Below are 57,671 nucleotides of genomic sequence, written 5' to 3'. Positions count from 1 at the left end.
TAGAAGAGCAGATCAGGTCACGGAACGAGAAGCCGCATGTCGCGGCTCTGTCAGCGATGACCTGACGGCAAATTAGACGACGCGCATGGAAAGTGTTTTTCGGCGCGGGCGGTTGCATAGAGACAAATGGGGATCGAGGACGAGATCGAAGCAATCGAGGACGAAATCGCCAACACCCCCTATAACAAGTCGACCGAGGCCCATATCGGCCGTCTCAAGTCGAAACTGGCGGAGAAAAAGGAAAAACTCCAGAACCAGAGTTCGGCGGGCGGCGGGACGGGCTACTCGGTCGAAAAACACGGCGATGCGACCGTCGCGTTGGTTGGCTTTCCGAGCGTCGGCAAGTCATCGCTGTTGAACTCGATGACGAACGCCGAAAGCGAGACTGGTTCCTACGAGTTTACGACGTTGGATGTGAACCCGGGGATGCTCCAGCATCGTGGCGCAAACATCCAGATGCTTGACGTGCCAGGACTCATCGAGGGCGCAGCGACGGGACGTGGCGACGGTCAGCAGGTGCTGGCGGTTGTCCGGAACGCGGACCTGATCATCTTCATGCTCTCGGTGTTCGAAATCGAGCAGTACGACCGCCTTCAGGAGGAGTTGTACGACATCAACATCCGCGTCGATCAGGAACCCCCGCGCGTGACCGTGCGCCCGAAGATCAAAGATGGAATCAAGATCACCTCGAGTACGGACCAGGACCTCGACGAGCAGACGATCAAAGACGTCCTGCGCGAACACGGCTACGTCAACGCCGACCTCAACTTACAGGAGACGCTCACCATCGACCGACTGGTCGACGGTCTCATGGAAAATCGCGAGTACATTCCCTCGATCACCTGTGTCAACAAGGTCGACCTCATCGAACCCGACTACAAGGAAACCGTCGACGAGAAACTTCGCGAGCGCGACTTAGACCCCGAGGAAGTGACGTTCATCAGTGCCGAGAAAGAGAAGGGGCTTGAGGTGCTGAAAGACCGCCTCTGGGACAACCTCGGCCTGATTCGCGTCTACATGGACAAACCTGGACGTGGCGTCGACTGGGAGGAACCACTCGTCGTCAAGCAGGGGACGACCATCGGCGAAGCCATCGAAAAACTCGGCGGCGAGATGGAAGAGCGATTCCGCTTCGCCCGCGTCAGCGGCCCGAGTGCGACCCACGACGAACAGCAGGTCGGGACCGACCACGTCCTCGAGGACGAAGACGTGTTGAAACTAATTCTGCGCCGGTAGCGCTGATTCGTCCGTTGTCCGTCCGTTGTTCGTCCACGCTCGGACGTACTGGAACCTGCGACTACACATCGTCGACTGTGACGGTCCCCAACCCGTGTGAATTGATAGCATTATCTGATGCTTCGATGTAGTCTTCGGTATGTCTGAGTTTGGGGCACTCTCGCTGGTCCCGCCGCTCCTTGCAATCGTGCTCGCGATAGTGACTCGGCGACCGATCCTCTCGTTGTTTCTCGGCATCTGGTCCGGCGGTGTCATCGCGACTGGAAGCATCGGCATCGGGCAGACCTTTGGCTGGATTACGGAATCCATCGGCGACGTGTTCCACGCGAACATCCTCGTCTTTACGCTGTTGCTCGGCTCTGGCGTGGCGCTCATCTGGCGACTCGGCGGTGCAACGGCCGTTCGAAACTGGGCGACCACCCGACTCGCCTCAGCGCGGGCGGTCGGGCTTGCAACCTGGGTACTTGGCATCCTCCTCTTTTTCGACGACTACGCAAACACGGCCATCGTTGGCTCGACGATGCGGGAAATCTCCGACCAACTGCGTATCTCTCGAGAAAAGCTCTCTTACATCGTCGACTCGACGGCCGCCCCCGTCGCCACGCTCGGCCTCTCGAGTTGGGTTGCGTTCCAGTTGTCGATGATCGACGAGGGCTATGCGAGTCTCGTTGAGCACGAGGACTACGACGTCGCGGCGGCCGACACGCCGGGCGCGTTCGAGACGTTCGTCGGTTCGATTCCCTTTAACATCTACTCGCTGCTCGCCATCGTGATGGTCGGCATTATCGTCCTTTCGAGGCGTGATTACGGCGAGATGCTCACGGCCGAACGCCGCTCGAGGCGGACGGGGAACGTGACGCGCGAGGACGCGAATCCGTTACAGGAAGTCGAAGCGGACCTCGGCGAGCCAATCGAGACGAAACCGATGCTCCGGACCTTCTTCGCGCCGATTGTCGTCCTGATCGTCGTGACCCTGATAGGGGCGTTCTGGACTGGCTATCAGGAGTGGGTAATTGAACAGGACGAGGCTGGAGCAACGACTTCGCTCGAGGCGGCGATGAGCGACGCCGGAACGGTGCAGGTGTTGGTCGACATCGTCGGTGCGAGTGACTTCGCGGCTGCGCTCGTCTGGGGGTCGTTCGCGATGGTAGTCACGGCAATCGTGATTGGACTCGCCTACGATCTGTTCGATATCGGAGACAGTGTGGATACGGTTCTCGACGGCTTCTCGATCATGCTCACCGCAGTGACGGTGCTCGTGCTCGCGTGGTCGATCAGCGCTGTTGCTGAGGACCTTGGAACTGGCGACTACGTCGCTGCCGCAGCGGAGGGCGTCGTTTCGCCGGCACTCTTACCGATTGTCGTGTTGTTCGTCGCGGCGTTCGTCGCGTTCACGATGGGCTCGTCATGGGCGACAATGGGAATCGTAACGCCAATCGCGATTACGGTTGCCTACGACATTACGGGCGCGTTTGATCTCATGCCTGTGATTATTGGAGCCGTCTTCTCCGGTGCAATCTTCGGCGATCACACGTCACCGATCTCGGATACGTCTGTGCTTTCATCGACCTTTACCGGCGCAGACCTCATCGATCACATCCGCACACAGCTGTACTACGCGAGCACTGTCTTACTCGTCGTCGTCATCTGCTACGCGCTCTTTGGCTATCTCGACGTTCCACCGGCAATCTATCTCCCACTCGGCGTTATCTTGCTCGTCGGACTCGTCTATGGCCTCTCGAGTGCCGATGCCGCCCGCCGGGGTGTCGAACCGATAGCGGAGACAACGGATCACGAACAGCCCCGCGAACGTGAGTAGACCGCCGCCTTCGCCACGCTTTTGAGATTTCCGGGCGTAGATTTGCGTATGGAGGGCACGCTCGACCACACGATGCTCCGCGTCTCGGACCTTGAGGAATCGCTCGACTGGTATCAGACCCACCTCGAGTACGAAGAAAAAGACCGCCACGAGGGCGACGGGTTCACCATCGTCTACCTCGGTCCCGAAGACATGCACGAGGACGGCGCACTGCTCGAGTTGACCCACAACGAGGGCGCAGACGACCTCGAGGTCGGCGACGCCTGGGGCCACATCGCCGTTCGCGTTCCCGACGGTGAACTCGAGGAGCACTACGAGCAGTTGATGGACGAAGGCGTCGAGGACTACCGCGATCCCGAATCCTGTGACTACAACTACGCGTTCGTCACAGATCCTGACGGCCACGAGATCGAGATTGTCAAACGCGACGTCGGCGCGCTCTGGAGTATCGATCACACGATGATCCGCGTCGAAGACGCCGACGAGGCCATCGGCTTCTGGACGCGCAAATTCGGTTACGACGAGGTCGGCCGCTGGGAGGCAGACTCCTTCGCGAACTACTTCATGGAACCTACCGATGCCGCCGAGGAGGCGATGTCGGTCGAACTCACCTACAACTATGACGGCCGCAGTTACGACATGGGCGACGCCTGGGGACACCTCTGTGTCCGCGTCGACGACCTCGCAGACGACTGGGACCAGCTCATGACCCGCGAGGCCGACGACTACCGCGACCCCGAGAGCAACGACAACATGTACGCCTTCACAACGGATCAGGACGGCCACGAAATCGAACTCATCGAGCGCGATCTCGAGGCCGACTCGCTGTTCCCGTTCTAATCTCCATCGGCGACGGGGCCGATTTTTTCGCTCGAGAACGTAATCGCCTCACGAGCGGTGCGTTCTGACGGCCGAAAACCGGAAGTCAGTACCGAGACGGAATGTTTAGGCGCAACCGGAGCGATTGGACCGCTCAATGACTGGTTGTTCGGAGTCGAATACGAGCGACGACAGTATGCAGTCACTGGTGAGCGAAAAACGAACCGACGGCGGTGAGTCCCCCGCGATTGAGTCGGCATCGATAGCCGCGTACGAGGACGTCACGTACGCCGAACGCGACGCCGGCGAGTTGAAACTCGACCTTTACGTCCCCGAGACCGACGGGCTAACACCGCTTGTCGTCTACATCCATGGCGGTGGCTGGGTCTTCGAGACCCGGAAGAACGCACCCGACCTCGAGCGGTTCGCAGCGGAGTGGGACTGTGCGATAGCAAGCGTGAGCTACCGGTTAGCAACAGTCCCGGACGACGTCACCCTGCCGTTCGACGTCGACCCCGACAATCAGACACCGAGAGGAGTCTTCCCCGATCAGATCGTGGACGTCAAGGCCGCGATCAGGTGGCTCCGAGCGAACGCTGACGAGTACGGCTTCGACGAGGATCGGGTCGCAACGTGGGGCGCATCTGCAGGCGGCCACCTAGCCGCGCTTGCCGGCGTCGTCGACGACGTGACCGATATCGCTGGGGACGCATATCCGGCCGATGCGGTTGTGAAAGCGGTCGCACCTGACGAGTCCGGCGTTGTGCAGGCGGTCGTCGACTGGTATGGGATTCACGACCTCCAGAAACTGCCGGGCCACAAGAGTTCGCTCGAGTCCTTCCTGCTCGGCGGTCCGCTCTCGGAGAACCAGGACAAGGCCCGGCGAGCGAGTCCTGTTACCTACGTGACGCCGGATGACCCACCGTTTCTCCTCATGCACGGCCGTACGGACCAGGTTGTCGACGTCGAGCAGAGCGACGGGTTGTTCGAGGAGTTGACCGCAGCCCACGTCGACGCGACGTATTATGAACTGCTGGAACTCGGCCACGTCTGGGGTGCTGACTCCGAACGAACGGCGATGTCCGTCCTCGAGTCGGATCCCAGGCCTGCCCAAACGGTCAGGGCAATGGCTCACCTCGAGGAGGGCGAATCGACGGAGACCATGCTCGGGGAGCGACCGCCGGCGGGACCGGACGCAATCGGAACGTTCCTCGCAGAGACGCTTCGATAATCGCGAGTGTCTGCAGCGGTTCGCCTGTGTGACTGCCTCGATCAGCACCATTATTGAGTTCGTCGTGAGACCTAGGACGTGATGACAGTCCCAACACAGACGCTGCCGAGTGGCGACGAACTGCCGATGATCGGCTTTGGAACGTGGGAACTCGAGGGCGAGACCGTCCGCGAGTCCGTCCAGGCCGCACTCGAGGCTGGCTATACGCACATTGACACGGCGGAGGGGTACATGAACGAAGCCGAAATTGGCGAGGCGCTCGCCGAGGCCGACGTCGACCGCGATGAGCTCTTTCTCACGTCGAAGGTGCTCGCGAAGAACCTCCACTACGACGACGTGATCGCCTCCTGTAAGGCAAGTCTCGAGAAGTTGGGGACGGACTACCTCGACCTGTACTTGATCCACTGGCCCAACCCCGCGATTTCGGTTCGCGAGACGCTGCACGCGATGGAGACACTCCACGAGGAGGGACTCGTCCGTAACATCGGCGTCTCGAACTTCAGCGCCTACCAGTTGAGCGCGGCCCAGCACGTCTCTGACGTCCCGATTGCGGTCAATCAGATCGAGTTCCATCCGTGGTTCCAGCGCCCCGACCTCGTTGAGTACTGCGAGGAAACGGACACCGTGCTCGAGGCCGCAGCGCCGCTTGGCCGAACGGACGTCTTTGAGGACGAGGTCATCCAGGAACTGGCCGAGGAGTACGAGAAATCGCCCGCACAGATCGCTCTCCGGTGGGCCATCGAGCGCGATGTCGTTGTCCTCCCGCGGTCGACGACACCCGACCACATCGAGGCGAATATCGATCTGTTCGACTGGGAACTCACGGACGAAGATCGCCAGCGACTGGACGACCGCGACCGCAACGAACCGGTGTACGACACGCCTGCACGCGACTGGAACAGCGACGTGTGGGGAATCCCGCAGTAAGGGGACGACGGTCGCACTCGCGCTGGAGTTGCGTTAGTGAACCGTTCGGTCGTCGCTCGTGTCGATCTCCTCGAGTGGCTCGTGATTGCCCCGAACTGGCTCCGAGAGGTCCGCGTTCGGAGTGGCCCACTCGACGGCGTTTGCCAGTACCTGTTGAATCTCGTCGTTGTGATAGACGGGATAGGTCTCGTGGCCCGGTCGGAAATAGAAGATTTTCCCACTGCCGCGGCGGTAACAACAGCCCGAACGGAACACTTCGCCGCCTTCGAACCACGAATTAAAGACGAGCGTTTCGGGCTGTGGAATATCGAAGTGTTCGCCGTACATCTCGGCTTCCTCGAGTTGGATGTACTCGTCGATGCCGTCGGCGATTGGGTGGCTTGGTTCGACAACCCAGAGACGCTCGCGCTCGGCAGCTTCGCGCCATTTGAGCCCGCAGGTGGTGCCCATCAGTTCTCTGAATATCTTCGAGAAGTGTCCCGAATGGAGGACGAGCAGGCCCATTCCCTCGAGGACGTGGTCTTTGACCCGCTCGACGATTTCGTCGTCGACCTCGTCGTGGGCGGTGTGGCCCCACCAGGTGAGCACGTCCGTCTCTGCGAGGACGTCCTCGGTCAGGCCGTGTTCAGGCTCTTGGAGCGTCGCGGTTTGGGTGTCGAAGCCGTGGTCCTCGAGTGCCTCCGCGATGGTCGCATGAATCCCATCGGGGTAGAGGTCTGCGACGGTGTCGTTTTCCTGTTCGTGGACGAATTCGTTCCAGACAGTGACCTGCGTTCCCATATTCCCATCTCACTTGTCCGGGGCAAGCGGCTTGGTAAAGCGGCAAAACGTATCGACTCCAAGTGAGACAGATAGTCAGGGTTGGGTGACTGCGCCACGCTCTCGCAGAACATAGTCACATGCGGCGACTACGAGCGCGCCGAGGGCGGTGACGACAAGCACCATCGGATCGGACGAAACGTAGAGACTCGGTGTCGGATGACGATACCACGTAACGGGGTAGAGCCACGCCCCCGCAGCGCCGTCAGCGTACGCCTTCACCCCATCCACGAGCAGATGTGAGAGCGCGCCCGCGAGCAGGACGCCGAACGCCCGACGGTGCTGTGTCGTCAACACCATCGCACCGATTCCAGCAAGCAGTATCGTCCCGCCAAGTGTATGTATCGCATCGAGACCGACCGGCACGCCGAGGACCGCCTCGAGCGTGGCGTCACTGACGAACATCCCAATCCGATTGACATCGGGGATCAACGCACCGATCATCGCGATGGCGACCCAGCGGCGTGTCACCCACTCGAGTCGCCAACTCACTATCGTTGCGAGGGCGTACGCGATGAGGACGTGAGAGAGCAGTTCAGCCATCGTCGGTCACCTCCGTCGACGATGAGTCTGTCGACTGGCCCGCTGACTGCGACGATACGTGCGTCCGAGGCTCGAAGCCGAGTTCGGCCAACGACAGTCGCCAGTATCGGAGGAAATACCCCACGGCGAAGATGACGCCAATAACGGACGTGATGAGTTTGTACGTCGTTGCCGTTGGGCCGTCGTCGACCACGACGAATTGATCAGCGTCCATCGTTCGATCTGCCTCGAGTACGCCATAGACTTGTACGACACCGCCCGGTTCGACCGGGTCGGTGATGCCGGTCACCTCGAGTTCGGCCGCAATGGTATCCGCGGAATCGGTGACGTGGATGACTGTTGGTCCGGTCTCGGAGTCGTGTTCGTGGACGGTGCCAAACAGGAGCACCTGCTCACCGACAGACGCGTCGTACTCCGCCTGTAACTGGTCGCCGCTGGGGTGGGGCCACTGCTCGTCATACGTCGCGCCGTAGTGGACAGCGAGTCCACACAGTGCGAGTGCGAGCACGATGACGACCGCAAGTCGAACGGCGAAGCGCATTCGTCTCCGCACTCACAGAAGATGCACTTGGGCGTTGCGTTTTTGTGGCTACGATGTCTCCGCCGACAACCTGCTCGAGGCGGAGACTTTTGCGCGCTCGGTTCGTAGTTGCAGTATGACAACACACGTTCTCGTCCCAATTGACGGCTCATCACAGGCATGGGATGCACTCGATCATGCAGCAGACGTTCACGGGAACGACCGGATTACGGTGATACACGTCATCAACCCGGCTGACGGAGTTGCAAGTGACTATGGCGGCGGTGGCTACGCCGACCCACAGACCCAGGCTCGTGCACGCGAGCGAGGCGAATCCCTCTGTGAAGAGGCACGAAAACGCATCGAGGAACAGTGTGATCCGTCCTGTTCACCTACTCTCGAGACAGCCATCGAGACTGGACAGCCGGCACGAGCTATCGTCGCCTACGCAGACGAACACGATGTCGACCAGATCGTCATGGGCAGTCACGGGCGCTCCGGTGTCGCCCGATTACTGCTTGGAAGCGTTGCTGAGACTGTGACTCGGCGAGCACGCGTCCCAGTGACGATTGTTCGATAGCTCACTCGAGGATTGTTTGAGTCTCGTTTTGCGGACCGTTGGAGTGTCTTTTCGAGGACTGTTTGAGTCTGTTTTCGAGAAGTGTTCGATACCCTTCTCGAGCGTGAGATCATTGTAGAGGTGGATTATTTTTTAGAAAACTGTCGATAAAACTGACGTGTGGGCTGGAGTAGTAATACCTTCAACAAGTTTATGCCCTTCCCGGTCACTTTCTCGGAACGAATGCTGACTGGCTGGCGGTATCGTGTGGTCGCGTTACTCGGTGTCATTGGGATCACCGTCGCCACCGTCGTCGCCGCCAACCACCCGATTTCGCAGTCGATCTTTACGACGTACGTGCCGCTTTTTAATCGCCTCGAGGTGACGGTCCTCACGAACGGATCGCTGCTGTGGGCACTCACGTTGAGTGTTCTCGCGGTGGGTGTTGCACTGTGGCCGCTGTACAAACCTCGCCCACGGCGCATCCTCGACACCGTCGTCATGGCCCAAAAGCGAGTGTTCGTCGCTGGGTTAGGACTCGCTGCACTGGGCTACTTCAAGTGGTCCCATCGCCTCCCTCGAGCGACGCTTGCGATGATCGTCGGCTTGCTCGCGGTCGTGATTCCGGCGTGGTTCGTCTGGATTCGACGACGGCCTGCTGGCTCCGACGGGCGAACGCTGATCGTCGGCGACGATCTAGCACAGATCGAGCGCATCGCCCCCGAAATCGACGCCCCTGTTCTTGGCTATCTCTGTCCGTCGACGCTCAGCCAATTTATGTTCGACGAGACAGCTGTCGACGGGTCGGAAACGGACTCGATCCGCGCAGACGGTGGCCTCGAGATGACACCGCCAGCGTCGTCGACCGAGAACGGCAACGGGGCCGACAACGACGTCGCCCACGGACCACTTGACCTCGAGTCACTCTCCCGGCTCGGCGGGCTGTCTCGACTCGAGGATACGCTCGTCGAACACGATATCGATACGGTCGTGCTGGCGTTTCAGCGTGCTGACCGTGCGGAGTTCTTCGGCGCGCTCGATGCCTGCCACGAACACGGCGTCGACGCGAAAGTCCACCGGGAGTACGCAGACAGCGTCCTCGTCTCGAAAGGCGATGTCGGCGATCTGGTTGCTGTCGACCTCGAACCGTGGGATCCGCTGGATCACCTGTTCAAGCGGGTGTTCGACGTGGCCTTCGCTGCGATTGGACTGGTCGTGTTTGCGCCGCTCATGCTGGTCCTCGCGGCGGCAGTCAAACTCGACAGTCCTGGCCCGGTGCTCTATAGTCAGGACCGTACCGCTGGCTTTGGCGAGACGTTCCCTGTCTACAAGTTCCGCTCGATGGTTCCCGAAGGCGAGTCCGCAACGCCATCCGACGACGACGAAAACGACCGGATCACGCGTGTTGGGTCGATTCTCCGCACGACGCATCTGGACGAGCTTCCCCAACTGTGGTCGATCTTCGTCGGGGACATGAGCGTCGTCGGCCCGCGAGCCGCCTGGACCGAAGAAGAGGTCCTCCTCGAGGAAGACGCACCGGCCTGGCGCAAGCGCTGGTTCGTCAAACCCGGACTCACCGGGTTGGCCCAGATTCACGACGCCAAGAGCACGGATCCGAACACCAAACTGCGCTACGACCTCGAGTACATCCGTCGCCAGTCGTTCTGGCTCGACGTGAAAATCGTCGTTCGACAGGTCTGGAACGTTCTTGCGGATGTACTCGCGACGGTTCGGTAGGAGAGTCGTTAGTTTGTCTCTGGCTCCGTTTCTGTCTCCGCTTCAGCCCCAGCGACAGTCACAGCACCCGCCGGAAGCGTCGTTCGCATTGTCTCGAGTGCGTTCGTCACAGCCTGTCGCGTCGGATACGTCTGGGTACTCTCGAGGAGCGTCTCGCCGGTCGTATCGACCAGTCGCCACGCCCACTCCTCGTCGGCGTACAGTTCGAACACCGGCTCCTCGAGTGTGAGGACGTCCGCGTCCGCGAGCAAGTCCCGAACACTGTCCATCCGTTCGTGGACATCGGCTTTCGAGCCGCCGGGGCGGGCATCGACTGCGACTGGCTCGCCATCGGCCTCGAGTAGTCGCCACTGCCAGCGTTCGCGTGGGGTGTCTTCGGTTGCCGTCGTGGATGAGTCCGTTTCCGAACGCTCAACGAGGTCGAACGAGACACCTGTGAGTGGAACGGGTTCAGCGTGTGGTGCGAGCCGGCGAAGGCTGTCAATCTGCGAGCGCAGCGCGGTCTGTGTGTCTCGTGTGGGCGAGCGTGCGAGTACCGTTCGCTCCTCGTCGATGAGTGTCCAGCGCCAGTCGGCGTGCTCTTCGTCGCTTCCATCGTCATCGTTGGCATCGGCGTCACCGTCGGCGCTGGCATTGGCGTCATCGTCAGCGCTAGTATCGGCGACATCGTCAGCGCTGGTATCGGCGCACTCGAGCCAGAGCACTGCCTCGTCGATTGTAAATAGCGGTGCATCCGGGGCAACTCGGACGAGGGAGTCAATGGCGTTTCGTGCAGCATCGCGAGTCGGATACGGAACTGTCGACTCGGCGATGGGTGTTCGGTCGTGATCAAGGAGCCGGAATCGACAGGCATCGTCACCCGCGAGTTGGACCGTGACCGGGCCGGTCGTCTGCGTTCGCTCCGTCGCTGCCAACTCTCGAAGGTCGCTGACGTGCTCGAGGAGACCGTCACGTGTGGCAAACCCACGGGCTGAGACGGCGAGGGTTTTTCCGCTCGGATGGACGAACCGCCAGTGCCAACGGGCGTTCTCGGAGTTTGTGTCGTCGGAAAACGGTTGAAATGCGGCTCGATCCATCGTGGTGCTTTCGGCACTCGAGTGTGTTCGGACGCGGTTGGCAGCCTCCCGTGCGGCCGCCTTGCTCGGATACCGTTTCGGTGCCGTTGCGAGGAGAACGCCAGTATCGTCGAGTAGTCGCCACGACCACTGCTCGCCGACGGTGTGAAGTTCGACTGTTGCGGTTTCGACTTCGACGACCGCAGCTTCGGAATCGGATGTCCGTTCTTTGAGCGTCAGCATTGCCTCAATTGCGTCGTTTCTCGAGTCGTGAGCGCCATCGCTGTCCCCGAGAACGGCACCACCGGCATCGAGCAATCGCCAGCGCCACTCACCGTCGTCGGTTTGGTAGACGCGAAACGATGCGGTCTCGAAGTGACAGATGTCGGCGCTCACGGCTTGCTCTTGGAGTCGATTAATCGCTGCTCGTGCGTGACCCGCATCGGCTGCCGGTTCGGGACTGACTGCAAGACAGGTGCGGTCGTCCGTGACGAGTCGCCAGTTCCACTGACCGGCAGTGGCGGCAGTAGCGTCCGTGGATCTGGCGTCGTCAGTGCCTGTAGCGGTGTCGGTCGTTGATAGAGTGTTGTCAGTGCCTGTAGCGGTGTCGGTCATGGCTGTGGCGTCATCAGTTCCTGTGCTGTCTGGCCACTCTGCTTCCAGTGTCCCACCAGCCGGATGGATCTCGTAGGCAGCACCCTCGAAGTTGGTAATCGCACCATTTGGTGCTGCGTCTCGGAACTGCTCGAGAGCCTGTCTGGCCTGCCCGCGTGTCCGTCGACCGACCGGTGTGTGAGCCACGATACGATCCGTGTCGTCGACGAGTCGCCAGTGCCACTGACTTTCGACAGGGAATAACTCGTATGCACATTGATCAGCGACAGTTACCGCAGCCGACTCGAGTCCTTCGAGGACGGTCGTCACGGCGGCTTCGGCATCCGTCCGGTCGTCGAACGTCGCGGTTGCATCGACGAGTGTCTCGCCCTGTGAATCGACGATCTGCCACGTCCAGCGGTCGGTGTCCTCGACCTGCTCGAGTTCGACGGCAACTGTCTCGACGGCGACGCTGCGTGCATCCGTAAGTAGCGAACCGATGGCTGTCGCGGCTGATTCGGTATCCTCGCGGTGGCGGAACTCTTTGGAACTGACCGCCAGCGTCGTCCGTTCATCGTCGACCAGGTGCCAGTGCCAGCGGTCGTCTCGTTCGGTGAGTGCGAACGCGCCTCGTCCAATGTCGATGATCGTCCCGTCCGGACCGCGGTCTTTGAGCGTGCTTACTGCAGCCTCAACCTGCTCGCGGTCAGTGGCGTCGCCAGCAGCGGTCGCGACTGCCTCGCCGTCGGGGCGGACGAGCGTCCACGTCCAGTCATCGCCAGATAGATTCGAAATGCGAATCGCCGCATCCTCGAGTTCGTGACTGCTGGCTCGCTCGAGTGCTGTCTGGAGGTGCGTTACGTTGTCGGCGGCTGCTGAGCGAGATGTCGCGCCGGTGGGGCTTGCAGCCAGCGTCTCGAAGTGGAGTGCGTGCCACACCCACTCGCCGTCATTGGTCTGGACGAGTGCGAACTGGCCAGCTGTGGTCTCCTCGCCTGCCAGTACTTCTGGGACTGTCGATCCGGTGGTCCCAGACTGTGCCTCCTTGACATGGTCACTGTTAGAGTGGTCTGCGAGGTGGTCCAACCTGCCCTGTGGATGTCGCGTGAGCGCAACCACGGCAACCGAGACGCCAGCGAAGAGGATGATTCCGGTTCCGAGTGCAACCCACGGCGACATCTCGAGGCCACGATCTCCCCAGCGGAGCTGTCCACTGGGTCCAAAAAGCGGGCGCAATAGAGCGACAAAGACAATCGATGCGCCGATAGCACCGTTTCCGAACCCGGCCGCACTCGAGTACCGGCGCCACAGTTGCGAGACGCTCATTCGTACTCAATCCGAACCCTGGAGTGGGCATAATAATGGGGCGCTTATGTGCGCGGTGAGAGGGAGTGGATTTCGTGTGCTTCCGATGGAGGGACAGCGGGTGTACTGCCGGACACCACGAGTGCAGATTTGTGACTCAGTGACGGTCGATACGTGTCGTGGACTGCTATTCGGCCGTCTCTGTTTGAGAGGGAGGGAGTAGATTTCGTGTGCTTTCACTCGAGAAAGTGGTGGTCGCAGCCGCTATTCTGCTGGCTGGACGATTTCCTCTCGCGTCTCGAGGACGATCATCGGATCGAGATCGAGTTCGTACTCGTAGTACTGGCCGCCGCTGAGGCCCTTGTTCCGTTCGTGCCGAACGAGAAAGCCGAGCATATGGAGGTCTGAAAGGTGATCCTGAATGCTCTTGAGCGTCGTTAGTGGTGTTGCACCGTAGGCTGTTGCCACCGTTTCGTAGCCCTCTTGGACCTCTTTCGAGCGGGCTGGGACGTCACCGCGTTCCTCGAGTTTAGCGATTGCCTCGAGGATGTACTGAGCGTGTTCGGTCTGATCACGAATCTTGTTTCGAAGGCGACCACGCTGGACGAGTGTGCGGGCGTTTTCGATATGCGTGTCGTCGACGATTTCGTCACTGTTGCGTTCGGCGACTTCAGCGCCCACGCGGAGCAGGTCGATTGCCTGTCGCGCATTCCCCATATCCTGTGCCGACAGCGCTGCAGCTTTCGCAATCGCTGAATCGTCACAGGCTCCGTCGACGAACGCACGATCCGCTCGGTCGTGTAAAATCGTCCGCAACTCGCCAGCATCGTAGGGACTGAACGAGATTTCAGTTTCCATGAGCGTGTCCTTAACCTTTGCAGAGAGCGACTGACGAAATGTGTAGTTGTTGCTGATGCCGATAATTCCGACTAATGACTCCGTAAGATAGCCGTTCGAGCGGGCTCGAGGGAGTTCATACAGGAGGGTATCGACGTCGTCCAGATGGTCAATCTCGTCGAAGACGATCAGGTGGGTGCCACCGTGTCGATCCAGTTGTGTATAGAGTTCGTCAAAGGCATCGCCGGTTCCGAGTCCGCGTTTCGGAAACGGGCTTGCATCCGCTGGGAGTAATTCGTTGACCAGTCGTCTGACCACCATAAACAGTGTCTTGCCGTTGCAGTTGATTTCGTGGACGTGTAGATCATCAGCGTCTTCACGGACTTCGACTTCGGACTGTAGCTCGCCCATCATGTACGTCGTGACCGCTGTTTTCCCAAGTCCTGCTTTGCCGTAGAGAAAGACGTTCTCAGGTTCTCGGCCGAATAGCACGTCCTGAAGCGCGTGGCTGAATGCGTCGATTTCTTCGTCTCGCTCGAGGATGGCTTCCGGCTGATAGCTCTCGCTCAGAACGGACTTATCGGCAAAGATAGTTTCCGTGAGATCACTAAACGGGCCAGACATTCAGTACTACTGGTTGTTGACCACTACTACTTAAAACCTCCTTTCGTCTGTTTCGTTTGCTCACTTCCAGTGAGTGAGATACCGAGCACTGCCGGGGCCACTCCGATAACACACCCAGTTCTGCCGTCCGAAGCACACGAAATGTACTCTCACTCCGTTGACGTCCAATTCGAGTTACGTCGAGTGCTCAAGTCTGCAGTTTCTCGGTGCGCACTCGAGTCTGCAGGTTTCTCGCTGAGCGCTCGAGTGTGGATCGCCTCCGTTGTGAGTCAGGGACTGCATGGAGGGGGATACTGGTGAGTCGTGGCCGCTCGTTTTTATCGTTCGGATTTTCGGTCCGTGTGTCTCCATCATTTGTTTCTGGTTGCGCGCTTCGGACCCACTCCTTTCTGCCTCCTTCCTTCTCTCGTCGAACCAACCGTCTTGTCCAATTATCCATCTCCCTGTTTGCCTGCCTCCCTTCCTCACCGAACCAACCATCTCACCTACCCACCCCTCTCACCTAACCGACCGTCTCACCCAACCGACCATCTCGAGGCGAAAGCACACGAAATGTACTCTCTCACTGTTCTACATCCGAATACCGCTCCATGTGAACCGACTCCGTGACAGCCAAAAGCACACGAAATCCACTCTCACTCACCACCCATTTCTAGACCGACATCCCTAAGATAATTTCTCCCTCTCTGAGATGATTTCGCCTTGCTCGAGTCGACTTACGACCGCGATTCGAACAGTTGGTCGAACTCGAGTGAGCCGTAGCGTTGGTCAAGACGATCCCAGACGACAATCGTCGACGGCAAGACGACAATCGAGGCGAGCCAGGCGTAGAACACACCCAGTGCGAGGAGGAGGCCAAACTCCATGATCAGCGGGATCAAGGCGAGATACAGGACGCCCAGTCCACAGACTGTCGTGAGCATACTGCCGGTGAGTGCGCCGCCAGTCCCGCGGACGGTCACGAGCAACGCCTGCTCGAGGTCGTCGCTGTCCTCGTATTCGTCGACGAACCGGTGCATTAGGTGGACCGTGTAGTCGACGCCCAGACCGATTGACACCGAGAGAATCGGCGCGTTGATCGGACTCAACGGAATATCAAGTAGGCGCATCGTCCCGGCGAGCAAGGCAACGGCGAGCAACACCGGCACGAGGTTGATCACACCGTAGACGGCTCGGCCCTCGAGCCACCAGTACGAGAGCACGAGGAAGACCATCGTCAGCACGAACGCGACGAGGAGGCTGGTGATCGCCGACTCCGTGGTCTGCTCGATGACGCCTTCGAAGATGACAAGTTGGCCAGTCGGTGTCGCATCCAGCGAGAGACTGTCCGCTACGTCACCGGCAGCCGCGACCGCTTCGTCTTGCTCTGCATCGACGTGGATCGGAATATCGATTCGACTTGCACTCCGGTCTGTCGTCATGCGATCCATAGCCGCCGACTCGTGGTCATCGAACAGGTGATCGTAGACCGCATCAAGTTCACGGTCCGGCACCTCGTTCCCGCTCGAGTCGTATCGTGCCACGGTCTGGGCGAACGCTGGATCGGCCGCTGCCTGCTGGTCGATAACCGAGAGGATGCTGTTTGCCTCCGTAACCCGGTTGTTCTCGCCAGTCTCGAACGCGTCTGGTGGGTTCTCGAGTGCACGGTCAATGTCTCCCAGTGCGCCATCATCCCTGAGTCCTGGATCGTCGATATAGACGGTTACTGACCCCTCCATCCCCTGTTCGAAGTCTTCCTCCATGTGTTTGAGGACGGTCATGAAGGTGTAGTCACCGGGTGCAAGCGGGCCGGGCAAGCTTTTGTACTGCTCGATACGGTCCTCGTCGGGGAAGAACGCCTCGTCGTCGAACTCGGTATCGACGCCGGTTCCGTAGGCCCCAGCACCCAAGCCGATAAGAAGTATTGCCACGACGAAGACGACGGGGACAAACCGGGCGATATAGACGCCAACTGGCAGCACCCGGCCCATGAGCGATCCTTCGCTTCCAAGCGGTGTCGACCCGAACGTTGGGAAGCGGGTTCCCTCGCGCAAGCGGTCGAACCCAACCTTGCCGGCAGGGAGGAAGACGCCAAAGATGAGGAACGTAAAGATCATGCCTGCTGCAGCGACGATCCCGAAGTCACGCGTCATCTCGCTGACGAGGTTCGCTGCGAAACTGAAAACAGTCGTCAGTGTGACGATGAGTAGTGCTGTCGTGAGTTGAGTCGTCGTAATCCCCATCGCATCACGAATCGACGCACCGGCGATTCGCTCCTCGCGATAGCGATTGATAATATGAATCCCGAAGTCGATCCCGACCGCGAGCAATAGCGGAAAGACAACGAGCAACGAGTCCGAGAACGGGATATTCGCGATTCCCATGAACCCGAACGTCCAGATCATCGTCATCAACAGCGCAGCCAGCCCGAGTCCGAGGTCGATAGGGTCGCGGTAGGCCACCAGCAAGAAGAACAGAATCAGCACGATTGCGGCCGGGAAGACCACGATAGACGTATCGCCGAGCAACTGTAACATCTCTTCCTCGAGAATCGCATCGCCGAAGATGACGACGTTCTCGTCCGTATCGAAGCCGTCAATCTCGTTTGCGAGATCCTGTGTCGAGAACTGGAGCACTGCGTGATCATCCGTATCCGCATTCGGCGGTGTGTCGTACGTGACCGCAATCTGGGCAACGTTGGCACTGGCCGATTCAGGAGTGAAATCCGTGCTTACCGGCAGCCCTGCGTTCTCATCCGCATCGGCAATCGCCGTGTTGAGTTGGCGCTGTGAGGCTGACTCGACGGCACGGATCTGCGCTTCAGCAGTCTCCGCTGTCGGCTCGAGTTCCATCGCGACGAGCGACGCCGGACTCGTCGAGGAGGCAACTCTCAGGCCGTCTTCGTTCTCGATCCGATCCTGGAACTCGAGCATCCGCAATAAACTCGGCTCTGAGAGGACGTTCCGGTCATCGGTAATGAACAACTGCGCGGTCGTCCCACCGGAATCGCGCGTCCCACGGTCGAAGTTCTCCTGCATATCGTCGAAGGCTTCCTGCTGTTCGGTGCCCTCGGTGAACTGGTCCGTCCCGGCTTCCTGGTCGCCGCCACCGACCATTGCCCCGCCGAGAAAGAGCGCAGTCAGCAAGATAAAGACGAAAACGACCGTCCACGGCCGATTCGTAATCAGCGGGTTGATTCGACGTGTGAACGGGTCCTCACCGCGATTACCTCCGCTTTCGTCGCTTTTCCGTCCACTCGAGTCCGGCTTCGTGTCTGCATTCGTCTTCGTCTCCGCCCTCGTCCTCGAGTCCGTTCCTGTGCGCCCATCATCTGTCGACCCGATCCTCGAGCGTAGATCGAACGCGGCCAGGCGACCGATGACGCCGCGTGGGCGGGACGCGTCGGCTGCGGAAGCCTCGTCGCTGTTGTCGGGGGCAGAGCCAGGGCGATCTGCGTTAGTCATCGGTAGTAGTCTCTGTCTCGCAATCGAAATTGCACGCTCGAGGCCACTCGGTCAGCGTGACACTGCGTTCGGTCACGTCCGACGCCACCACATCCCGACGCCGAGACCAGCGACCGACAGCAACGCCATGATCCCGACGACCGTGCCCGTAATTCCGCCGCTATCGTCATCCTCGCCCGGCATGACTTCGATTGGATGCTGGTAGACGCTGGAGACGACCGTGTCACCGCGTTCCGTGTCGTACTGGAAGTCGAGTTCGACCGGGTGGTACTCGGTCGGTGCACTCTCGCTGGCCGCAACGTCGAAGGTGAGTTCCGTCGACTCACCTGGCTCGAGGGCGGGGACGAACGCCTCGTCGTTTACCGTACTCAGCGGACTGTCGGTGTACAGTTGGGCGTCGATATTTGAGAGGGTCTCCTCGCGCTGGTTGGTGATCTCGAGGGCAAACTCCGTTCGGTCACCCTGCTGGACAGTGATGGGATCGTCTCCCAGTGCGAACTCGTCCGTCCGCTCGTCGACGGTGACGCGGTCGGTAAATGGCCCGTCCTCGAGCGTCGCCTCACCGCTCGAGCCGGTGTACTCGATGGAGAATCGCAGTTGGCGCGGTCCGGCATCGGCCTGCCCGCTGACGTCTGTCGGATAGGTAAACGTCGTTGTCTCACCTGGCTCGAGTGGGGGAAGCGCATAGCGCGTATCCTCGATATACAGTGTTTCGCTCATCGGCTCGACGACGAGGACGGCGTCGTCAATCGCTCGCGGCCCCTCGTTGGTGATTTCACCGCCAATATGGCCGTCGTAACCGACCGACAGCGTGTCCACAATATTGTTGATCGAGAATGATTGGCTCTTTCCAAGCGGAAGACTGGTCATCGTCGGTGCCGTCTCGCGTTCGATACCGTGTGTGTCTCTGTACGTGAACGTTGCTTGTAGCGATTTTGTTCCTTCGCTAACCGCGTCATCGACACCGATATCGACCGAAACAACTGTCGACTCGTTAGGCTCGAGATTTCCGATGTGTTCCTCGGCAGTTTCACCGTCGACGACTATTCCGGACCCAGAAATAGACGCATGCGTCTCGTTCACTGGTTCAGTGCCCGTGTTTCGTATTTCGAGAGTTGCGTCGCCGCTGCTCCCGGGTTCAACATCCGTTTTTGCATTTTCGATTAAAAGGGGTGAATTGTCAGTGACAACGACGGTCACGTCGTGGGTTTCGGTTCTGCTTTCCTGCCTAATCGCATTAATATGATCAGAGACAATACGGTCATAGGAGTAACTTGTTTCAACGGTGATATCATACGATCCTGGATCAATGTCGTTGGGAACAACGATTTCCATCGTTGCTGATTGAGTCATTCCGTCTTGGATCGATCCAACTGCTTGTTCACCAGACTTCACCTCGAACGGCCCGGAGTCTGTGATATCGACGGTGGTTGATCGTGCAGTATACACTCGATCACCCTGCATTCCTTGCTCAAGTTTACCGTCGTTCTGTACCTGCAACTCAAGGACTGCTTCCGACCCGGTGTCAACTTCCGAATCTGGAAGATAAATATCGAGATCAGGCTCTCCGCGTGTTGCTTCTCCAACTTCTTGACTGAGCACACTAGGTATGGCTGCCAGTCCTGCTGCCAGTAGAATTAATACGATTATCGATCCGAGTAGAATCTGCTTACGTTGCACAGTAACCACCAATTTCTAGCGGTCTGCTACGGCGTGGAGGGCTAATTTCAACCATCGTTACGGAATATGTTGTACTCCGAACTATTCTATTCATTGATTTGTCTTAGCCAGCAATGCATATAATCGCTCTGATTGAACGTTCAATCAGCCCGTTTATCAGGATAGTCAGTGAAGACGATGGATATGTTTCTCGACAGTACCGAAATCCCAGCGGAGTTAACTGATGCTACCGTGGATGACAGGTGTAACGGCTCTCAACTGCCAACCCCACTATGAAGAACAATCCGTTTGACGATGTCGACGGTACGCAGGCAGAAATACTCAAAGCAACCTACCAGGCGCTTTTCAACCATGGCTACAGTGAGCTTACAATCAAGCGAATCGGCGACCAGTTTGATAAGAGTCCCTCCCTCATTTATCACCACTACGACGATAAGGATGCGTTAGTTCTTGCGTGCTTAGAATACCTTCTTGAATCGTTTGAGTCGGAACTGATTGACGACTCAATAGAGAATCCTCGGGAACGGCTCGAGGAGAGTATCTTCTGGTCCGTTGATCCCACGTTTGACGCAGAGGCGGAACGATTCTTTACGATGATGCTCGAGTTGCGAGCACGGTCGACTCATGATGCAGCGTACCGCACGTACTTCGAGCGAAATGATCGGATAATGCACGCGTACTTTGTGGATGTAATCCAAGAAGGAATTGAGACTGGTGTCTTCCGAGAAGTTGATCCGGATGCCGTTGCTGAAACGCTTTTGACGCTGATCGTTGGGGCTGTTCATCGTCGGTCGTCCGTCGAGAGCGAATTGTCGCTCGATAAGTTGCAAGTAGAAGTACAGATGTACTTAAACAGACGACTCTATAAATGTACTTAGAATGACTCCTATTCAGAATTCTTTCATCAATACTTATTACGAGGTCCAAGTGCGGAATTTATTTGATCATCTGCTTTTCACGGTGTAATAGGACCTTACTGGTCGCTAATACCGTATTCACTGTTCGGTAACATGAGTCAAAAAGAGGGTATCTTTCCAGTGTGGTTTCCGTACCAGTTAACAGATAATTGACTTCTAATACAGAAAGCTTATTACGGAAAGCCTAAATTGCTCTCATACCCCTATCCGGGGCGAACCCGACCGGCCACACATCATTGTGGTGCTGGTCACGTCGCCTCTGAAGCTGAACACGAACACAAACACAACATGACACATAACAAAAACTCATATCGCGAGAAGGGACGTGCGTTGTTCCTTGCCGCGATGATGGTTCTGTCTGTCGTCGCGATGTCTGCCGCCTTCGCGGGCGCAGCAGCCGCGGCGAACGAAGAAACCGAAGTAGAACAGGGACCCGTCGCCTACGGACCGCACGACAGTCTGTCCAGCGGCGATGAACAATCTATCGAAGCCGTCTTTGAAGACGACGTAAGCGGCCTTTCGTCGGGTGACGAAATCACCGTCAAGGACCGACATGGTGAAGAACTCACCTGGAACGTTGATACGGCTACTAACGTTCTGATTCTCACGAATGATACCGCTGACGATGTGCTAATCGGTGACGGAACGCTCGAAATTGAGTGGGACGACACTACTGAAGAATACGACATCGAAGGTACGTCAACTGCTGCTGTCGATCCGGCCTATGAGGCAGGATCTGACTCGGAAGACGCTTACCACGGTGAGAACATCGCAATTGTCGGTAGCACCGGTGCCACCGTCGATATCTCCAGCGAAGATTCGTCCATCACCCGTGGTCTCGGCTCTGACAGCAACGTCCGCACGCTCGATACCAGTGACGACCGCTGGAGCGGCGCTGACAACATTACTGTCGACTTCGTGGGCGGTGACGATGTGACGATTGAACTTGACGACCTCGGCCTCAACGTCGAAACGGACGAGGACTCGTACTGGGACACCCAGAACGTCACTGCTACAGCTGAAGCTGACGACATCGACCGCCCTGTTGAGTTCCAACTGCTCAACGAAGATGGCGACGAAGTCGCTAACGTGACCGACAAGACCATCGGCTCCGACGGTGAAGTCGACGCTGAGTTCAACCTGAGCGACGAAGACGTCGACCACGAGAACCACACCATCGAAGTCGAAGACATCAGCTCCGGTGTCACGGCTGAATCCGACGAGTTCTCCGTTGAAGAACGACCTGACGCGGATGTCGCGTTCGACGGCAACGTCGTCGAGCACCTCGGTAACATCGCCGAGATCACCGTCGACATCGACGACTACGACGATGAAGTCTTTGTGCAGATCGGTGACGAAGAAGACGACAACTACCAAGACCTGATCGGTGTTGAAGACGGTAGCGACAGCGGTAACGTCACTATCCACTTCAACACAGCCGAAGTTGGTGAGGACGCATACAGCCTCGCTGACGACGACGACGAAATCAACTTTGAGAGTATGAACCAGTCCGGCATCTCCGCACCGCTCGACGCGGGCGACTACGAGATGATCACTGGTCTGGACAACGACGACAACAACGTCACGGACGAGACTGACTCCGCATTCCTCACGCTCGAGGACCGCACCGAGCTTAACGAGGACGGTCTCAGTGTCTGGACTGCACCTGGCGACGATGACCTCGCAGACAGCGACGATCTCGAGGACACGACGCTGACGCAGACGGACGAGATCGCAGTCAGTGACGACGAGATGGACCACACGGTCGTCCAGCTCGAGTCTAACAGCATCTTCGCCTTCCTCGAGGAAGGTAACGAAGAGTCCGACCTCAGCGATGCTGGTATCGAACTCAACATCACTGAGACCGACCCTGGTCCAAACACTGACGCAGAGACCTGGACCGCCGCAGACAACTTCAGCGCAACCGTCCTCGAGGCTGAGCAGGACGATGGCGTTGCCACAATTGCCCTCGATCAGGGTGACCTCTTCGACAACCTCAGCCAGGAAGATGACTACGAGCTGAGCCTCACGCTGAACGACTCCAACACGTTCATCGACGACGAGGATGACGAAGAGACAGCAACGATTGAATTCAGTACCGTTAGTGCAGACTTCGAACTCAGCGCTGTCGACGAACTGCCAAACGCTGACGCTGACGTAACCGGCGAGACGAACGTCGCACCGGGTACGGAACTCGATACCCGCGCATCCTCCTCCGGTAACTTCTTCATGGATGAAGAGAGCACCGTCGAGGATGACGGTACCTTCACGGTGACCTACGACTTCAGCGACTACGACACTGGCACGGAAGTCGAAGTTGAAGCCTCCGAGTCGTTCCACGACCTTGAGGATGACTTCGAAGCCGAACTCGTCGACGCTGAAGAAGCAATCATCAACCTCGACACTGACGCACCTGCAGAAGTGTACGTTGGTGACGACGCAACCCTTGACGTGACCGTCTCGAACACCGGCGGCGCTGCTGAGGACGTCGAAATCGGCGTTGACGTCGGCGACGAAGCTGTCGCCTCCGAGGACGTCACGCTCGAGGCTGGCGACGAGTGGTCCGAAAGCTACAACATCCCAACCGAGGCTGAAGGCGATGTTGATTGGGGCGTCACCGTTGATGACGACTCCGATAGCGGCACCGTGAGCGTTGTTGAAGAACCTGCAGATGACGACGCACCTGCAGATGACGACGCACCTGCAGATGACGACGCACCTGCAGATGATGACGCACCTGCAGATGATGACGGTGAGGACGACACCGCGGACGATGACGGCACGCCTGGCTTTGGCGTCGCTGTTGCACTGTTCGCACTGCTCGCCGCTGCAATGCTCGCCATCCGCAAGCAGAACTAACTGATCAACTACCGGATTCCATCCGGTCTTTGACGCATCTTGACTTTTCTTTTGGCTGTTATGCTGTTAGCTGTGGCTCTGCAATCACACTACTATCTCTTATTGTCTAATACCAATATACTATTATAGTAATAGACAAATAGTTGGGTGAAAAACACATTAGTGTGGCAACTAAACAGTATGAATTACTAACTGCCTCCCCACAAACGAACATTCACCGTGGACGTTTAGCACCCAGAGAACGTGCCGAACTCCGTCACCTCAAGGTCGAAATCCAAAATAGCCTAATACAGGGAACTGGCGGATTTACGACTGTTTACTATCTTGAGGGTGATATCCGCCAAGCGGCCAAGGTGTTTGTCAACGAAAACCGCGAGACACTCGAGTCAATTAACTTCACGAAAAATACTGTTTTTCAGTCATCACTTCCTCGAGAGGCTTTCGACTGGGTGTTACATTTTCTTGGTAAACGCCGACTTCGAAAATACCAAACTGTTGTCGTCGAACAACGAGCAGAAGCAACGCAGTGGATTATTGATCGCGAACATTTTGATAGGAACCCAAATCGTCGATATTCGATTAGTGAATACAGTGCACGCGTAAGTAACCTCAAACTTGAGGAATTGTATACTGATTTCGGATCTCTAATTCACAGGTCCGAACTTAATGATCATAATTCAGTTTCTGGTGATGAAAGGCTCATTCTTGAGTACTATTGCATTGCTGGTCCATTTGATTGTGATCTCAAGTTAATTGATGACGAGTTAGCGATTCGAAAGTATATATAAAATCGAAACTTTTTCACAGTTCCTTCGGCATCGGTCAAAATTACACATAGAGGCCTCTCTTTCCCACCGAGCAATTGAATATAACTATATATTCTAAAAGTATTTCCCTCTCATACACTTCTAATATAGAAGTAAATGTCTATCCACAAAACTTATACCTTGGTGTGAAAGACTCTTCAGATACCCCTATCCCGGGAGGCTGGTTGGGAGACGATGAAGTGCTGGTAGAACGCCGACGGTCGCCTTCCACTGATCGCATGCTAACCAATTCGCAGACAATATCAATACAATACATGAACGAAAACACATATCGTGAAAAGGGACGTGCAGTGTTCCTCGCAGCGATGATGATCCTGTCTGTCGTTGCGATGTCCGCAGCCTTCGTTGGAGGCGCTGCAGCATTCAACGGCGACGCATCTGAAATCGATCAGGATCCGGTTGCCTTCGAGGGCAACCATCCTGAAGGTAGCGGAGATGAAGCGTACATCGAAGTCGTCTTCGACGAAGACGAGAACTTTGATGGAATTGAGACTGACGACATTACCGTTGATGACCGCAACGGAGACGTTACGGTTGACAACGTCTACACCGCTGGTTCGGACGATAATACGGTTCTCGTCGAATTAGACGAGATGGTTTCCGGTGAAACGGAGATTGAGATCGACGGTGAAGAGTATGATGTTACAGTTGCATCCCAGACGATTGACGACCCAAGTGACGGTTCTGATGACAACGAGGAAGAAGCCTACTATGGTGAAACCCTCGCAGTCTTAGGTCTCAACGATGCTGACCAGACCTACGATGTCGAAAGTGAGGACGACTCTGTGACACGTGGACTGGGTTCGGACAGTTGGGTCAATACAATTGACACGGATGACCGTTGGGACGGTGCCGATAATATTACCATCATTTTTGATGATGATGGTAGTAGTTCTGGTGGCGAAGTAACTGTTGACCTTGATGACCTTGGTCTAGACATCGAAACTGACGATGATTCTTACTGGGACACTGATGAAGTTACGGCAACCGCTGAAGCCGACGACATTAACCTCGATGTCCAGTTCGATCTCCTTGATGACGATGGTGATTCCATTGCCTCGGAAAACGAAACTATCGGGAGCAACGGTGAGGCTGAAGCCGAATTCAACCTAAGTGAGATTGATCCTGACCACGAGAACCACACTGTCGAAGTTGAGCAGATCGATACCGGTGTCACGGCTGAGTCTGACGAGTTCACTGTTGAAGAACGGCCTGACGCCGATGTCGAATTCCGCGACAACGTCGTCGAAAACCTCGGTAACGTTGCTGAGATTGTAGTTGACATCGACGACTACGACGACGAAGTCTTCGTCCAGATCGGCGACGCTGAAGACGACAACTATCAGGAACTGATTAGCGTTGAGGACGCAAGTGATAGCGGTAACGTCACGATCCTGTACGACACCTCCGAGACTGGAAGCGACGCGTTCGAGCTCAATGACGATGATGACGAATTTGAGCACATCGCTGAAGTCGAATCAGTCACTGCACCACTCGATGCCGGTGACTACGAGATGATCACTGGCCTTGATCAGGAAAATGATGAGAACGTCACGGATGAGACCGACTCTGCATTCCTCACGTTCGAAGACCGCAGTGAACTCGACGAGGATGCACTTAGCACCTGGACTGCACCAGGTGATGATGATCTCACAGACAACGATGATCTCGAGGACACGAACGTAACGCAAACGAGCGAAATCGCTGTCAGTGACGACGAAATGGATCACACAGTGGTCAAACTTGAGCAGGACGATGTCTTCTCGTTCTTTGGCGAGGAAGATGACCGAGATGCTCTGGATAATGCTGGTGTGAACATTAGCATCACTGAGACTGATCCTGGTCCGAACGTCGATCCCACTACGTGGAGTACTGGTGACGATCACTTTGACGTGACCGTCGTGGAAGCCGAGCAGGATGACGGCGTTGTTACGATCGCTCTCGACCAGAGCAACCTTGAGTCCGAACTCGCTCAAGAAGATGACTACGAACTGAATCTCACGCTCACCGAGGTCAACACGTTCATCGAGGACGAGGACGACGAAGAGAGTATCTCGGTTGAGTTCAGCACCGTTGAAGCAGACTTCGAGCTCAGCGCTGTCGACGAACTGCCAAACGCTGACGCTGACGTAACCGGCGAGACGAACGTCGCACCCGGTACGGAACTCGACACCCGCGCATCCTCCTCCGGTAACTTCTTCATGGATGAAGAGAGCACCGTCGAGGATGACGGCACCTTCACGGTGACCTACGACTTCAGCGACTACGACACTGGCACGGAAGTCGAAGTTGAAGCCTCTGAGTCGTTCCACGACCTTGAGGATGACTTCGAAGCCGAACTCGTCGACGCTGAAGAAGCAATCATCAACCTCGACACTGACGCACCTGCAGAAGTGTACGTTGGTGACGACGCAACCCTTGACGTGACCGTCTCGAACACCGGCGGCGCTGCTGAGGACGTCGAAATCGGCGTTGACGTCGGCGACGAAGCTGTCGCCTCCGAGGACGTCACGCTCGAGGCTGGCGACGAGTGGTCCGAAAGCTACAACATCCCAACCGAGGCTGAAGGCGATGTTGATTGGGGCGTCACCGTTGATGACGACTCCGATAGCGGCACCGTGAGCGTTGTTGAAGAACCTGCAGATGACGACGCACCTGCAGATGACGACGCACCTGCAGATGACGACGCACCTGCAGATGATGACGCACCTGCAGATGATGACGGTGAGGACGACACCGCGGACGATGACGGCACGCCTGGCTTTGGCGTCGCTGTTGCACTGTTCGCACTGCTCGCCGCTGCAATGCTCGCCATCCGCAAGCAGAACTAACTGATCAACTACCGGATTCCATCCGGTCTTTGACGCATCTCGACTTTTCTTTTGACCGCTACACCACCAAGCGACAGCTGTCGCAGGCGCTGATAGTCTTCTTATAGCGATTCTACACGTACAGAATTCCGTAGTCAAACCGACATACGGACAGTCTCCGCTCCAGCAACAACAGTCGGCTGGCTACGAGAACATCTATTCGTTCTGACTACTATCGTCTTTAAGCTTCAAAAGAAAACCAAGGCGGATTCCCCGCCCTTCCGAAAACCGCAGGTTTTCGGCTTTCGCACATCGAAGATTTGCGTCAACACCGTGGGCGGGGTTGAAGCCGACACCCAATCCCGGCTTTTATCAACCTATAGTCGAATCACGCGGATTACAACGCAGCGAAGAACGTTGCCGAACTGTATCTCCGGCGGGGCCATCAGCCGTCCGGTCGGAGGAGCGTCGGTCAATACGCTCTCAAGTCAGGAGCAAGGACGCCGAGTTAGCCAGATACATGGCTCCCCCACTTTCGGGGTAGAGGCCGAGTTCACTGACAAGCCCCGCGCCACCGTGCGCGGGGCAGTTGACTAATTACGAGTAAGCCACTTATCGCACCGATTCGAGACTGGAACGATTAGTTGTTGCTCAATCGTCTGCAGCGGCTGCTTCGAGTTCCTCAGGCGCTTCACGCTCGAGGTCCTCGAGATACTCATCAGCGTCGAGTGCGGCCTTCGAACCCATGCCAGCGGCGGTGACAGCTTGCTGGTAGTGGTAGTCGACGACGTCGCCAGCGCCGAAGATGCCGGGGACGTGGGTTTCGGTCTGGCCGCCGCCGGAGCCGCCTTTCGTCTTGAGGTAGCCGTCGTCGTCCATCTTCACGCCGGTGTTCTCAAGATAGTCTGTGTTTGGCGTGTGGCCGATGGCGAAGAAGACGGCGCCGACGTCGAAGTCGAACTCCTCGGTTTCGGGGTCCTCGAGGCGGTCGGTGGGGTGTCCTTTGTCATTGTGAACGAGCGTGGCGTGGTCGACGCCGTCTGCCTGGGAACCGTGGAGTTCGACCACTTCGGTGTTTTTCATGATCTCAATCTCGCCCTGTTCGACCTTTTCGTTGACGCGGTTGACCCAGTACTGTTCGGCGCGAAACTCCTCGCGACGGTGGGCAATGTAGACCGTGTCTGCGAACTTCGTGAGGAAGGTTGCTTCCTCCATGGCGGCGTCGCCACCGCCGACGACGAGCATGTCCTCGCCGCGGAAAAACGCGCCGTCACAGGTCGCACACGTCGACAGGCCGTAGCCCATCAGTTCATCTTCGCCGGGAATACCAAGCGTGCGAGCGCTTGCGCCCGAAGCGGCGATGACCGCGTCTGCGGTGTAGACGTCGCCGTTGGTGAGTTCGACGCGGAACGGCTGCTCGTCGGCATCGACGGAGTCGATAATGCCGTTTTTCAGGTCGGCACCGAACTGGCGGGCCTGCTCTTTCATGTTGTTCACGAGTTCAGCCCCGCCGATGCCCTCGGGGAAGCCGGGATAGTTCGCGACATCCGTCGTAAGGGTGAGCTGGCCGCCGGGTTCGTCGCCTTCGATGACCAGCGGCTCGTTGTCGCCGCGGCCGGCGTAGATTGCTGCCGTGAGGCCGGCAATTCCGGTGCCGGCGATGATGAGTGTCCGGTGTTCGACGTTGTCGTCACCGTCGTCTGCAATGCCCAGTTTCTCGTCGAGTTCGCCCGTTTCGTCGAGTGCGCTCGTATCGTCCCAGCCGCCGATGAGCTCGTCGTCAATAAAGACTTCTGGCGCAGTCTTGCGGCCGTCTGCGCGCTCGACCATCTCCTCGAATAAGTCGTCGTCGCCAGTGACGTTGTAGGTCTCGTACTCGATTCCTTTCGCATCAAAGAGGTCCTTGGCTTTGTCGCAATACGGACAGTCTGTTTTGGTATAGATCTCGACGCGTGGCTGGTCGCTCATACTCCATAGTTGGGACAGATTGCCTAAACCGCTTGCGTTCTCTGCAACTCGAGGCCGTCTCCTATGACACCAGCCACTCGCGAGAGCCGGCGTCTTGAGGCCAGACCATCCCACATTGCATAGTTGGCTTCCAACCCGATGCCTGTCGACGACTTTACGGCCACGCCAGCGGACACTCGAGTATGGCTGCAGATCTCGAGGAGAAAACCGACCGGTACGGCGCGCTCCTGGCCGAGGCGCTCGAGGAAGCGACGATTGCACCTCGCGAGGGGACGCCGATGGCCGATGCTGCGGCGGAGTGTTACGAAATGGCCGCGTCGTACCTCGAGGATGGTCAGCACTTTCGCGAGAATGATGATCCGGTCAACGCGTTAGCGTCGTTTTCCTACGGGCACGCATGGCTCGATGCGGGCGCACGTATTGGACTGTTCGATGTCCCAACCGAGGGCCATCTCTTTACGGTCGAATAACGCTCCCGCACTCCTGCACCCACGCTACGGACGCCGAACCGTGTTCTCGAGCGTGCCGATGCCTTCGATTTCGATTTCGACCGTGTCGCCGTCCTCGAGTGGGCCGACGCCTTCCGGTGTGCCGGTTGCGATCACGTCGCCCGCCTCGAGGGTGAGGTAGCTGGTGATCTCCGCGATCAGCTCGGAAATCGGGAAAATGAGTTGATCGGTCGAGCCGTCCTGTTTCAACTCGCCGTTGACGCGTGACTGGACGGATGCGCCGTCGGGGACTTCATCGGGTGTTGCAAGCACCGGGCCGAGGGGCGCTGCGCCGTCGAAGGCCTTGCCGCGGATCCAGTTCTGTTCTTTCTCCTGGTCGTCGCGATTCGAGATGTCGTTGACGCAGGTAAAGCCCTCGACGACATCCATTGCGTCCGAGACGGGGACGTGACGGCACTGCTCGCCGATCACGACGCCGAGTTCCGCTTCGTAGTCGATGCGGTCCTTGCCAGCGGGCGCGGTGATGGTGTCGCCGTGTCCGGCGACTGCGTTTGGCGGCTTCAAAAAGAGCAGCGGTCGGTCGGGCACGTCGTTGCCCATCTCGTCTGCGTGGTCTGCATAGTTGCGCCCGATACAGACAATCTTCGAGGGGTCTGTCGGTGCCAGTACGTCGATTTCCTCGCCATCGAGCGCGTAGGTCTGGTTCCCGAATCGAACACGGTCGTCCTCGAGTCTGCCACGTCGAATCGACCCAGCTGGGTCGCGGAATCGGACGTATTTCATACTCGAGTGATGGGATTCCGGCGGCAAAAACGTTGAGATGTCGGCGTCCCTCGCTGGAAGGGAGACATCTCTGGTATCGATTACTGCTCTTGAGTGAGGATTTCGAATTGACTGCTTTCAACTCTGTCTCGAAAGTATTGGCTAAAGACAGTTTCAGGGGGCAAATGGGCACGTCATTAGCTGTCATTGTCGCCGCGGAACGGAAGTCTTTTTACTAGCCCTCGGCAAGCAATGAATGCGTAGAACGCTCCGTTGGTGTAGTCCGGCCAATCATTTCGGCCTTTCGAGCCGATGACCTGGGTTCAAATCCCAGACGGAGCATTTCTCAGCGAACAACTTCGTGAGCTGAGAATGCGACCCTGGATTTGAACGACGCCTGAAAACCTGCTCGCAGTGCTCACAGAACCTCATCAAATTCCAGACAGCATATTCGCCGACCGAATAGAACAACGCGTACGCGCTCGCTTCCGAGGAATCGCGTACTCAGATTGGTTTGTGATCGCAGATTCGCGACCTCGAGGGGACTCGTTTTGTTTGGCACTATGTTGAAACAGCAGAAGACACACGTACTGGTGACCGTTCAACCACAACGTGCCAGACGACTTGAGATAGCAGCGCCAAAACCAATATCTAACAATGGTGGATGGTCACCTGAGACAAATTATGGCACTCTGTGATCTCACCGGCTTTCAACGCGACCTGTTGGTCGTGATCGCCGGCCTAGACCGGCCGTCAGGGCAGACGATCAAGACAAATATCGAAACTGACGCCGATATCGATATCAACCACGGACGGCTGTATCCAAATCTGGATACGCTTGTCAATCGCGGCCTCGTTGAGAAAGGACAACTTGACCGACGAACCAACTACTACGCAATTACTGACGCCGGACGAGAAGAACTTCAAGAGCGAGAGTCCTGGGAGCAGGAGTATCTCGAGGGCGCTGTCGGCTGAGTACCCCGTACAAATCGCCGTTTCTCGCCGTTCGTTCTACTGCTGAGGCGATATCGCTTGCTCGAGTGAGACACACGTCAATAGCCACGATAAACTGAAAGTCGCTATATAGAATGCGGCTACTGCGTCCCTCGAGCGTCGCAACCCCAGCGTTATTGGTACATCCGCAGCGGCTGGGCCTGTGAACTCTCGTCCTGTGCCATTGCTTGCATCTGTTGGGCGAACTGCTCGCGTTTCGCGCGAATTTCTTCGGCGCGCTCGAGGAGGTCGTCAACGTCGATTTCGAGGCCGGCAATCGGTGCGATTGCCTCCTCGAGGAGGATGCCGGCGGCTTCGGGGTCAGGGAACTGTGGGTTGCATTCGACGACCAGCCCGAGGGTGTCGTACTCGAGTTGTGCGCCGCGGTTGATCAACGCGCCAGTTGGACCGGTGATGACACCGTCTTCGGGTGGCTCGTCAACTGCGTGGTCCTCGAGAAGGGTGCTTGCACCACCGGTTGCAACGCCGTAGACGCTCGGCTCCCCTTCCTCGCGATCAGCGGGCAACCCGCTCAAATACAGTGGGGTCGCTCCCTGGTCGACAATCCAGTTCGTGACGCAGTCGGCGACGCTGCCGGCTGCCTGCGCGCTGATCGGGGCGTCGCTCTGAAGCGCCAGCAGATTGTGTTCTTCGGAGACGTAGAGGCGAACCGGCGGGCGGATCGCTCGATCACCGCCGCGGTAGACGCCGATCCGGGGGAGGCCATCGCAGTGGACGCTCGCGTAGTATCGCATCTCGAGTTGCTCGACGAGGTGGTCAGTCGCGATTTTCCCGACGAGGCCGACACCCGGAAACCCCTCGACGAGTGTGGGGTTCTCGAGGTCGATTGGCTCTTCCTGCGTGTTGATCTGTGCCATATGTGAGACGAGTCTCGGCGACGGCATAAAATTGCGGCCGGGAGGGAACGACCGACGGTGTGTGGATCAGGTTACGGCGACAGGACGAGCATCTCCGTCGATCCCCGCTGGAACTCGAATGGAACGGGGACGATTTCGGGGTGGTATCCCTCCGCCTCGAGCGTCGTAATGACGTCCTCGAGTCGGTCGTAGGGCTGTGCGTCGAGTCCCTGTAGCGGAAAAATCCGGACTTCGTCGGCGGCGACACGAGCGAGTTCGCGCAACGCCTCGAGATGGAACTCGTAGTCGAAGCGGTCGCCGTACAGAAACAGCAGGTGCGCCGAGAGCACGACCGAAAACGAGTCGCGGTCGAACGGGAGGGTTGGTAACGCGGCCGCGACGTATCTACCCTGCCGAACGCCATCGGCGTAATCTGTGAGAAACCGTTCGGATGCCCGTCGTAGGTACTGTCGGCGCTCGGCGGGCGAATCGTAGAACGACCACGCGAACAGATCCGACTTCTCCGCGACCTGCTCCGCCACCGACTCGCGGTCCGTTCGACAGCGTCGAGCGAGTGCAGTTGACGGCTGTTCGTAGACGACATCAGCACCAACGGCGTCGATACCGTGTTCGGCCGCCGTCGGAACGAACGACGCAACACCCGACGGACAGTCGAGCACTCGTTTTCCCTCGAGGTCGGTCGGCTCGAGGTCGAACATCGCGACGTACTCCTCGAATGTTCGGCCAATGATCGCACAGTCAGTGACTTCGAATTTCGTCGTATCGCTCATGGTGTCAACTGCTGGTACTGTTGTCGCGAATGTTGTATAAATCTATCCACTAGAGAACAACATAGTACAACAACGTATTTGATTATCCATTCGCTCCTCGAGCCGAGCGCTTCGAAACCCACAAGCGCCGGGCCCCCGAACGCGTCGCCAATGGAGCCATTCGAGCGGTATCGACCGATTATCGACGGTTTCGACGCCTTTCTCGAGGCCTGCGAGCGCCCGCTTGGCAACGCCGTGCGGGTGAACACGATCAAGGCCTCCGTCGAGCGCGCAATTGCGACGCTCGAGGAAGATAGCGTCGCCTACGAGCAGGCCGATTGGAACCCCCGCGTGGTGCGCCTCGAGACGGATTCGCCGGGGTCGACGTGGACCTCGTTTCACGGCTTTACCCACGGGCAAGAGGAGGTCTCGGCGGTGCCGCCGGTCGTCCTTGATCCCCAGCCCGGCGAGCGCGTCTGGGACTGCTGTGCCGCGCCGGGCGGGAAGGCGACCCAGCTCGCGGCGCTGATGGACGACCGCGGAACCGTGGTCGCGAACGACAACAACCTCGGGCGCATCTCGGCGCTGCGATTCAACGCCGAGCGATTGGGCGCGACCAGTCTCGCGGTGACGAACGACGACGCGCGTAACTACTCGCTCAAGCGCTTCTCGTTCGACGCGTTCGACCGCACGCTCGTCGACGCCCCCTGTTCCTGCGAGGGGACGATCCGCAAGAACCCCGATGCACTCGAGAACTGGTCCGAGGGTCACATCGACACCATCGCGGGCATTCAGAAGGGGATCCTGCGCCGTGCGGTTCAGGCGACCCGCGAGGGCGGCCAGATCGTCTACTCGACGTGTACCTTCGCACCCGAGGAGAACGAAGCCGTCGTCCAGCACGCCCTCGAGACCGAATCCTGCGAGGTCGTCGACTTCGACCTCGGTCTCGAGCACGCGCCCGGACTCACCGAGTGGGACGGCGAGCGCTTCGACGACTCGCTCGAGCAGGCGGCGCGAATCTACCCGCACCACAACGATACGGGCGGCTTTTTCGTGGCGAAACTGGAGGTGACCGCCTGATGGGCGATTCTGATGACTCGCTCGAGCAAAACGACGGCCAGCGATTCGGTCGGCTGCCGGAAACGCCCGCCGAGCGAACCGTCGAGGGCCGCGCCAGCCGCGAGGAGGTCGTCGACTACTTCGAAGACCGATTCGCCATCCCGCCCGAGACGTTCGACGAGCACACGTTCTGGGAGAAAGGCGCCGGCAAAATCTGGATCTACGCGGGCGACGCACCCACACCGCTCGAGATCGAGGCCATCGGCATGACCTGCCTGCGAACGCGCCAGGAACACTGGAAGCCGACGACGGACTTCGTTCAGCGCGTTGGCCACCACGCCGAGGCGTGCGTGATCGACCTCGAGCGCGAGGAGGCGACGGCGTTCGCCGCGGGCGAGGATCAGGAGATCGAACGCTGGGAGGGCGACTGGGGGTACCTGATCGCCGCTCATACCGTGGCCGGCGAGCGCGAGCCGCTCGGGATCGGCCTCTACGTCCACGGCGAACTGCGCTCGATGGTTCCGAAGGGTCGACAGCGAGACCTGTAACCTCGCGTTCGATCACTCGTTCCGTCGATCCGGCCGCATTCAGGCTGAGACACTAAGTGTCGCGTTGGACTACTGACGGTATGGCCGACGACGGTGCGACGGGGACGACCGACGCCGATCCGACCACCGGTGACGACGCCGACGACCGCCCCGCCGCATCACAACCCGATACCAGCCTCGGCAATCGACTCGGGGTCGGCGAACTCGTCCAGTGGATGTTTCTCTACGGCGACCGGTGGGTGCTCTCGGTACTCTTGCTCGCGGGTGTCTTCGTCGCCACACTGGCGCTGATCCAGGTTGATCTGGTCACGCCCGCCGAAGCCGGCGATATCACGGCCATCTCCGCGGCGCTGATCGGCGGCATGCTCCCGTTTATCACCGTCGTCCTCGCGATCAACCAGCTCATCCTCTCCGAGGAATTCGGCTCGACGGGCACCTTTCTCGAGCGCCTTGAGGAGACCCGAGAGTATCGTGAACGGATCGAAGACCACACCGGCTATCGCCCGACGCCGGCCGAGCCCGCAGCGTTCCTGCGCGTGCTGATCGAAGCGAAGCGACGGACTGCGCTCGGACTCCAGAACATCTGTCAGGGCGCCCCGGCTGACCTCCGCGGGGATATCGAGGCGTTCATCGCGAACACCGATTCGCACGACGAGCGCGCGATGGACACGCTCGAGGACGCCCACTTCGGCACGTTCGAGGTGATCTCGGTGATCCTGCACTACAACGATCCGTGGCAACTCCAGATCGTCCGCCGACTACGCGAGCGCAATCGCATCGCGCTCTCGACAGACGCCGACCGGCAACTCGAGCGACTCGAGGACCTGCTCCACGATATCCACGTCGCCAGGCAGTACTTCAAGACGGTCTACATGCAACAGGAACTGGCCGACCTCTCGAAGATTCTGCTCTACGTCGGCTTCCCGACGCTGCTCGGCGGCGCGTTCATCGTCGTCTCCTACGGCAATCTGCTCGCACTCGAGTTACACCCGTCCGTCTACGCCGTTGTCGTCGCCACGACGATCACGGCGCTGTTCAGTCCGTTTGCGGTCTTGCTCGCGTACGTGCTTCGCATTGCGACTATCGCCCGCCGCACCGCGGCCGATTTCGGCCCGTTCGTCCTGCAACAGGAGCTTCCAGAGGAGGAGACTGACGCCGGCGACTCGTCCTGAGAGCACTCGGCGATAGCCGCCTGCCGTCGCCTGATTAGTCCGATGACGACAGTTCCGGCAATCCGGCTTCGATCTCCCCGCGTCGGTCCTCGAGCCACTCCGGGAGGACGAGTTGGTCGCCCAGTTCCTCGAGGTCTTCGTCGACCGTATAGCCCGGCGATTTGGTTGCGAACTCGAAGAGCACGCCGCCGTACTCGCGGGTGTAGACCGAGCGGAACCACGTGCGGTCGATGATCTCCGTGGGCCGCAGCCCCCGGTCGATCAGGAACTCGCGCCATGCCTCCTGCTCGTCATCTCCGACCTCGAACGCGACGTGGTGGACGGTTCCCGCGCCGGGCAGTCCCTGGGGTGCCTGCGGATCCTCGTCGACATCGACGATGGTTCCGAGTTCGCCGGTGCTCTCGTATCGCCGCCGCGTTCCCTCCTGCCCGACCGCGTCGTAGCCCATCGCCTCGAGCAACTCCGTCGTCGGCTCGGCGCTCGTCAACGAGAGCGTCACGCCGGCGAAGCCGCGGATCGCATGGTCGGCTGGCACGGGACTCTCCGGCAGGTTCGCTTCGGGTACGTCCGCGCGGGCGACCAGTTCCAGCGGGAGGCCGTCGGGGTCGTCGAACGGCAGCACAGTGTCGCCGAACCGCTCGAGTGGCTCCGCAGGATTCGCGCCCGCGCTCTCGAGGCGGTCGCGCCAGAACTCGAGGCTCCCCTCGGGGACGAGAAACGAGACGGTACTGACCTGGCCGGTGCCGACCTGTCCCGGACGGGCGTCGGTGTAGGGAAAGAAGGTCATGCTCGTCCCCGGCGAGCCCTCGTGGTCGGCGTAGAACAGGTGATACACCGAGACGTCGTCCTGGTTGACGCTCTGTTTGACGAGGCGCAAGCCGAGCGTTTCGGTGTAGAACGCGTAGTTTCGCGACGGATCGCTCGCGACGGCGGTCACGTGGTGAATGCCGGGCGTCTGGGGCATAGCGTTCGTACGGGTTCGAGCGGAATAACGGTACCCCGGCGTTCGCATAGCCGGCGACCGCAGGTTCGTTCCGACTGCTCACTCGCACACCGCGCCGACGAGCGACCGCACCGTCGCCGGCCCGTTCTCGAGAGTTGCCCGCGGAAACCGCCGCCTGCCGCCCGCCAGGGCGAACTCGAGTGCGCGCGTCGCGTCCTCGAAGACACCCTCGCCGTGCCCGACAAGCACGCGCTCGGGCTCGAGCCGGCGAAGTGACCGTGGCGGGGCAAGTCGACGCAGGAGTTCCAGCCCCAGCCGTTCCTCACCGACGGTAAACGGCGCTATCGTCCCCATCGAGTCGGGAACGTACAGCGTTCCGTGGGGCTCGGCGTGGAGGATTGCCTCGGTCCACGTCGGCATCGGCTCGCAGCGCGTCACCTGGATCGCGGGCTCGAGATCGCCGTCGTAGTACCGGATCGGTGCATCGACGCGCTCCGGGACGCGGCCCATCCACGTCGGCACGGAGACGGGCACGTCGTAGGTCCGGGCGAACCAGTCGGCATCGCGGGCGTGCCAACTCGAGCAGATGGCGACGCCGGCAACATCCTCGTCGACCGTTTCTATGAGGTCGGTCACGCCCGCAGCTCGCAACGGGTCGAGCAGCCAGAGCCCCTCCGAACCGCGAACAGCGTGGCTGGCGCGCAGTCCGTCCTCGTCGGGATGGGCGATCCAGCCGATGCCGTCCGCCCAGCGATCAATCTCGCGGAACGACTCCGACTCGCCTCGCGAATATGTCATACCAAAAAACGGAATCGAATCGGCATAAATCTCAGTGTCGTCGAGACACTCGTAATTACCGCACTCGAGAAGCGGTCACCGCTTTCTGAAGGTACAAGGGAGTCCTGGTTAAACTCCGTACTCGTGTCGTCAGTTTCCGGCCCGGACGCGTCGTCGCTCCGGCCTCGAGTGCTCGCCCTCTGGCGACGGGTCTTCGATCTCTCGTGGCCCGTCATGGCCGAGCAGGTGCTGCGGACGCTGATGCGGACGACCGACCTCATCGTCGCGGGCTTTTTCTCGCCCGCCGCGGTCGCCGCCGTCGGCCTCGCGGACATCTACGGCCGATTGCCGCTGTGGTTCGGCCTCGGCGTCGGCGACGGCGCGATTGCGCTCTCGAGTCAGGATACGGGCAGCGGCAGCGTCGCGAACCGGGACGAGGCGGTGAGCCAGGCGCTCTTATTGGGCGTGCTTGCCGGCATTCCGTTCGCGCTCTTTGGACTCGTCGGGAGTTTCTGGGCCATCGAAGTGCTCGGTGCAGATGCCGAAACCGTCCGCTGGGGTGGCCTCTATCTGGCGATTATTCTGCTGACTGCGCCGGCGTTTCACGTGACGATGATCGCGGCGCGCTCGATTCAGGGGACTGGCGATACGCGCACGCCGATGTACATCAACGCCGCGGCGAACGCGTTCAACATCGTCCTCACCGTGGCGCTCGCGTTCGGGCTGGGGCCGTTTCCGGAACTCTCGGTCGTCGGCATCGCCATCGCGACGGCAATCGGCGACACGCTGGCCGCGATCACGTTCATCGCCGTCATCTACAGCTCCTGGAGCGACCTCACGCTTGTCTGGCCGAGTCGGCTCGTCATCATGAAACAGCTCCTCGTCATCAGCGCGCCCCGGATCGCCGAGGGCGTCACCGAACTCATCGCCGAGTTTCCGTTCAACGCTATCCTGCTCATGTTCGGTACCGAGGTCAACGCGGCCTACCACATCGGCCGGCGGGTCTACCAGCAACTCTCCTCGCCGCTCTCGCGAGGCTACGGCACGGCTGCAAACATCATCGCCGGACAGTCACTCGGGCGGGGCAACCCCGACGAGGCCTATTTCAACGGACTCGCCGCCGCGGGGCTTGCCGTCCTCACCGTCGGCGGCCTCGGCGTCGGCATCTTCGCGACCGCCGACTGGGTCGTCCTGGTGTTCACTCGAGACGCGGACACGATCCCCTACGCGGTCGACTTCGCCCGCGCGTACGCGATATCGACGTTCCTCATCGCGCTCTACATCGTCCTCGCGGGCTCACTGCGGGGCGGCAGCGAGACCCGCCCGCCGTTCGTCGCGAAGCTCACCGGAGCCGTCTTCTTCCTGCTCGGAATTACCTACGTCTTCGGCGTTCACCTCGAGTACGGCGTCGTCGCCGCCTACGTCGCCATCGTGGCCGACTGGGTCTGGCGCAACCTCGTCGTCGGCGTCGTCTACGCGCGCAAGGGCTGGCTCGAGCGCGGCACGCGGATGATGCACGAACGCGGCAGTCTGACAGAGGACGAGGACTGAGCCCTCGAGAGTACAACTCGGCGCGCGCTGTCGACGCGCTCGAGCATCGCGAGGACGCGTCGACGACGCTGTGCGAGGGGCGAGTGAGCGAGGGACGAGCGAACGAGTCGGCTGGGGAGGGCGAGGCCGGATGGCCGGGGTGGACTGAACGGAGCCGGGGGAGTTCGGGGTCGTCGTTCTCGGAGAGACGAAGTCGCCGCTCCCTCTCGTTGAACTGACTGACTCTGACTGACTGGCTCCCACTGACACCCACTGACTGGCTCCCACTACCCGATTACTCGCAACTGACGACGACTGTCAGCGGACTCTACTCCCGCTCGACGAGTGTCCCGCCCGCAAGCCCCTCCCACTCGACGCGATAGCCAAGTTCCGAAAGCAACGCACTCGAGTCGTCGATCCCGTACGCCTCGAGTTCGTCTTCGGCGCCAGCCAATGACATACCGGCCGAAATCCCCTCCGAGAGTTCCTCGAGCACGCCGGGTCGAACCAGCGTCCGCCCGACGCGGTCGTGCTCGGGAAAGACCACGTCCGCGAGCGCGTCCTCGCTCACGCCACGGCGGTCCGCGAGCGCCTCGAGCGTCACGGTGTCGTCGTCCGGGCGCAGTTCCGCGGGCAAGTCGGCGGCGCTCGCGGCGACGAGGTCGCGTTCGTACTCTCCCAATACGTCGACGACGTCCTTCACCCGCACCGTGCCAGTGTAGGGAATCGCCCGAAAGTCTCGCGCCGCAATCTCCTCGCCGACACCCAGCGATTCGTCGACCGCAACGACGAGTTCCACGTCCTCGAGTCCCTCGAGTTGCGAGAGCTTCTTTGCGACGTACTCCGGCGTCCAGAATCCCATGATCTCGAGGTAGACGCGAAAGTTCGAATGCGCGTACTCGAAGGCGAAATCGGGAATCATCACGCGCGTGCCCGTCGCCAGCGGCTCGGGCTCGCGCACGAGGTCCCACTCGAGGTCGAGAGTCCCGACTCGAGCCGCGAAGTCGGCTTCGACGCCGCTGTCGAACGTCACCTCGGCGACCGGGTCGGCGTCGGGGACGGTGATCGGATCCTCGTGTGAGAGGGTGAGCGTGCGCTCTGTCCCGCGGTCGTCGATGGTCGCCTCGAGGTGCCACTCGGCTGCGCCCGCGACCGTCCGCAGCAGTCTGGCAAAGCGCGTGCCGTAGCGCCGGGTTGCCCGAAAGAGGTGCGTGGGACCGGTGACGATCACCTCGCGCTCGCTCGCGCCGTCGTCGGATGCGAGCGGGTCGTCGGTCGCCGGCGCGTGAATCTCGTACATCAGCCGCAGTCGCTTGACCGCCGAGACGAGCGCCTTCGGATCGCTCGAGCGCACCCGAACCTCGGTCGCGTCGAACAGCGCCGTTTGTGCCAGCGAGAGGTTGTACTGCGCCAGTAGGTCGTCGGGGCCCCACCGAGTATCGACTTCGGTGAGGAGTTGGCGCGCCTCGAGGTCGGCATAGAGCGCCGCCTCGAGGGCGTCTGCCGAAACTGAAAGCGGTTCAGCGGCGCGGATGAGCGCCATCGCCCGCTCGTCCTCGCCGACGACGCCAACGGCTTCGGCTGCCTCGAAGGCCGCTTTTCGGGCGCGCTCGGGCTCGAGTTCGGCGTCCGTCTCGAAGATCGCCTCGCGCTCGAGCAAGGCGGCGAGTCCGCGGACGAGTTTGAAATCGTCTGCCCCGCGCTCGAGGTCAGTCAGGGCCGCCTCGAGATCGCCTCGAGACTCGCCGGCGTGGCCCTGGAACGTCCCGATCACCTTCGCCGCGAGCGGCCGGTGTGCGCGGTCGGCAAACTCTGGGTGGTAGCCCCCGCCGGCTCTCGAGACGCGCAGCAGATCCTTCGTCAGCATTCGGCGGACACTCGGTGGGCAGCGCTCAAAAATCGACCGACGCTCGCGTGGGTCGCTCGGGGCAAATCGAAACCATCACCACGCCGAGCGCGAGAGGAGTGACCATGACTGACTCACCAGGAGCGATCAGTGTCGAGGATAAGACAGCGGTCGTCATCGGCGGCACCAGCGGCATTGGATTCGAAATCGCCCGCGCGTTCGCCCGCAACGGCGCGGACGTCGTCGCGACGAGCCGAAGCGAAGACAGCGTCGCCGACGCCGCCGCCGAACTGCGCGACCTCGGTGCCGAGACGACCGAAGTCACCTGCAACGTCCGCGACCTCGAGTCGCTCGAGAACCTCAAGGACGCAGTCGTCGACGAACTCGGCGGTGTCGACGTGCTCGTCAACTCCGCGGGTTCGGTCGCGGCCGCGCCGGTCACCGAGATGACCGAAGACGAGTGGGACCAGGATATCGACATCTGTCTCTCGGGCGTCTTCCGCGCGATCAAGGTCTTTGGCGACGCGATGGACGAGGGCAGCATCGTCAACATCTCCTCGATGTCTGCCGACCAGTCCCGCGAAGCGCGCGCGGGCTACGTCTCCGCAAAGGCCGGTCTCAACGGATTGACTCGAGCGACGGCGGCCGATCTCGGCCCCGACATTCGCGTCAACGCCATCTCGCCCGGCTTCGTTAAAACGGAACTCGCCGGCCCGAAACTCGAGGACGGCTCGGAGTTCCGCGAGGGTGTCGACGAGCGAACGCCGATGGATCGCGTGGCGACGCCGAACGAAATCAGCGGCGCGGCGCTGTATCTGGCCAGTGACGCAGCCTCGTTCACGACTGGCGAGATCATCACCATTGACGGCGGTTACAACAACTTCTCGGTCTAAGCGGGTCGGGCATCCCTTGTGTTCTCGGACGACACGAGTTCCGCTGCGCCGAGAGTTAAGTTCCCGCTCGCCGAGACGAGGATATGCACGGCGAGTTCGATCACCGGACGACGACGTGGTACGACGCGCCCGCAGCGGAGTGGCTGGAGGCGTTCCCACTCGGCAACGGGCGTCTCGGCGCGATGGTGTTTGGCCGACCCGGAAGCGAACGCATACAGTTCAACGCTGACACGCTATGGGCTGGCGGCCACGAGGACCGGACGAACCCCGTCGCCGGCGAGTACGTGGAGACGGTCCGGAAACTCCTGTTCGATGGCGAGATAGAACGAGCGCAAGCGCTCGCCGACGAGACACTGCTGGGTGACCCAATTCGCCTGCGCCCGTACCAACCGTTTGGCGATCTGTTTCTCGAGGGTGATCACGACGACGGCGACGTGACCGACTACCGGCGGGACCTCGACCTGTCGACGGGCATCGCGCGAGTCCGATACGACTACGAGGGAACGACTTACACCCGCGAGTACTTCGTCTCGACGCCGGACGACGTTCTCGTGGTCCGGCTGACCGCTGACGGCCCCGCCGACGTGGCTTCGACGGTTGGTCTCCACCGGGCACAGGAAGCCCGTGATGGCGCTCGAGACGACACGCTCTTTCTTCGTGGAGCGGTTTCCGACCCGCCAGCCGATGACCGTGGCGAGGGTGGATGGGGGATGCAGTTTGAAGCGCAGGCCCGCGTCGACGCCTCGGGCGGCGATATCGAACGGGTCACAGGTGAGGACGCACCGGGTTCGTCCAGTATCGGACTTGCGGTCAGCAACACCAACGAGGTGACGATTCTGCTGACCGGGTTTACGAGCCACGAGACGGCCGACCCGACTGTTGCCTGTGAGAACGTCCTCGAGACGGTGGCGAGGCGACCTGATAGCGATCTTCGGCGCGCACACGTCGCCGACCACCGAGAGCTGTTCGAGCGCGTCGAACTGGACCTCGGCGACCCCGTGGACCGACCGACGGACGAACGGCTTGCCCGCATAGCTGACGACGCAATCGACGCCGACGATCCGCATCTCGCTGCCCTGTACGCGCAGTTCGGGCGCTATCTCTTACTGGCGAGTTCGCGTCCCGGGACGGAGCCAGCAAACCTGCAGGGCATCTGGAACGCGGCGTTCGATCCCCCGTGGAACAGCGGCTACACCCTGAACATAAACCTCGAGATGAACTACTGGCCGGCCCTGCAGGCGAATCTCGCGGAGTGTGCAGAGCCGCTGTATGAGTTCGTCGACGACCTGCGCGGTCCGGGCCGCCGGGTAGCTGAGGCTCACTACGGCTGTGACGGCTTCGCCGTCCACCACAACTCAGATCTCTGGCGGAGCGTTGCGCCCGTTGACGGCGCACGGTGGGGACTCTGGCCAATGGGTGCGGCGTGGCTCTCCCGCCTCGTCTGGGACCACTACGCGTACACTCGAGACGAGGAATTTCTGCGGGAAACAGCCGCACCGATCTTGCACGAGGCCGCAGCATTCGTCCTGGACTTCCTCGTCGAGCACCCCAACGAGAACTGGCTGGTGACTGCGCCGTCGATGTCGCCGGAGAACGCCTACGTTACCGACGACGGACAGGAGGCGACGATCACCTACGCGCCGACGATGGACGTGCAGTTGACCCGCGACCTCTTCGAGAACTGCGTCGCCACCGCGGAGACGCTGGGCGTCGTCGACGAGTTCCACGAGGACCTCCTGGTCGCACTCGAGCGCCTCCCACCGATGCAGGTCGGCGGCCACGGTCAGTTACAGGAGTGGATCGAGGACTACGAGGAGGCCGAACCGGGCCACCGGCACATCTCACACCTCTACGGCGCGCACCCGAGCGACCAAATTACGCCCCGTGACACGCCTGCTCTCGCGGATGCTGTGGAGACGACCCTCGAGCGCCGCCTCGACTCCGGCGGCGGACATACCGGCTGGAGCGCCGCCTGGCTGGTCAACCAGTTCGCCCGGTTAGAAGACGGCGAACAGGCTCACGAGTGGCTCGAGACGCTGCTTGCGGATTCGACTGCACCGAACCTGTTCGACCTCCATCCACCATTCCAGATCGACGGCAACTTCGGTGCCACGGCAGGCGTCGTTGAGATGCTGCTTGGCAGTCACGCCGGCGAAATTCGGCTGCTGCCAGCGCTGCCGGAGGCTTGGGCAGACGGGGCAGTCACGGGACTCCGCGCTCGCGGCGACTTCGAGGTTGATCTCGAGTGGTCGAACGGGAACCTCGACACCGCGACCATCCGCTCGGGGTCGGGGGAACGCTGTCGCGTACGGGCATTTGGTGCCGAAATCGAGGCAGTGACGCACGACGGCGACATCGTGGACATCGACCGGACTGATGGGGTCGTCGCATTCGACACAGTGGCGGGTCGAACGTATCACGTGACTGCAGCAACTGACTGACTCGGCTCCTTCCTGCTTCGAACAAGACGGGGATTACCGGCGACGTTCAGCGACGCGTTCTTCCGACGTGTCCGCCGTCACGACCTCGTACAGCAGCGCCCGGCTGCCGTCACTCTTCGGTCGGAGTATCCGCCCCAGTCGCTGGGTAAACTCCCGCTCGCTGCCGCTGCCGGAGAGAACGACAGCGATGGCGGCGTCGGGCACGTCGACACCTTCATCCAGCACGTTCGAAGTCGCGATTCGGCTGTACGTACCCTCGCGAAAGCGCTCGAGGATCTCGCGTCGCTCCGCGGCACCCGTTTGATGGGTGATCGTCGGGATCAAAAACCGCTCGCTCACGTCGTACGCGAGGTCGTTGGACGCCGTAAAGACGAGTGTGCGCTCGCCGCGGTGGTCCTCGAGAACACCCTCGAGTGCGTCGATTTTTGCCGCGCTACCGCGGGCAATCTCACGTGCGCGCTGGCGGGCAAGGAGGGCCTCGCGCGCTCTCGGGTCCGACCCAGAGCGTTTGACGAGTTCCTGATAGTCCGAGCCGCTCTGCATTCGGATGTTCGAGGTTGCGAGATAGTCCGTGAACGTCTCCTGTGCGCGCTCGTATTCGTCGCGCTCCTCGGGCGTGAGGGCTACCTCGAGTCGTTTCACGTCGTAGGGTGCGAGATGCTCGCCGGCGAGATCGTCGACGTCGACGCGGTAGACCAGCGGGCCGACGATCTCCTCGATTACCTCGTGTGCGTCGTCGGGGCGCTCGAACGTCGCGGTGAGGCCGAGTCGTGCGGGCGCGGCGAGCAGGCGAGCGATTTCCCGGTAGCCCTCACCCCCGAGGTGATGGACTTCGTCGAAGACGACGCAGCCGAACCGGTCGCCCACGGAATCGGCTTTGAGGTACGCCGAGTCATAGGTTGAAACCGTGATCGGCTCGAGGCGCTGTTCGCCGCCGCCGAAGCGGCCGATAGGGATGTCAAATTCGGTCTCGAGTTCGTCGATCCACTGCTCGAGGAGGTCGATTGTCGGGACGACAACGAGCGTCGGCACGCCGAGGCGTTCGATGGCTTTCAGCGCGATGACGGTCTTGCCGCTGCCGGTCGGGAGTTCGAGAACGCCCGCGGGTGCGCGGTTGACGGCGGCGTCTTCCGGGACGGCGATGTCGACCCAGCGATCCGTCTCGAGCCACGCGTCCAGCGCTTCGCGTTGGTATTCCCGGAGTTCGTACGCCGAGTGGCGGTCGGGAAGTGAGTCGCACTCGAGAACGGAGTCGTCGACGGCCAGTTCGGCAGTCGCTGCTCGAAGGGCGGCGTATCGAAACGCCGGCACGCGCCAGCCATCGCTTCGGGGATCCGGCTGCAACTCGAGTTGTGGGGCGGATTCACGCAGGGACCGGACCTGTGACTCCTCGAGTCCGTCGATGTAGATTGTGCCGTCTTCGAACCGACACTCGATAGCCGGCGGCGAGTCCGAAGCGGGTGTCACTGTCAAAGCTATCGCGATGGCGCGCACATATACTGTTGGAATCGATCACGAGTCCCATCGGCGAGTGACAGTCCGGAGTCGCCCGACCGGACCTCAACCCTTTTATTATCGCTGTTCGTTGACCCGGACATGAGTGAAGACGAGGGCACGGACTCGTCCGCCCAGGGTGTCCCGTCCGCAGACGAGCCAGAGCGCAACGGAAACGGCAACGGCAACGCCGACACCGACAACAACGCGACACCTGCGGACGCCCCGACCGACTCGGAAACAGAATCGGACGCGCCTCGAGCGAGCGACGAGGACGAGACAACGGAGTCGACTGCCAGCCCAGACGTCGAAACCAGCGCAGACGTCCAGCAGGTACTCGACCAGCTCACCGAGTACGACGACGACCTCGCACGCAAGGTCAACTCAATCGTCGACCAGACCCGAGAGCTGTCGGGAACCATTTCCCACCAGCGCGAGGAACTCGAGGACCTGACAGAGCGCGTTGAATCCCAAGCAGAGACCATCGGCGACCTACAGGACGAACTCGAGGCCCGCGAGCAGGTGATTGACGAACGCGACGAGCAACTCGAGGAGTACCAAGAGCAGGTAAAGGACCTCAAGAGCCGTCTCAAGCGCAAGCAAGCAGATTTCCAGAACTATAAAAAGCGCGCGAAAAAGCGCCAGGATCAGATCAAAGACCGCGCAACCGAGGATCTGGTCACGCGACTCGTCGACGTTCGGGACAACCTCAAACGCGCACTCGAGGACGAAAGCAGCGACGTCGAGAGCCTTCGTGAGGGCCTCGAGATGACCATGCGGGAGTTCGACCGCGTGCTCGAGGACGAGAACGTCTCGGAGATCGATCCCGAGCCGGGAACCGAGACGGACCCGCAGCGCCACGAAGTGATGATGAACGTCGACAGCGACCAGCCCGAAGGGACGATTGCGGACGTCTACACCCCTGGCTACGAGATGGGCGATAAAGTAATCCAGAACGCGCAGGTCACGGTTTCGAACGGTGAATTCGCGGATGAGTCGGCTGACGATGACGATGCTGATGCCGACTCCGAAGCGGAGACGGAGACCGACGGCGACACTAACGAGCAGGACTCTGGAGGCGACAGCGAGCCAGCAGACGAGGAGTCAGACGCTGCGGGGAGTGAGGACACGGAGACAGCAGCTGCTGACTCGAGCGATGACGAAACGGTGGATGATACTGCAGCGGATGCGGCGCAGTCGGCTGCTGAGACCGATGCGGCGGAATCGGCGACTGACGACGCCGATGGCGAGAGTGAGGCAGACGACGCGATTGAACTCGGCGGCGATGTCTCTGACGAGGCCTGAAGCCGGTTTTAGCTAACTGTCCGCTGATATTTTCTCGTTCACAGTACTCGCTAGTCGCCGGTTTCCGGTGTTTCGAGACGTTTCGAGGCGATTTTCTCGAGGCTCGTTCTCAATTACCGAATTTTATTCGGTCCCTCGTCCGGCCTAGTAACGTTTAAACCAAAGTGCGCACAATGGCCTCGTAATGGCGAGTAACAAGATTCTCGGTATCGACCTCGGGACGACGAACAGCGCGTTCGCGGTGATGGAAGGGGGCGATCCGGAAATCATCGTCAACGCCGAAGGTGACCGAACGACGCCCTCGATTGTCGCGTTCAACGACGACGAGCGCCTCGTTGGTAAACCGGCGAAGAACCAGGCCGTCCAGAACCCAGAGCGCACGATTCAGTCGATCAAACGCCACATTGGCGAAGACGACTATACCGTCGACATCGACGGCGAGGAGTACACGCCCGAAGAGATTTCGGCGATGATCCTCCAGAAGATCAAACGCGACGCTGAGGAGTATCTCGGCGACGACGTCGAGAAGGCCGTTATCACGGTCCCAGCGTACTTCTCGGACCGTCAGCGCCAGGCGACCAAAGACGCCGGTGAGATCGCTGGCTTCGAGGTCGAGCGTATCGTCAACGAGCCAACGGCCGCGTCGATGGCGTACGGCCTCGACGACGAATCCGACCAGACCGTGCTCGTCTACGACCTCGGTGGCGGAACGTTCGATGTTTCGCTTCTCGACCTCGGCGGCGGCGTCTACGAAGTCGTCGCGACCAACGGTGACAACGACCTCGGTGGCGACGACTGGGACGAGGCCATCATCGACTGGCTCGCCGAGGAGTTCGAAGCGGAACACGGCATGGACCTCCGCGAGGACCGTCAGGCCCTCCAGCGGCTCAAAGACGCCGCCGAAGAGGCCAAGATCGAACTCAGTAGTCGAAAAGAGACCGAAATCAACCTGCCGTTCATCACGGCGACCGACGACGGTCCAATCCACCTCGAGGAGAGCCTCACTCGCGCGAAGTTCGAGTCGCTGACGTCGGACCTTATCGACCGTACCGTCGAACCGACCGAGCAGGCACTCGAGGACGCGGGCTACGAGAAATCCGACATCGACGAAGTGCTGCTGGTCGGTGGCTCGACGCGGATGCCACAGGTCGCAGACAAGGTCGAGGAACTGACCGGCCAAGAGCCACAGAAGAACGTCAACCCGGACGAAGCCGTTGCACTCGGCGCGGCGATTCAGGGTGGTGTCCTCGGCGGCGAAGTCGACGACATCGTCCTGCTCGACGTGACGCCACTCAGCCTCGGTATCGAGGTCAAAGGCGGCCTCTTCGAGCGACTCATTGAGAAGAACACGACGATTCCGACCGAGGAATCAAAGATCTTCACCACGGCAGCGGACAACCAGACCACGGTGCAGGTCCGTGTCTTCCAGGGTGAGCGCGAAATCGCCGCCGAAAACGAGATGCTCGGCGAGTTCCATCTGACGGGTATTCCGCCAGCGCCGGCGGGTACGCCACAGATCGAAGTCACGTTCTCGATTGACGAAAACGGTATCGTCAACGTCTCTGCGGAGGACAAAGGCTCCGGCGAGAGCGAGGAGATCACCATCGAGGGCGGTGCCGGTCTCTCCGACGCCGAGATCGACCGTCTGCAGGAAGAAGCGGAGAAACACGCCGAAGAAGACGAGCAGAAACGCCAGCGCATCGAGGCTCGCAACGCCGCCGAAGCCACGATCCAGCGCGCTGAATCCCTGCTCGAGGAGAACGACGAACAGGTCGACGACGATCTGCGCGGTGAGATCGAGGCCGCAATCGAAGACCTCGAGGCCGTTATCGACGATAACGAGGCCGACGCTGACGACATCGAGGCTGCGACCGAAGACCTGAGCACGGAACTGCAGGAAATCGGCAAGCAGATCCACCAGGAAGCAGGCGCTGGCGCAGCAGGTGCGGGCGCTGCCGGTGCTGGTGCGGCCGGCGCAGGTCCCGGTGGCATGGGCGACATGGGTGGCATGGGCGGTGGCCCGAACCCAGGCCCAGGCGCAGCAGGCGGTGACGACAGCGAGGAGTTCGTCGACGCTGACTTCGAAGACGTTGACGAAAACGACGAAGACTGAGTCGTTTTCGTCAGCCCGTCAGACGTAGTCTGACGACGTTGACGAAGACGACGAGAACTGAACGGTCGCGTCTTCGGTCTTCGAGTAGACTATCGAGAGTGAGGAATTCGCTGGTGTATCGCAAGTGTTGCACCCGCGAACGAACGGAGTGAGTGAGCGGTCTTTTTCATCGAAGTTTTTGCGCAAGTGGTTCGCCAGCGGCGAACCCGCCGCGGAAAAAGTTCGTACCGGAACGTTCGTTTCAAGTGGCGCAAGCGAGTATCAGTGGCTAACGAATGAGCGAGGACTTTTACGACGTACTCGGTGTGGGCCAGGACGCCTCCGCCGACGAGATCAAATCGGCCTACCGGGAGAAGGCAACGGAGTATCACCCGGACGTCAGCGACGATCCCGACGCGGAGGAGAAGTTCAAGAAAATCCAGAAGGCAAAGCAGGTTCTGACTGACGAGGAAAAGCGAAGCGCCTACGACCGGATGGGCCACGACCGCTACGAGCAGGCCGAAAAGCACGGCTACGACGCCGGTGGCGGTGCCGGTGGCATGGGTGGCGACCCGTTCGGCGGCATGGGCGGTGGCGGCATGGGCGGCGGCCTCGGTGACATTTTCGAGCAGATGTTCACCGGTGGCGGTGGCGGCCGCGGTCGTCGCCAACGCAAAGGCCAGGATCTGCGCACCGAACTCGAGATCGATCTCGAGGAGGCGTTCAACGGCGCGGAAAAGCAGTTTACCCTCGAGCGTCCGGAGACCTGTGAGTCGTGTGACGGTGAGGGACACCCGCCGGATGCGGATGCCCAGACGTGTCCGGAGTGTCAGGGCCAGGGTCAGAAACGCCAGGTCCAGCAGACGCCGCTCGGTCGCGTTCAGCAGACGACGACGTGCCGGCGCTGTGAGGGTGAGGGAACGCTGTATTCCGAGACCTGCAGCGAGTGTCGCGGTGATGGATACGTTCGCACGGAGGCGACGCTGACGATTGAGGTGCCAGCAGGGATTCAGGATGGCCAGACGCTGCGGATGGAACGCGAGGGTGCGCCGAGTCCGGACGGCGGCCCGCACGGTGATCTGCTGATTGATATTACGATCCGCGAGCACGAGGAGTTCGAGCGGGAGGGCGACGATCTCCGGTACCGACTTCCACTCTCGTTCCCACAGGCGACCTTCGGCGATACGGTCGAGGTGCCGACGCTCGACGGTGCAGTCGAGTTCGAGGTGCCGACTGGGACCCAGAGCGGCGAGACGTTCCGCCTCGGTGGCAAGGGGATGCCTCGACTCCGCCGACGCGGGCAGGGTGACCTCTACGTCCAGATTCAGATCGTGACGCCCGAGAAACTCAACGAGGAACAGCGTGAGGCCCTCGAGGCGTTCGCCGAGGCTGGCGGTGACGAAATCGAGATCAAGGAAGGCTTCTTCGAGAAGATCAAGCGGGCGTTCTGACTAGACTAGTCGACATCCACCGCTCGCTCGAGTTGTTTTTGGTTCCTCGTTCTAGGTGGAGTTCGCCAGCAACCTATTCGGAAGTCTGACTGTCACGAGACCGTCCAACACAGGTTAAGTCGATTGTTAACGTACCAACACGTGAGGCACTATGTCACGCGCCCAAATACTGCTCATCGCCGGCGATTTTGTCGAAGACTACGAGGTAATGGTTCCGTTCCAGGCGCTCCAGATGGTCGGCCACGAGGTCCATGCCGTCTGTCCGGAGAAAGCGGCGGGCGACACCTGTCCGACGGCCGTCCACGACTTCGAGGGCGACCAGACCTACACCGAGAAGCCGGGCCACAATTTCGAACTGAACCACGATTTCGAGGACGTCGATCCTGCGGACTACGACGCCCTCGTCGTCCCCGGCGGCCGCGCGCCCGAGTATCTCCGGACCTACGACGACGTGCTCGAGATCGTCCAGCACTTCTTCGAGGCGGACAAACCCGTCGCGGCGCTGTGTCACGGCCTCCAAATTCTCGCTGCAGCGGACGTCCTCGAGGGACGGACCTGCACCGCGTATCCCGCACTCGAGGCCGACGTGATCGCGGCAGGCGGAGAGTGGGAAGACGACGTCACCTGCGACGGCAACCTCGTGACCGCCCAGGCGTGGCCGGATCATCCCGAGTGGCTCGCCGAGTTCCTCGACTGTCTCGGGACGGACGTCGAGCACGCCGAGCCGGCGGCTGCGGACGACTGAGACTGCCGGCTAACGTGAGTTGCAGGTTATGACTGACCGTTTCAAATCGGTCGAAAACGAGTACAGCCCGCCATACGGCGGTAATTGACAGCGATGGGGTCCGTCGGTATCGGCGGCCTTTTTTGCAGCGCTCCCCAGGGTTCGGTATGACCGCCGCGACAGTCGACGAGTTGTTCACGCGCGAGCGTCGCGAGCGCTGGGGCGACCGAACGACCCTCGTCGATGCGACTGGCCGGGAGTACGACCACCACTGGCTCTGTACCACCGCGTGGAAAGCCGGGAACTTCTTGCGACATTCGGGGGTTCGAAACGGCGTGACCGTCGGCGTCGTCGGCACTGGCCCGCTTGCCTTGCTTGCGTTTTTTGGGGCGACATTGCTCGAGGCCCGGACTCGGTTCGACCCACCGACTGACCTAGCTGGCGATGACTCGTTTCGCGCGCTTGTCGCACCCGTCGAAGACCTCGAGTCGGGAACGTACGACCTCCCAGTGGGTGCACAGCGAATCGGCTACGGTGACAAGCCCGAGCAGCCGGACATCCACAACTTCAACGGCGGACTCTGGAGTGAGAACCCGTCGTTCCCGCCGGTGTCCATCGACCCTGAGACTGCGCTGGTTACCGATGGTCAACGAAGCGTGAGCCACTCCGAGGCGATTGCGGCGGCACAGCACGTGATCGACGACAACAGCCTCGAGCGTGGGGATCGCATCGTTGTTCGCACACCGCTCTCGGATTGTCGAACGGTCGTTGCGGGCGTTCTTGCGCCGTTGCTCGCCGAAGGAACGATTGTGTTGGGAGCTGACGATGCTGACGAACTCGGCAAGTACGCTGTGACGACGAGTGACGGTGACGTGGCGTCTGTTCCGGAAGCAGAGCACATCGTGCTCGAGGACATCTCACTAGCGTAGCCTCGTTCGTTTCGAGTCGGATGAGGCTCTCAAGTATCGGTACTATCCTTTATTTTGCCCGTTGTGGTGACTCGAGGCATGCCCGATGTTGCGATTGTCGGCGGTGGCCCTGCCGGGTTGAGTGCCGCACTGTTTACGGCGAAAAACGGCCTCGAGACGGCCGTCTTCGACACTGACGAGACGTGGATGCACAAGGCACATCTGTTCAACTATCCGGGGATTCGAAGCATCAGCGGCAGCGAGTACATGGAGTTGACGCGCGGGCAGGTCCGTGATCGCGGCGCAGAGATACATACTGGCGAGGCGGTAACTGGTATCGACAGGATCGCCGACGGTTTTCGGATCAAAACGGCTGATGCGACGTACAAGGTTTCGTACGCGATACTCGCGACTGGCGCGGACCGCTCGTTTGCCGAGGATCTCGGCTGTAAACTCGACGACAGAGACACGGTCGATGTCGATCTGGATATGGCAACGAGCGTCGACAACCTGTATGCGACCGGTGCCATGGTCCGCGCGGAGGAGTGGCAGGCCGTCATCGCTGCGGGGGATGGAGCCGCAGCCGCGCTCTCGATTCTCAGTACCGAACTGGGCGAGCACTACCACGACTTCGATACGCCCGGCGACGTGCCGTCGTTTCGTTCCGAGTAGCGCTGACTCGAGTCCGTGGTCCATCGCAGTCTGTCGCGGCCGGCTCCTTGTCACACTCTGCCGCGGCCCGTGCTTTATTGGCCTTTCAGGGCGTGTTCACGATGATGCACACTGGCGTCTGTTACTTTCCTGAACACTGGCCGCGTGAGCGCTGGGCGGACGATATCGAGCGAATGGCTGAGGCGGGTATCGAGTACGTCCGTATGGCCGAGTTCGCCTGGAATCGGATGGAACCCGAGCCCGGCGAGTACGACTTCGAGTGGCTCGAGGCGGCTGTCGACCTGATCGGCGAGCACGACATGCAGGCGGTGTTGTGTACGCCGACGGCGACGCCGCCGAAGTGGCTGCTCGATGAGTATCCCGAGATCCGACAGGAAGAGCCGGATGGAACGCCACTCGAGTTCGGCAGTCGGAGACACTACTGTTTCAACTCGGCCGTCTACTGGCGTGAGAGTCGCCGTATCATTGAGAACCTGGCCGATCACTTTGCGGGCCACGAGCACGTCGCTGGCTGGCAGACTGACAACGAGTACGGCTGTCACGAGACCGTTCGCTGTTACTGCGATGACTGCGCGTCGGCATTCCGAACGTGGCTTCGCGAGTACTACGACTCAATCGACGACCTCAACGAGGCGTGGGGCAATGCCTTCTGGAGCCAGGAGTACCGGAGCTTTTCCGAGGTCGATCTCCCAGGGCCGACGGCGGCGAATCACCACCCCTCGAGACTGCTCGATTACAATCGCTTCGCCAGCGACAGCGTCGTGGAGTACAACCGGCTGCACGTCGATCTCCTCCGCGAGGCCGACGATGATTGGTTCGTCACGCACAACTTCATGGGTGATTTCGACCCGCTCGATGCCTTCGACGTGAGCGAAGATCTCGATTTTGCCGCGTGGGACTCCTACCCGACGCTGCATACGCAGGATGCTCCCGATACGCCCGCGCCCGAGGAGATGGGCGACGACCTCCAGCGCGCCGGCGACCCGGACGTGACGGGGATGAACCACGCGCTCTATCGTGGCGCAAGTGACGGCCCGTTCTGGGTTATGGAGAACCAGGCCGGCGACATCCGGGCATTTCCCTACTCGGCGGAACCCGACGACGGGATGATTCGCCTCTGGACGCATCAGGCCGCCGCCCACGGAGCCGACGTGGTCTCGTACTTCCGCTGGCGGCGCTGCCAGTTCGGCCAGGAACAGTACTGGGGCGCGTTGAACAACTACGACGGCGCACCAGACCGCGGCCTCGAGGAAGCCACGGATACCGCCGCGGAGTTTGAGTCTCTCCCTGATCTCGACGCTCCAAGCGGCGACGTTGCGATACTCGTCGACTACGACAGTCTCTGGGCGACTCACGCCGAGGCCCACTCGCCCGACTTCGACTACTGGGCGCATCTGCGTGCGTACTATCGCGCACTCCGGCGACGCGGCGTGACCGTCGATCTCGTGTCGACGAGCGCCGACCTCGAGGCGTACGCTGCCCTCGTCGCGCCGTCGCTCCATCTCGTCGACGACGATCTTGCGGATCGACTGACGGCGTACGTCCAGGACGGCGGCGAACTCCTGTTGACGATCCGCTCGGCGATGAAAGACGAACACGACCATCTGCGCGACGAACTCGCGCCAGGGCCGCTCGCGGAGGCCCTCGGCGCACACGTCGCACAACACGAGAGCCTCTCGCCGGGCGTCGAGACGCAGGTGAGCTACGACGGCGAGTCCTACGCGTATCAGACGTGGGCCGAGTGGCTCGAGCCAGACGACGGGACAGTCATCGGTCGCCTCGAGTCAGGGCCCGGAACAGAAGAACCCGCCATCGTCCGCAACGCTGTGGGCGACGGCCACGTCGAATACGTTGGCGTCTGGCCGGAGGCGGACCTCGCGGACGCGATTTCGGTGGGTCTGCTCGAGCGCGCGGATGTCCCAGTCAGCGAACGCCTGCCCGGGCGCGTCCGCCTGACCGAACGCGACGGCTACACGTGGGTCACGAACTTCGGAACGGACGCCGTAACGGTCGACGCTGGCTCCGGCACGCTCGTCCTCGGCGACGAGACGGTTTCGGGTCGCGACCTTGCGGTTGTCGACGCGCCCGCCCACGAACTCGAGATCGACCTCGAAACTTAGTCCGCACGCCCCTTTTGGTGCGCAGGATCGTCCCGCGCTGTGTTCCGATTCAGACACGCTCGAGGCCACAGCGAGGGCTGTGTTCGTGTGTTCGACTCGAGACACTGTTGCCGCTATTAACCGATTTGATATAGCGATATTCAATGTATGATGTACGTTCGGAGGTGTACCAGTCGCTCGAGGAAATGCGAGTACAGACTCTATAGCCGTCGAAAACAGCGCGTTCGCGCGTTACAGACGTTCGGACCAGGACAGTGAGAACCGAGCGTGGTACTCCCGTGGGGTCCAGCCGCAGTCGACGCAGGTGAGCGGACCATCAGTATCGACGGTTGGGCCCGAACAGGTCGGGCAAGCCGATGTGGTCGTTCCGCCGTCGGTGACCAGCCGTTTCGACGTACTCGGCAGCGATGGGTGACAGTCCGCGCAACTGCGTTTCGTTCGTTGGTGTGTCATCGTTTCGGACCGCACGCGGTGTTCAAAGAGTTGGGGCACGTCATCGCCACACGTGGCACACTCGGCCATGGTATGTCATATATACACACGAGACCACATATAGTTTACTCGATTGCGTTCTCCGGGGATGCTCGAGGGCAAACCGACCACTGTTTCGCGAGTTCGACGGACACACGTTTCATGCGGCCCGTCTCAGGGAACGGAGTGTGTACTGCGGTTTTCAAATCGAATTCTCGGCGAACAAGTGTGATCGCCGCGAGTCGGTGCTTGCACCTGGCAACCCACAAATGCTTTTGGCCGGCATCACCTATAGTGGGCCATGTACGTGCGGGACGCGAAAAACAGAGAGGAGGTCTGGCTACTCGACCACATCGAGTCGATGGGGCTCGACGAGACGGCGTTCCGCTCGCGCGACTACGTCATTGCCGTCGACGAACTCTCAAACGAGAAGGCCGGCTTTGGCCGAATTCGAATTCACCGCGTCAGTGCCGACCGTGACGAGAGTGACGAACCCACGGAATACTGCGAACTGACCAGCATCGGCGTCCTCGAGGGTTGGCGCGGACAAGGCGTTGGTGCACACGTTATCGAACGACTCATCGAGTACGCCAGCGACGAGGGCTTTGACACCGTCTACACGCTGACCGGCGAGGGAAGCTATCTCGCACAGTTTGGGTTCCGCCGAATCGACGAATCGAATCTGCCCGACCCACTGCAAACACGCCTCGAGAGCAAGCGAGAGGGCGTCGACCCCGATGCGGTTCCATACGCACTCGAGGTCGACCGATTCCGGATGCCAGCCGCCCTCCGCGAAGCGTTCAAACGCGCACCCGAGGGAGACGACGAGGTGTCAACCGACGATGCCCCGGAGGATTTCGGCATCGATCCCGACTCGGCGACCTACAAGTACGACACCGGCGGATAGTCTGTACCTGGCGCTGGCCGTCAGCGGCCAGCACCTCGAGTCGCCATCCTTGCGCTGCATACTTTTCAATCCCGGCCCGCGTACGAAGTGATATGTTTGATGACGACGACCTCGAGGCGATCCGCGAGGGCCACGGGGAGTGGCACGAGGAGACGGTCGGCCCGACCCTCGAGCGCTTTGGCGAACGCCAGGAAACCTTTACCACTGATACGGGCGGCCAGGAGGTCGACCGTCTCTATACGCCCGACGATGTCGCAGATCTCGAGTACGAAGCCGACCTCGGCTATCCCGGCGAACCGCCGTACACGCGCGGCGTCTACTCGACGGGCTATCGCGGGCGGCTGTGGACGATGCGTCAGTACGCTGGCTTCTCGACGCCCGAAGACACCAACGAGCGCTATCACTACCTGCTCGAGGAGGGCCAGACCGGACTCTCGATGGCCTTCGACCTGCCGACGCAGATGGGCTACGACTCGGACGATCCGATGGCGGCGGGCGAGATCGGGAAAGCCGGCGTCGCAATCGACTCGCTTGCGGACATGGAGACCGTCTTCGAGGGCATTCCGCTGGATGAAGTCTCGACGTCGATGACGATCAACGCGCCCGCTGCCGTCTTACTCGCGATGTACATTGCGGTAGGCGACCAGCAAGGCGTCGACCGCGCGGAGTTGCGCGGAACGATCCAGAACGACCTCCTCAAAGAGTACATCGCGCGCAACACCTACATCTACCCGCCGGAGCCGTCGATGCGGATCATCACGGACATTTTCGACTTTTGTGCCTCTGAGACGCCGAAGTTCAACACCATCTCGATTTCGGGCTATCACATCCGCGAGGCCGGCTCGACGGCCGCACAGGAACTGGCCTTTACCCTGGGTAACGGGATCGAATACGTCGAGGCTGCCATCGACGCCGGACTCGATGTCGACGAGTTCGCCCCGCAGTTGTCGTTTTTCTTCAACGGACACAACAACATCTTCGAGGAGGTTGCGAAGTTTCGCGCCGCCCGCCGGATGTGGCACGACATCATGGACGAGCGCTTCGACCCGGCGAACCCGAAGTCCAAACAGCTCAAGTTCCACACCCAGACCGCGGGCTCGATGCTCACCGCACAGCAAATCGAGAACAACGTGGTCCGGGTCGCCTACCAGGCGCTCGCCGCCGTTCTCGGCGGAACGCAGAGTCTGCACACGAACGGCAAGGACGAAGCCCTCGCACTGCCGACCGAAGAGTCCGTCCGCACCGCCTTGCGGACTCAGCAGATTCTCGCTCACGAGTCCGGCGCGGCAGACACCATCGACCCGCTCGCGGGCAGCTACTACGTCGAATCGCTGACTGACGAGGTCGAGGAAGAGGCC

The 57,671-nt window shown here is 60.4% G+C and carries 43 protein-coding genes, 1 tRNA gene and 1 pseudogene (1 of these 45 only partly in view); 30 read left to right on the top strand and 15 right to left on the bottom strand.

All coding sequences use genetic code 11. The annotated features are described in order from the left end of the window. Window positions 1-126 precede the first annotated feature (126 nt). The 5 genes from B2G88_RS08515 (at window position 127) to B2G88_RS08495 (ending at window position 6,032) form a co-directional block, all read left to right on the top strand. Window positions 127-1,236 carry an OBG GTPase family GTP-binding protein gene (locus B2G88_RS08515; protein WP_087714528.1) on the top strand — a complete coding sequence of 370 codons (1,110 nt, stop codon included), beginning with the start codon at window positions 127-129 and terminating at the stop codon, window positions 1,234-1,236. A 139-nt stretch (window positions 1,237-1,375) separates the two neighbouring features. Beyond that, window positions 1,376-3,055, top strand: coding sequence for a Na+/H+ antiporter NhaC family protein (locus tag B2G88_RS08510; RefSeq protein ID WP_054862864.1), 1,680 nt, complete (start codon window positions 1,376-1,378; stop codon window positions 3,053-3,055). Window positions 3,056-3,103: 48 nt separating this feature from the next. Continuing rightward, complete coding sequence (locus tag B2G88_RS08505; RefSeq protein ID WP_054862863.1) at window positions 3,104-3,895, top strand: VOC family protein; 792 nt, start codon at window positions 3,104-3,106, stop codon at window positions 3,893-3,895. Window positions 3,896-4,031: 136 nt separating this feature from the next. Further along, complete coding sequence (locus B2G88_RS08500) at window positions 4,032-5,105, top strand: alpha/beta hydrolase (protein ID WP_245835333.1); 1,074 nt, start codon at window positions 4,032-4,034, stop codon at window positions 5,103-5,105. An 81-nt stretch (window positions 5,106-5,186) separates the two neighbouring features. After that, window positions 5,187-6,032 carry an aldo/keto reductase gene (locus B2G88_RS08495; protein ID WP_087714527.1) on the top strand — a complete coding sequence of 282 codons (846 nt, stop codon included), beginning with the start codon at window positions 5,187-5,189 and terminating at the stop codon, window positions 6,030-6,032. Window positions 6,033-6,065: 33 nt separating this feature from the next. On the opposite strand, the gene B2G88_RS08490 is transcribed toward B2G88_RS08495, so the two are convergent. The 3 genes from B2G88_RS08490 to B2G88_RS08480 all read right to left on the bottom strand — a co-directional run bounded on the left by B2G88_RS08490 (window position 6,066) and on the right by B2G88_RS08480 (window position 7,935). Next, window positions 6,066-6,812: a ThuA domain-containing protein gene (locus tag B2G88_RS08490; protein WP_087714526.1), complete on the bottom strand. Its 747-nt coding sequence runs from the start codon at window positions 6,810-6,812 to the stop codon at window positions 6,066-6,068. Between the two features lie 75 nt (window positions 6,813-6,887). Then, a complete protein-coding gene (locus B2G88_RS08485) occupies window positions 6,888-7,394 on the bottom strand; it encodes a metal-dependent hydrolase (RefSeq protein ID WP_054862862.1) in 507 nt (168 codons plus the stop codon). Next, the gene (locus B2G88_RS08480) at window positions 7,387-7,935 is read right to left on the bottom strand and encodes a hypothetical protein (RefSeq protein WP_054862861.1); all 549 of its coding nucleotides are present in this window, start codon (window positions 7,933-7,935) and stop codon (window positions 7,387-7,389) included. Before B2G88_RS08480 ends, B2G88_RS08485 begins: the two co-directional genes overlap by 8 nt. A gap of 115 nt (window positions 7,936-8,050) precedes the next feature. On the opposite strand from B2G88_RS08480, the gene B2G88_RS08475 reads away from it, so the two are divergent. Beyond that, window positions 8,051-8,494 (top strand): universal stress protein, encoded by a 444-nt coding sequence (locus B2G88_RS08475; protein ID WP_054862883.1) that lies wholly within the window; start codon window positions 8,051-8,053, stop codon window positions 8,492-8,494. A gap of 222 nt (window positions 8,495-8,716) precedes the next feature. Further along, the gene (locus B2G88_RS08470; RefSeq protein WP_054862860.1) at window positions 8,717-10,210 is read left to right on the top strand and encodes a sugar transferase; all 1,494 of its coding nucleotides are present in this window, start codon (window positions 8,717-8,719) and stop codon (window positions 10,208-10,210) included. Window positions 10,211-10,218: 8 nt separating this feature from the next. On the opposite strand, the gene B2G88_RS08465 is transcribed toward B2G88_RS08470, so the two are convergent. The 4 genes from B2G88_RS08465 to B2G88_RS08450 form a co-directional block, all read right to left on the bottom strand. Continuing rightward, window positions 10,219-13,185, bottom strand: coding sequence for a DUF1508 domain-containing protein (locus B2G88_RS08465; protein ID WP_087714525.1), 2,967 nt, complete (start codon window positions 13,183-13,185; stop codon window positions 10,219-10,221). A gap of 243 nt (window positions 13,186-13,428) precedes the next feature. Beyond that, complete coding sequence (locus tag B2G88_RS08460) at window positions 13,429-14,625, bottom strand: orc1/cdc6 family replication initiation protein (RefSeq protein WP_087714524.1); 1,197 nt, start codon at window positions 14,623-14,625, stop codon at window positions 13,429-13,431. A gap of 716 nt (window positions 14,626-15,341) precedes the next feature. Beyond that, window positions 15,342-18,068, bottom strand: a complete 2,727-nt coding sequence (locus B2G88_RS08455) for an efflux RND transporter permease subunit (protein WP_087714523.1) — start codon at window positions 18,066-18,068, stop codon at window positions 15,342-15,344. A 72-nt stretch (window positions 18,069-18,140) separates the two neighbouring features. Then, complete coding sequence (locus tag B2G88_RS08450) at window positions 18,141-19,151, bottom strand: COG1361 S-layer family protein (RefSeq protein ID WP_342744112.1); 1,011 nt, start codon at window positions 19,149-19,151, stop codon at window positions 18,141-18,143. Between the two features lie 869 nt (window positions 19,152-20,020). On the opposite strand from B2G88_RS08450, the gene B2G88_RS08445 reads away from it, so the two are divergent. From B2G88_RS08445 to B2G88_RS19885, 5 genes and pseudogenes are all read left to right on the top strand, one after another. Then, a complete protein-coding gene (locus B2G88_RS08445) occupies window positions 20,021-20,626 on the top strand; it encodes a TetR/AcrR family transcriptional regulator (RefSeq protein WP_054862856.1) in 606 nt (201 codons plus the stop codon). Window positions 20,627-20,953: 327 nt separating this feature from the next. Beyond that, window positions 20,954-23,524 (top strand): BGTF surface domain-containing protein, encoded by a 2,571-nt coding sequence (locus B2G88_RS08440; RefSeq protein WP_087714521.1) that lies wholly within the window; start codon window positions 20,954-20,956, stop codon window positions 23,522-23,524. A 164-nt stretch (window positions 23,525-23,688) separates the two neighbouring features. After that, window positions 23,689-24,312 carry a hypothetical protein gene (locus B2G88_RS19060; protein ID WP_140408830.1) on the top strand — a complete coding sequence of 208 codons (624 nt, stop codon included), beginning with the start codon at window positions 23,689-23,691 and terminating at the stop codon, window positions 24,310-24,312. A gap of 293 nt (window positions 24,313-24,605) precedes the next feature. Beyond that, a complete protein-coding gene (locus B2G88_RS08435; protein WP_176393203.1) occupies window positions 24,606-27,182 on the top strand; it encodes a BGTF surface domain-containing protein in 2,577 nt (858 codons plus the stop codon). Between the two features lie 362 nt (window positions 27,183-27,544). Beyond that, a pseudogene (locus B2G88_RS19885) lies at window positions 27,545-27,673 on the top strand (RNA-guided endonuclease InsQ/TnpB family protein); the annotation flags it as partial. A 139-nt stretch (window positions 27,674-27,812) separates the two neighbouring features. On the opposite strand, the gene B2G88_RS08425 reads toward B2G88_RS19885, so the two are convergent. Then, a complete protein-coding gene (locus tag B2G88_RS08425; protein ID WP_087714519.1) occupies window positions 27,813-29,129 on the bottom strand; it encodes an FAD-dependent oxidoreductase in 1,317 nt (438 codons plus the stop codon). Between the two features lie 182 nt (window positions 29,130-29,311). Here B2G88_RS08425 and B2G88_RS08420 point away from each other — a divergent pair, with 182 nt between their 5' ends. After that, window positions 29,312-29,599: a DUF357 domain-containing protein gene (locus B2G88_RS08420; RefSeq protein ID WP_054864121.1), complete on the top strand. Its 288-nt coding sequence runs from the start codon at window positions 29,312-29,314 to the stop codon at window positions 29,597-29,599. A gap of 24 nt (window positions 29,600-29,623) precedes the next feature. On the opposite strand, the gene B2G88_RS08415 is transcribed toward B2G88_RS08420, so the two are convergent. Then, a complete protein-coding gene (locus B2G88_RS08415; RefSeq protein WP_087714518.1) occupies window positions 29,624-30,361 on the bottom strand; it encodes a fumarylacetoacetate hydrolase family protein in 738 nt (245 codons plus the stop codon). 246 nt (window positions 30,362-30,607) lie between these two features. Between B2G88_RS08415 and B2G88_RS08410 the strand changes: the two genes are divergently transcribed. Both B2G88_RS08410 and B2G88_RS08405 read left to right on the top strand, forming a co-directional pair. After that, window positions 30,608-30,682: transfer RNA gene (locus tag B2G88_RS08410), tRNA-Glu, on the top strand. 342 nt (window positions 30,683-31,024) lie between these two features. Further along, on the top strand, window positions 31,025-31,315 hold the full coding sequence (locus B2G88_RS08405) for a PadR family transcriptional regulator (protein WP_054864124.1): 291 nt from the start codon (window positions 31,025-31,027) through the stop codon (window positions 31,313-31,315). Window positions 31,316-31,467: 152 nt separating this feature from the next. On the opposite strand, the gene B2G88_RS08400 is transcribed toward B2G88_RS08405, so the two are convergent. Together B2G88_RS08400 and B2G88_RS08395 are read right to left on the bottom strand one after the other, a co-directional pair. Then, window positions 31,468-32,211 carry a proteasome assembly chaperone family protein gene (locus B2G88_RS08400; protein ID WP_054864122.1) on the bottom strand — a complete coding sequence of 248 codons (744 nt, stop codon included), beginning with the start codon at window positions 32,209-32,211 and terminating at the stop codon, window positions 31,468-31,470. Between the two features lie 71 nt (window positions 32,212-32,282). Continuing rightward, entirely contained in the window at window positions 32,283-32,981 is a 699-nt protein-coding gene (locus B2G88_RS08395) for a hypothetical protein (RefSeq protein ID WP_087714517.1), read from the bottom strand. A 150-nt stretch (window positions 32,982-33,131) separates the two neighbouring features. Between B2G88_RS08395 and B2G88_RS08390 the strand changes: the two genes are divergently transcribed. From B2G88_RS08390 to B2G88_RS08380, 3 genes are all read left to right on the top strand, one after another. Next, entirely contained in the window at window positions 33,132-34,040 is a 909-nt protein-coding gene (locus B2G88_RS08390) for an RsmB/NOP family class I SAM-dependent RNA methyltransferase (RefSeq protein ID WP_087714516.1), read from the top strand. Beyond that, window positions 34,040-34,567: a DUF7122 family protein gene (locus B2G88_RS08385; RefSeq protein WP_087714515.1), complete on the top strand. Its 528-nt coding sequence runs from the start codon at window positions 34,040-34,042 to the stop codon at window positions 34,565-34,567. The genes B2G88_RS08390 and B2G88_RS08385 overlap by 1 nt, the downstream gene beginning before the upstream one ends. Window positions 34,568-34,647: 80 nt before the next feature. Next, window positions 34,648-35,739 carry a hypothetical protein gene (locus B2G88_RS08380; protein ID WP_054864123.1) on the top strand — a complete coding sequence of 364 codons (1,092 nt, stop codon included), beginning with the start codon at window positions 34,648-34,650 and terminating at the stop codon, window positions 35,737-35,739. Window positions 35,740-35,773: 34 nt separating this feature from the next. Here B2G88_RS08380 and B2G88_RS08375 read toward each other — a convergent pair whose 3' ends face one another. Continuing rightward, window positions 35,774-36,703, bottom strand: a complete 930-nt coding sequence (locus B2G88_RS08375; RefSeq protein WP_087714514.1) for a ring-cleaving dioxygenase — start codon at window positions 36,701-36,703, stop codon at window positions 35,774-35,776. Between the two features lie 78 nt (window positions 36,704-36,781). Next, a complete protein-coding gene (locus tag B2G88_RS08370; protein WP_087714513.1) occupies window positions 36,782-37,480 on the bottom strand; it encodes a hypothetical protein in 699 nt (232 codons plus the stop codon). A gap of 213 nt (window positions 37,481-37,693) precedes the next feature. Between B2G88_RS08370 and B2G88_RS08365 the strand changes: the two genes are divergently transcribed. Next, the gene (locus tag B2G88_RS08365) at window positions 37,694-39,010 is read left to right on the top strand and encodes an MATE family efflux transporter (RefSeq protein ID WP_087714937.1); all 1,317 of its coding nucleotides are present in this window, start codon (window positions 37,694-37,696) and stop codon (window positions 39,008-39,010) included. A gap of 307 nt (window positions 39,011-39,317) precedes the next feature. Here the strand turns inward: B2G88_RS08365 and B2G88_RS08360 are convergent, their stop codons facing one another. After that, window positions 39,318-40,856 (bottom strand): DUF790 family protein, encoded by a 1,539-nt coding sequence (locus B2G88_RS08360; RefSeq protein ID WP_087714512.1) that lies wholly within the window; start codon window positions 40,854-40,856, stop codon window positions 39,318-39,320. 104 nt (window positions 40,857-40,960) lie between these two features. Between B2G88_RS08360 and B2G88_RS08355 the strand changes: the two genes are divergently transcribed. Together B2G88_RS08355 and B2G88_RS08350 are read left to right on the top strand one after the other, a co-directional pair. After that, window positions 40,961-41,728 (top strand): SDR family NAD(P)-dependent oxidoreductase, encoded by a 768-nt coding sequence (locus B2G88_RS08355; protein ID WP_087714511.1) that lies wholly within the window; start codon window positions 40,961-40,963, stop codon window positions 41,726-41,728. A gap of 83 nt (window positions 41,729-41,811) precedes the next feature. Then, window positions 41,812-44,169, top strand: a complete 2,358-nt coding sequence (locus B2G88_RS08350) for a glycoside hydrolase family 95 protein (protein ID WP_054863349.1) — start codon at window positions 41,812-41,814, stop codon at window positions 44,167-44,169. A gap of 33 nt (window positions 44,170-44,202) precedes the next feature. On the opposite strand, the gene B2G88_RS08345 is transcribed toward B2G88_RS08350, so the two are convergent. Continuing rightward, window positions 44,203-45,636 (bottom strand): DEAD/DEAH box helicase family protein, encoded by a 1,434-nt coding sequence (locus B2G88_RS08345; protein ID WP_394335709.1) that lies wholly within the window; start codon window positions 45,634-45,636, stop codon window positions 44,203-44,205. Between the two features lie 129 nt (window positions 45,637-45,765). Here B2G88_RS08345 and grpE point away from each other — a divergent pair, with 129 nt between their 5' ends. The 9 genes from grpE to B2G88_RS08295 form a co-directional block, all read left to right on the top strand. Beyond that, on the top strand, window positions 45,766-46,968 hold the full coding sequence (gene grpE / locus B2G88_RS08340) for a nucleotide exchange factor GrpE (RefSeq protein ID WP_087714509.1): 1,203 nt from the start codon (window positions 45,766-45,768) through the stop codon (window positions 46,966-46,968). A gap of 184 nt (window positions 46,969-47,152) precedes the next feature. Beyond that, on the top strand, window positions 47,153-49,081 hold the full coding sequence (gene dnaK / locus B2G88_RS08335) for a molecular chaperone DnaK (RefSeq protein ID WP_087714508.1): 1,929 nt from the start codon (window positions 47,153-47,155) through the stop codon (window positions 49,079-49,081). Window positions 49,082-49,356: 275 nt separating this feature from the next. After that, window positions 49,357-50,511, top strand: a complete 1,155-nt coding sequence (gene dnaJ, locus B2G88_RS08330) for a molecular chaperone DnaJ (protein WP_087714507.1) — start codon at window positions 49,357-49,359, stop codon at window positions 50,509-50,511. A 151-nt stretch (window positions 50,512-50,662) separates the two neighbouring features. After that, on the top strand, window positions 50,663-51,256 hold the full coding sequence (locus B2G88_RS08325) for a DJ-1/PfpI family protein (protein ID WP_087714506.1): 594 nt from the start codon (window positions 50,663-50,665) through the stop codon (window positions 51,254-51,256). A gap of 146 nt (window positions 51,257-51,402) precedes the next feature. After that, window positions 51,403-52,164 (top strand): hypothetical protein, encoded by a 762-nt coding sequence (locus tag B2G88_RS08320; RefSeq protein WP_087714505.1) that lies wholly within the window; start codon window positions 51,403-51,405, stop codon window positions 52,162-52,164. 78 nt (window positions 52,165-52,242) lie between these two features. Beyond that, complete coding sequence (locus tag B2G88_RS08315; protein WP_054863348.1) at window positions 52,243-52,815, top strand: NAD(P)/FAD-dependent oxidoreductase; 573 nt, start codon at window positions 52,243-52,245, stop codon at window positions 52,813-52,815. 104 nt (window positions 52,816-52,919) lie between these two features. Next, entirely contained in the window at window positions 52,920-54,935 is a 2,016-nt protein-coding gene (locus tag B2G88_RS08310; protein WP_087714504.1) for a beta-galactosidase, read from the top strand. 772 nt (window positions 54,936-55,707) lie between these two features. Then, window positions 55,708-56,313, top strand: a complete 606-nt coding sequence (locus B2G88_RS08300; protein WP_087714503.1) for a GNAT family N-acetyltransferase — start codon at window positions 55,708-55,710, stop codon at window positions 56,311-56,313. A 92-nt stretch (window positions 56,314-56,405) separates the two neighbouring features. Continuing rightward, a protein-coding gene (locus tag B2G88_RS08295; RefSeq protein ID WP_087714502.1) for an acyl-CoA mutase large subunit family protein crosses the window boundary here: on the top strand, window positions 56,406-57,671 show its 5' portion. The gene runs 414 nt beyond the window's last position; the window shows 1,266 of its 1,680 coding nt (coding positions 1-1,266); its start codon is at window positions 56,406-56,408; the stop codon falls past the right edge of the window.

Source organism: Natronolimnobius baerhuensis, assembly GCF_002177135.1.
GTDB classification, from domain to species: domain Archaea; phylum Halobacteriota; class Halobacteria; order Halobacteriales; family Natrialbaceae; genus Natronolimnobius; species Natronolimnobius baerhuensis.
Note: the sequence above shows the minus strand (reverse complement) of the source record. Positions and strands in the feature narration are given on the sequence as shown.

Excerpts from the sequence above, each read along its gene's own strand:
- B2G88_RS08515 (WP_087714528.1), top strand. The coding sequence starts at position 127 with ATGGGGATCGAGGACGAGATCGAAGCAATCGAGGACGAAATCGCCAAC.
- B2G88_RS08510 (WP_054862864.1), top strand. The coding sequence starts at position 1,376 with ATGTCTGAGTTTGGGGCACTCTCGCTGGTCCCGCCGCTCCTTGCAATC.
- B2G88_RS08505 (WP_054862863.1), top strand. The coding sequence starts at position 3,104 with ATGGAGGGCACGCTCGACCACACGATGCTCCGCGTCTCGGACCTTGAG.
- B2G88_RS08500 (WP_245835333.1), top strand. The coding sequence starts at position 4,032 with ATGACTGGTTGTTCGGAGTCGAATACGAGCGACGACAGTATGCAGTCA.
- B2G88_RS08495 (WP_087714527.1), top strand. The coding sequence starts at position 5,187 with ATGACAGTCCCAACACAGACGCTGCCGAGTGGCGACGAACTGCCGATG.
- B2G88_RS08490 (WP_087714526.1), bottom strand. The coding sequence starts at position 6,812 with ATGGGAACGCAGGTCACTGTCTGGAACGAATTCGTCCACGAACAGGAA.
- B2G88_RS08485 (WP_054862862.1), bottom strand. The coding sequence starts at position 7,394 with ATGGCTGAACTGCTCTCTCACGTCCTCATCGCGTACGCCCTCGCAACG.
- B2G88_RS08480 (WP_054862861.1), bottom strand. The coding sequence starts at position 7,935 with ATGCGCTTCGCCGTTCGACTTGCGGTCGTCATCGTGCTCGCACTCGCA.
- B2G88_RS08475 (WP_054862883.1), top strand. The coding sequence starts at position 8,051 with ATGACAACACACGTTCTCGTCCCAATTGACGGCTCATCACAGGCATGG.
- B2G88_RS08470 (WP_054862860.1), top strand. The coding sequence starts at position 8,717 with ATGCTGACTGGCTGGCGGTATCGTGTGGTCGCGTTACTCGGTGTCATT.
- B2G88_RS08465 (WP_087714525.1), bottom strand. The coding sequence starts at position 13,185 with ATGAGCGTCTCGCAACTGTGGCGCCGGTACTCGAGTGCGGCCGGGTTC.
- B2G88_RS08460 (WP_087714524.1), bottom strand. The coding sequence starts at position 14,625 with ATGTCTGGCCCGTTTAGTGATCTCACGGAAACTATCTTTGCCGATAAG.
- B2G88_RS08455 (WP_087714523.1), bottom strand. The coding sequence starts at position 18,068 with ATGACTAACGCAGATCGCCCTGGCTCTGCCCCCGACAACAGCGACGAG.
- B2G88_RS08445 (WP_054862856.1), top strand. The coding sequence starts at position 20,021 with ATGAAGAACAATCCGTTTGACGATGTCGACGGTACGCAGGCAGAAATA.
- B2G88_RS08440 (WP_087714521.1), top strand. The coding sequence starts at position 20,954 with ATGACACATAACAAAAACTCATATCGCGAGAAGGGACGTGCGTTGTTC.
- B2G88_RS08435 (WP_176393203.1), top strand. The coding sequence starts at position 24,606 with ATGAACGAAAACACATATCGTGAAAAGGGACGTGCAGTGTTCCTCGCA.
- B2G88_RS08425 (WP_087714519.1), bottom strand. The coding sequence starts at position 29,129 with ATGAGCGACCAGCCACGCGTCGAGATCTATACCAAAACAGACTGTCCG.
- B2G88_RS08420 (WP_054864121.1), top strand. The coding sequence starts at position 29,312 with ATGGCTGCAGATCTCGAGGAGAAAACCGACCGGTACGGCGCGCTCCTG.
- B2G88_RS08415 (WP_087714518.1), bottom strand. The coding sequence starts at position 30,361 with ATGAAATACGTCCGATTCCGCGACCCAGCTGGGTCGATTCGACGTGGC.
- B2G88_RS08405 (WP_054864124.1), top strand. The coding sequence starts at position 31,025 with ATGGCACTCTGTGATCTCACCGGCTTTCAACGCGACCTGTTGGTCGTG.
- B2G88_RS08400 (WP_054864122.1), bottom strand. The coding sequence starts at position 32,211 with ATGGCACAGATCAACACGCAGGAAGAGCCAATCGACCTCGAGAACCCC.
- B2G88_RS08395 (WP_087714517.1), bottom strand. The coding sequence starts at position 32,981 with ATGAGCGATACGACGAAATTCGAAGTCACTGACTGTGCGATCATTGGC.
- B2G88_RS08390 (WP_087714516.1), top strand. The coding sequence starts at position 33,132 with ATGGAGCCATTCGAGCGGTATCGACCGATTATCGACGGTTTCGACGCC.
- B2G88_RS08385 (WP_087714515.1), top strand. The coding sequence starts at position 34,040 with ATGGGCGATTCTGATGACTCGCTCGAGCAAAACGACGGCCAGCGATTC.
- B2G88_RS08380 (WP_054864123.1), top strand. The coding sequence starts at position 34,648 with ATGGCCGACGACGGTGCGACGGGGACGACCGACGCCGATCCGACCACC.
- B2G88_RS08375 (WP_087714514.1), bottom strand. The coding sequence starts at position 36,703 with ATGCCCCAGACGCCCGGCATTCACCACGTGACCGCCGTCGCGAGCGAT.
- B2G88_RS08370 (WP_087714513.1), bottom strand. The coding sequence starts at position 37,480 with ATGACATATTCGCGAGGCGAGTCGGAGTCGTTCCGCGAGATTGATCGC.
- B2G88_RS08365 (WP_087714937.1), top strand. The coding sequence starts at position 37,694 with ATGGCCGAGCAGGTGCTGCGGACGCTGATGCGGACGACCGACCTCATC.
- B2G88_RS08360 (WP_087714512.1), bottom strand. The coding sequence starts at position 40,856 with ATGCTGACGAAGGATCTGCTGCGCGTCTCGAGAGCCGGCGGGGGCTAC.
- B2G88_RS08355 (WP_087714511.1), top strand. The coding sequence starts at position 40,961 with ATGACTGACTCACCAGGAGCGATCAGTGTCGAGGATAAGACAGCGGTC.
- B2G88_RS08350 (WP_054863349.1), top strand. The coding sequence starts at position 41,812 with ATGCACGGCGAGTTCGATCACCGGACGACGACGTGGTACGACGCGCCC.
- grpE (WP_087714509.1), top strand. The coding sequence starts at position 45,766 with ATGAGTGAAGACGAGGGCACGGACTCGTCCGCCCAGGGTGTCCCGTCC.
- dnaK (WP_087714508.1), top strand. The coding sequence starts at position 47,153 with ATGGCGAGTAACAAGATTCTCGGTATCGACCTCGGGACGACGAACAGC.
- dnaJ (WP_087714507.1), top strand. The coding sequence starts at position 49,357 with ATGAGCGAGGACTTTTACGACGTACTCGGTGTGGGCCAGGACGCCTCC.
- B2G88_RS08325 (WP_087714506.1), top strand. The coding sequence starts at position 50,663 with ATGTCACGCGCCCAAATACTGCTCATCGCCGGCGATTTTGTCGAAGAC.
- B2G88_RS08320 (WP_087714505.1), top strand. The coding sequence starts at position 51,403 with ATGACCGCCGCGACAGTCGACGAGTTGTTCACGCGCGAGCGTCGCGAG.
- B2G88_RS08315 (WP_054863348.1), top strand. The coding sequence starts at position 52,243 with ATGCCCGATGTTGCGATTGTCGGCGGTGGCCCTGCCGGGTTGAGTGCC.
- B2G88_RS08310 (WP_087714504.1), top strand. The coding sequence starts at position 52,920 with ATGCACACTGGCGTCTGTTACTTTCCTGAACACTGGCCGCGTGAGCGC.
- B2G88_RS08300 (WP_087714503.1), top strand. The coding sequence starts at position 55,708 with ATGTACGTGCGGGACGCGAAAAACAGAGAGGAGGTCTGGCTACTCGAC.